52 protein-coding genes and 1 other RNA gene (2 of these 53 running past the window's edge) are annotated in these 57,671 nt (G+C 36.8%); 45 read left to right on the plus strand and 8 right to left on the minus strand.

Annotation, left to right across the window (positions count from 1 at the left end; all coding sequences use genetic code 11):
- From cdaA to PECL_RS02760, 8 genes are all read left to right on the plus strand, one after another.
- Positions 1-425, plus strand: the 3' end of a protein-coding gene (cdaA, locus tag PECL_RS02725; RefSeq protein ID WP_014215067.1) for a diadenylate cyclase CdaA. It extends 427 nt beyond the left edge of the window; the window shows 425 of its 852 coding nt (coding positions 428-852); its start codon lies beyond the left edge, outside the window; its stop codon occupies positions 423-425.
- The gene (locus PECL_RS02730) at positions 422-1,219 is read left to right on the plus strand and encodes a CdaR family protein (protein WP_014215068.1); all 798 of its coding nucleotides are present in this window, start codon (positions 422-424) and stop codon (positions 1,217-1,219) included. The genes cdaA and PECL_RS02730 overlap by 4 nt, the downstream gene beginning before the upstream one ends.
- A 28-nt stretch (positions 1,220-1,247) precedes the next feature.
- The gene (gene glmM / locus PECL_RS02735; protein ID WP_014215069.1) at positions 1,248-2,609 is read left to right on the plus strand and encodes a phosphoglucosamine mutase; all 1,362 of its coding nucleotides are present in this window, start codon (positions 1,248-1,250) and stop codon (positions 2,607-2,609) included.
- Positions 2,610-2,817: 208 nt separating this feature from the next.
- On the plus strand, positions 2,818-4,632 hold the full coding sequence (gene glmS / locus PECL_RS02740; protein ID WP_014215070.1) for a glutamine--fructose-6-phosphate transaminase (isomerizing): 1,815 nt from the start codon (positions 2,818-2,820) through the stop codon (positions 4,630-4,632).
- 259 nt (positions 4,633-4,891) lie between these two features.
- Entirely contained in the window at positions 4,892-5,206 is a 315-nt protein-coding gene (locus tag PECL_RS02745; RefSeq protein ID WP_014215071.1) for a hypothetical protein, read from the plus strand.
- A gap of 77 nt (positions 5,207-5,283) precedes the next feature.
- Complete coding sequence (locus PECL_RS02750) at positions 5,284-5,664, plus strand: hypothetical protein (RefSeq protein ID WP_014215072.1); 381 nt, start codon at positions 5,284-5,286, stop codon at positions 5,662-5,664.
- Between the two features lie 182 nt (positions 5,665-5,846).
- A complete protein-coding gene (locus PECL_RS02755) occupies positions 5,847-6,191 on the plus strand; it encodes an ArsR/SmtB family transcription factor (RefSeq protein WP_148265539.1) in 345 nt (114 codons plus the stop codon).
- A gap of 11 nt (positions 6,192-6,202) precedes the next feature.
- Complete coding sequence (locus PECL_RS02760) at positions 6,203-7,879, plus strand: oleate hydratase (protein ID WP_014215074.1); 1,677 nt, start codon at positions 6,203-6,205, stop codon at positions 7,877-7,879.
- 131 nt (positions 7,880-8,010) lie between these two features.
- On the opposite strand, the gene PECL_RS02765 is transcribed toward PECL_RS02760, so the two are convergent.
- On the minus strand, positions 8,011-8,844 hold the full coding sequence (locus PECL_RS02765; RefSeq protein WP_050899559.1) for a polysaccharide deacetylase family protein: 834 nt from the start codon (positions 8,842-8,844) through the stop codon (positions 8,011-8,013).
- 328 nt (positions 8,845-9,172) lie between these two features.
- Between PECL_RS02765 and PECL_RS02770 the strand changes: the two genes are divergently transcribed.
- The 3 genes from PECL_RS02770 (at position 9,173) to PECL_RS02780 (ending at position 12,134) form a co-directional block, all read left to right on the plus strand.
- On the plus strand, positions 9,173-10,369 hold the full coding sequence (locus PECL_RS02770; protein WP_041534573.1) for a GGDEF domain-containing protein: 1,197 nt from the start codon (positions 9,173-9,175) through the stop codon (positions 10,367-10,369).
- On the plus strand, positions 10,353-11,117 hold the full coding sequence (locus PECL_RS02775) for an EAL domain-containing protein (protein ID WP_014215077.1): 765 nt from the start codon (positions 10,353-10,355) through the stop codon (positions 11,115-11,117). The genes PECL_RS02770 and PECL_RS02775 overlap by 17 nt, the downstream gene beginning before the upstream one ends.
- 66 nt (positions 11,118-11,183) lie before the next feature.
- Entirely contained in the window at positions 11,184-12,134 is a 951-nt protein-coding gene (locus PECL_RS02780) for a 2-hydroxyacid dehydrogenase (RefSeq protein ID WP_041534574.1), read from the plus strand.
- A gap of 155 nt (positions 12,135-12,289) precedes the next feature.
- Here the strand turns inward: PECL_RS02780 and PECL_RS02785 are convergent, their stop codons facing one another.
- Positions 12,290-13,102, minus strand: a complete 813-nt coding sequence (locus tag PECL_RS02785) for a LicD family protein (RefSeq protein WP_014215079.1) — start codon at positions 13,100-13,102, stop codon at positions 12,290-12,292.
- A gap of 129 nt (positions 13,103-13,231) precedes the next feature.
- Between PECL_RS02785 and PECL_RS10215 the strand changes: the two genes are divergently transcribed.
- Positions 13,232-13,381: a hypothetical protein gene (locus tag PECL_RS10215; RefSeq protein ID WP_014215080.1), complete on the plus strand. Its 150-nt coding sequence runs from the start codon at positions 13,232-13,234 to the stop codon at positions 13,379-13,381.
- A 32-nt stretch (positions 13,382-13,413) separates the two neighbouring features.
- Positions 13,414-13,784, plus strand: a transfer-messenger RNA (tmRNA) gene (gene ssrA, locus PECL_RS09820).
- Between the two features lie 134 nt (positions 13,785-13,918).
- Here the strand turns inward: ssrA and PECL_RS02790 are convergent.
- Together PECL_RS02790 and PECL_RS09705 are read right to left on the minus strand one after the other, a co-directional pair.
- Positions 13,919-15,070 (minus strand): site-specific integrase, encoded by a 1,152-nt coding sequence (locus tag PECL_RS02790; protein WP_014215081.1) that lies wholly within the window; start codon positions 15,068-15,070, stop codon positions 13,919-13,921.
- A 199-nt stretch (positions 15,071-15,269) separates the two neighbouring features.
- Positions 15,270-16,088 (minus strand): helix-turn-helix domain-containing protein, encoded by an 819-nt coding sequence (locus PECL_RS09705; protein WP_014215082.1) that lies wholly within the window; start codon positions 16,086-16,088, stop codon positions 15,270-15,272.
- Positions 16,089-16,430: 342 nt separating this feature from the next.
- Between PECL_RS09705 and PECL_RS02805 the strand changes: the two genes are divergently transcribed.
- From PECL_RS02805 to PECL_RS02875, 14 genes are all read left to right on the plus strand, one after another.
- A complete protein-coding gene (locus PECL_RS02805; protein ID WP_014215083.1) occupies positions 16,431-16,700 on the plus strand; it encodes a MerR family transcriptional regulator in 270 nt (89 codons plus the stop codon).
- A gap of 239 nt (positions 16,701-16,939) precedes the next feature.
- Complete coding sequence (locus tag PECL_RS02810; protein WP_041534576.1) at positions 16,940-17,176, plus strand: hypothetical protein; 237 nt, start codon at positions 16,940-16,942, stop codon at positions 17,174-17,176.
- The gene (locus PECL_RS02815) at positions 17,166-18,008 is read left to right on the plus strand and encodes a bifunctional DNA primase/polymerase (RefSeq protein WP_041534577.1); all 843 of its coding nucleotides are present in this window, start codon (positions 17,166-17,168) and stop codon (positions 18,006-18,008) included. The genes PECL_RS02810 and PECL_RS02815 overlap by 11 nt, the downstream gene beginning before the upstream one ends.
- Positions 17,965-19,527 carry a DNA primase family protein gene (locus PECL_RS02820; protein ID WP_050899561.1) on the plus strand — a complete coding sequence of 521 codons (1,563 nt, stop codon included), beginning with the start codon at positions 17,965-17,967 and terminating at the stop codon, positions 19,525-19,527. Before PECL_RS02815 ends, PECL_RS02820 begins: the two co-directional genes overlap by 44 nt.
- A 513-nt stretch (positions 19,528-20,040) precedes the next feature.
- Entirely contained in the window at positions 20,041-20,403 is a 363-nt protein-coding gene (locus tag PECL_RS02825; protein WP_014215086.1) for an ArpU family phage packaging/lysis transcriptional regulator, read from the plus strand.
- 15 nt (positions 20,404-20,418) lie between these two features.
- Entirely contained in the window at positions 20,419-20,628 is a 210-nt protein-coding gene (locus tag PECL_RS02830; RefSeq protein WP_014215087.1) for a hypothetical protein, read from the plus strand.
- On the plus strand, positions 20,618-20,830 hold the full coding sequence (locus PECL_RS02835; RefSeq protein WP_041534578.1) for a hypothetical protein: 213 nt from the start codon (positions 20,618-20,620) through the stop codon (positions 20,828-20,830). Before PECL_RS02830 ends, PECL_RS02835 begins: the two co-directional genes overlap by 11 nt.
- The gene (locus PECL_RS02840) at positions 20,830-21,174 is read left to right on the plus strand and encodes a phage head closure protein (protein WP_041534579.1); all 345 of its coding nucleotides are present in this window, start codon (positions 20,830-20,832) and stop codon (positions 21,172-21,174) included. The genes PECL_RS02835 and PECL_RS02840 overlap by 1 nt, the downstream gene beginning before the upstream one ends.
- A complete protein-coding gene (locus tag PECL_RS02845; protein WP_014215090.1) occupies positions 21,174-21,551 on the plus strand; it encodes an HNH endonuclease in 378 nt (125 codons plus the stop codon). Before PECL_RS02840 ends, PECL_RS02845 begins: the two co-directional genes overlap by 1 nt.
- Before the next feature lie 225 nt (positions 21,552-21,776).
- Positions 21,777-22,211: a phage terminase small subunit P27 family gene (locus PECL_RS02850; RefSeq protein ID WP_014215091.1), complete on the plus strand. Its 435-nt coding sequence runs from the start codon at positions 21,777-21,779 to the stop codon at positions 22,209-22,211.
- Complete coding sequence (locus tag PECL_RS02855) at positions 22,208-23,917, plus strand: terminase large subunit (protein ID WP_014215092.1); 1,710 nt, start codon at positions 22,208-22,210, stop codon at positions 23,915-23,917. The genes PECL_RS02850 and PECL_RS02855 overlap by 4 nt, the downstream gene beginning before the upstream one ends.
- A gap of 154 nt (positions 23,918-24,071) precedes the next feature.
- Complete coding sequence (locus tag PECL_RS02865; protein WP_014215094.1) at positions 24,072-25,208, plus strand: phage portal protein; 1,137 nt, start codon at positions 24,072-24,074, stop codon at positions 25,206-25,208.
- Positions 25,183-26,694, plus strand: a complete 1,512-nt coding sequence (locus tag PECL_RS02870; protein WP_014215095.1) for a phage major capsid protein — start codon at positions 25,183-25,185, stop codon at positions 26,692-26,694. The genes PECL_RS02865 and PECL_RS02870 overlap by 26 nt, the downstream gene beginning before the upstream one ends.
- Positions 26,694-26,963 carry a head-tail connector protein gene (locus PECL_RS02875; protein ID WP_014215096.1) on the plus strand — a complete coding sequence of 90 codons (270 nt, stop codon included), beginning with the start codon at positions 26,694-26,696 and terminating at the stop codon, positions 26,961-26,963. The genes PECL_RS02870 and PECL_RS02875 overlap by 1 nt, the downstream gene beginning before the upstream one ends.
- Before the next feature lie 1,166 nt (positions 26,964-28,129).
- On the opposite strand, the gene PECL_RS02880 is transcribed toward PECL_RS02875, so the two are convergent.
- On the minus strand, positions 28,130-30,241 hold the full coding sequence (locus tag PECL_RS02880; RefSeq protein WP_014215097.1) for a membrane protein: 2,112 nt from the start codon (positions 30,239-30,241) through the stop codon (positions 28,130-28,132).
- A 335-nt stretch (positions 30,242-30,576) separates the two neighbouring features.
- On the opposite strand from PECL_RS02880, the gene PECL_RS09825 reads away from it, so the two are divergent.
- The 3 genes from PECL_RS09825 to PECL_RS02890 all read left to right on the plus strand — a co-directional run bounded on the left by PECL_RS09825 (position 30,577) and on the right by PECL_RS02890 (position 32,092).
- Complete coding sequence (locus tag PECL_RS09825; RefSeq protein WP_081478599.1) at positions 30,577-30,717, plus strand: MerR family DNA-binding transcriptional regulator; 141 nt, start codon at positions 30,577-30,579, stop codon at positions 30,715-30,717.
- Between the two features lie 38 nt (positions 30,718-30,755).
- Positions 30,756-30,986 carry a hypothetical protein gene (locus PECL_RS02885; RefSeq protein ID WP_014215098.1) on the plus strand — a complete coding sequence of 77 codons (231 nt, stop codon included), beginning with the start codon at positions 30,756-30,758 and terminating at the stop codon, positions 30,984-30,986.
- 185 nt (positions 30,987-31,171) lie between these two features.
- Positions 31,172-32,092, plus strand: coding sequence for a prenyltransferase (locus PECL_RS02890; protein ID WP_014215099.1), 921 nt, complete (start codon positions 31,172-31,174; stop codon positions 32,090-32,092).
- A gap of 60 nt (positions 32,093-32,152) precedes the next feature.
- On the opposite strand, the gene PECL_RS02895 is transcribed toward PECL_RS02890, so the two are convergent.
- A complete protein-coding gene (locus tag PECL_RS02895; protein ID WP_014215100.1) occupies positions 32,153-33,334 on the minus strand; it encodes an iron-containing alcohol dehydrogenase in 1,182 nt (393 codons plus the stop codon).
- Between the two features lie 797 nt (positions 33,335-34,131).
- Here PECL_RS02895 and PECL_RS02900 point away from each other — a divergent pair.
- The 6 genes from PECL_RS02900 to PECL_RS02925 all read left to right on the plus strand — a co-directional run bounded on the left by PECL_RS02900 (position 34,132) and on the right by PECL_RS02925 (position 40,250).
- Positions 34,132-34,788 carry an ABC transporter ATP-binding protein gene (locus tag PECL_RS02900; RefSeq protein WP_014215101.1) on the plus strand — a complete coding sequence of 219 codons (657 nt, stop codon included), beginning with the start codon at positions 34,132-34,134 and terminating at the stop codon, positions 34,786-34,788.
- The gene (locus PECL_RS02905) at positions 34,781-35,551 is read left to right on the plus strand and encodes an ABC transporter permease (protein ID WP_014215102.1); all 771 of its coding nucleotides are present in this window, start codon (positions 34,781-34,783) and stop codon (positions 35,549-35,551) included. The genes PECL_RS02900 and PECL_RS02905 overlap by 8 nt, the downstream gene beginning before the upstream one ends.
- A gap of 227 nt (positions 35,552-35,778) precedes the next feature.
- On the plus strand, positions 35,779-36,495 hold the full coding sequence (locus tag PECL_RS02910; RefSeq protein ID WP_014215103.1) for a LysM peptidoglycan-binding domain-containing protein: 717 nt from the start codon (positions 35,779-35,781) through the stop codon (positions 36,493-36,495).
- 220 nt (positions 36,496-36,715) lie between these two features.
- Positions 36,716-37,441, plus strand: a complete 726-nt coding sequence (locus PECL_RS02915; RefSeq protein ID WP_014215104.1) for a response regulator transcription factor — start codon at positions 36,716-36,718, stop codon at positions 37,439-37,441.
- A gap of 3 nt (positions 37,442-37,444) precedes the next feature.
- The gene (locus tag PECL_RS02920) at positions 37,445-38,878 is read left to right on the plus strand and encodes a sensor histidine kinase (protein ID WP_014215105.1); all 1,434 of its coding nucleotides are present in this window, start codon (positions 37,445-37,447) and stop codon (positions 38,876-38,878) included.
- A 202-nt stretch (positions 38,879-39,080) separates the two neighbouring features.
- Complete coding sequence (locus PECL_RS02925; protein ID WP_014215106.1) at positions 39,081-40,250, plus strand: iron-containing alcohol dehydrogenase; 1,170 nt, start codon at positions 39,081-39,083, stop codon at positions 40,248-40,250.
- 506 nt (positions 40,251-40,756) lie between these two features.
- On the opposite strand, the gene fba is transcribed toward PECL_RS02925, so the two are convergent.
- Entirely contained in the window at positions 40,757-41,617 is an 861-nt protein-coding gene (gene fba, locus PECL_RS02930; protein WP_014215108.1) for a class II fructose-1,6-bisphosphate aldolase, read from the minus strand.
- A 298-nt stretch (positions 41,618-41,915) separates the two neighbouring features.
- On the opposite strand from fba, the gene PECL_RS02935 reads away from it, so the two are divergent.
- The 8 genes from PECL_RS02935 (at position 41,916) to PECL_RS02975 (ending at position 53,444) form a co-directional block, all read left to right on the plus strand.
- Positions 41,916-42,785: a GRP family sugar transporter gene (locus PECL_RS02935; RefSeq protein WP_014215109.1), complete on the plus strand. Its 870-nt coding sequence runs from the start codon at positions 41,916-41,918 to the stop codon at positions 42,783-42,785.
- Positions 42,786-43,574: 789 nt separating this feature from the next.
- Positions 43,575-45,941, plus strand: coding sequence for an accessory Sec system translocase SecA2 (gene secA2, locus PECL_RS02945; RefSeq protein WP_014215110.1), 2,367 nt, complete (start codon positions 43,575-43,577; stop codon positions 45,939-45,941).
- A complete protein-coding gene (locus PECL_RS02950; protein WP_014215111.1) occupies positions 45,941-47,179 on the plus strand; it encodes a preprotein translocase subunit SecY in 1,239 nt (412 codons plus the stop codon). The genes secA2 and PECL_RS02950 overlap by 1 nt, the downstream gene beginning before the upstream one ends.
- Before the next feature lie 16 nt (positions 47,180-47,195).
- The gene (asp1, locus tag PECL_RS02955; protein ID WP_014215112.1) at positions 47,196-48,818 is read left to right on the plus strand and encodes an accessory Sec system glycosyltransferase Asp1; all 1,623 of its coding nucleotides are present in this window, start codon (positions 47,196-47,198) and stop codon (positions 48,816-48,818) included.
- Positions 48,802-50,388 (plus strand): accessory Sec system protein Asp2, encoded by a 1,587-nt coding sequence (gene asp2, locus PECL_RS02960; protein ID WP_014215113.1) that lies wholly within the window; start codon positions 48,802-48,804, stop codon positions 50,386-50,388. Before asp1 ends, asp2 begins: the two co-directional genes overlap by 17 nt.
- Complete coding sequence (gene asp3 / locus PECL_RS02965) at positions 50,385-51,158, plus strand: accessory Sec system protein Asp3 (protein ID WP_050899563.1); 774 nt, start codon at positions 50,385-50,387, stop codon at positions 51,156-51,158. Before asp2 ends, asp3 begins: the two co-directional genes overlap by 4 nt.
- Positions 51,158-52,609 carry a glycosyltransferase gene (locus PECL_RS02970; RefSeq protein ID WP_014215115.1) on the plus strand — a complete coding sequence of 484 codons (1,452 nt, stop codon included), beginning with the start codon at positions 51,158-51,160 and terminating at the stop codon, positions 52,607-52,609. The genes asp3 and PECL_RS02970 overlap by 1 nt, the downstream gene beginning before the upstream one ends.
- The gene (locus tag PECL_RS02975; RefSeq protein WP_014215116.1) at positions 52,590-53,444 is read left to right on the plus strand and encodes a hypothetical protein; all 855 of its coding nucleotides are present in this window, start codon (positions 52,590-52,592) and stop codon (positions 53,442-53,444) included. Before PECL_RS02970 ends, PECL_RS02975 begins: the two co-directional genes overlap by 20 nt.
- Before the next feature lie 107 nt (positions 53,445-53,551).
- On the opposite strand, the gene PECL_RS02980 is transcribed toward PECL_RS02975, so the two are convergent.
- Positions 53,552-56,449 carry a BspA family leucine-rich repeat surface protein gene (locus tag PECL_RS02980; RefSeq protein ID WP_014215117.1) on the minus strand — a complete coding sequence of 966 codons (2,898 nt, stop codon included), beginning with the start codon at positions 56,447-56,449 and terminating at the stop codon, positions 53,552-53,554.
- Between the two features lie 349 nt (positions 56,450-56,798).
- On the opposite strand from PECL_RS02980, the gene PECL_RS02985 reads away from it, so the two are divergent.
- A protein-coding gene (locus PECL_RS02985) for an MBG domain-containing protein (RefSeq protein WP_014215118.1) crosses the window boundary here: on the plus strand, positions 56,799-57,671 show its 5' portion. It continues 4,584 nt past the right edge of the window; the window shows 873 of its 5,457 coding nt (coding positions 1-873); it begins with the start codon at positions 56,799-56,801; the stop codon falls past the right edge of the window.

Below are 57,671 nucleotides of genomic sequence, written 5' to 3' on the forward strand. Positions count from 1 at the left end.
ATTATATCGAGACAGGTATCCCCCTTGACGCTGACATATCCGGGGAATTATTGATCAACATTTTTATTCCAAATACACCATTACATGACGGTGCTGTTATCATTCGTAATCATAAAATTGCTGTTGCGGCTGCTTATCTACCGCTTTCCCAAAGTAATTTAATTCCTAAAGAATTAGGGACTCGTCATAGGGCGGCTGTTGGAATGAGTGAAGTGACCGACGCCTTAACCGTTGTTGTTTCGGAAGAAACTGGTGAGGTTTCCATCATGAAGGATGGCGAGCTATTACGTGATATGGATCAGGAAAGTTATTTACGTTATTTCCGAGCACATTTAATTAGTGATGATGAAGTCGACGCACATCCTTTCTTTACTTCGATTGGGGAAAATATTGCAGGCTTCTTTAAAGGAGGTAATCGCAAATGAAAAACTTCCTTACAAAGAATTGGATGTACCGTATTTTAGCATTATTGTTAGCAATTGCCTTATTTACTTATGTAAAAACTGAGCGCCTTTCTTCAACTAGGTTCACTGGGGTGCACTCTAATAATAATTCAATTTTAATGTCAAATAAAACTAGCACAATTACGATGCCAGTTGACTTGGATATAAATAATTCTCAGTATATAGTGACGGGATATCCTGCAAAAGTTAAGATAGAGTTGTCTGGGCCAAGTGCTTTAGTGGCCACAACCGTGAACACACAAAACTTTAAAGTTTATCTTGGGTTGAGGGGACTATCAACTGGAACTCACAAGGTTAGTTTTAAGACAAGCGGTTTGAATAAGGATCTATCGGCTAAAGTGAATCCTGGTACGACCAAGGTGACTATTGCGGAACGTAAAACAGAGTCATTCGATATTCAGACGAGATTTGATAAGAACTTAGTGAAAAAGGGGTATGTTGTTGGAACGCCGCAACTTAGTACCTTAGCAACAACGGCGACTGGATCAGTTTCTGATATTGAAAAAATATCACAAGTTGTTGCGGATGTTTCGATTCCAAAAGATACGAAGTCTGATTTACATGCACAAGTAATGTTGCAGGCCCTTGATTCTAGAGGATATATTGTTAATGTTATTTTAAGTCCGCAGACGATCAACGTAACGTTACCAATCAGTAAGCAGTCAGATAAACAAAAGAACGACGATAAACAGTCTGAAGCTTCTTCGACTTCGTCCGGTCAAACCAGTTCAAGCTCAACAAATCAATCGAATTAAATATAGATAAAAAGGAGAATTACTAATTATGAAGTTAAAATATTTTGGAACAGATGGTGTTCGTGGAATTGCTAATGAAACCTTAACACCTGAGTTAGCATTTCGATTAGGTCGAACCGGTGGGTATATATTAACCCAACACGCTAAGGATGGGAAGACTCAACCACGTGTGCTTGTTTCACGAGATACTCGTATTTCTGGGCAACTGTTGATGCAGGCTCTAATCTCAGGATTATTATCTGTTGGAATTGAAGTTATGGATATGGGTGTAGTAACAACTCCTGGTGTAGCATATTTGGTTCGTCGACAAGAGGCTGATGCAGGTGTTATGATCACCGCCTCACATAATCCAGTTCAAGATAACGGAATTAAGTTTTTTGGATCTGATGGTTACAAGCTTTCAGATGAATTAGAAGCCGAAATTGAAGAATTGTTAGATGCTGAGAAAGATGAACTGCCTCGTCCATCCGCAAAAGGATTGGGAACAGTTACTGATTATCCAGAGGGAGCACTTAATTACATTTCCTTTTTAGAGCAAACTATTCCCGATGATCTAGGTGGGTTGAACATAGCAATTGATGCTGCCAATGGAGCAACAAGTAATTTTGTGTCTCAGATTTTTGCTGATTTAAATACGGACTTTGTAACAATGGGAACTAAACCAGACGGATTAAATATTAACGATGGAGTTGGTTCGACCCATCCTGAGGCACTTGCTAAGTTTGTGATTGAAAAAGGTGCTGACATGGGAGTCGCATTTGATGGTGACGGGGATCGATGTATTGCGGTTGATGAAAAAGGAAATATCGTTGATGGCGACAAGATTATGTTTATTTGTGGTAAGTATTTAAGTGAACGTGGTCGCTTGAAAAAAGACACGGTGGTTACGACGGTTATGAGCAATCTTGGTCTGTACAAGGCGTTAGAGGCTAATAATTTAACTTCTGTGAAAACACAAGTTGGTGATCGCTACGTTGTTGAAGAAATGTTGAAGAGTGGTTATAACTTGGGTGGAGAGCAATCTGGTCATATTGTATTCCTCGATCACAATACAACTGGCGATGGAATGTTGACCGCTATTCAACTTATGTACGTTGTGAAGCAATCCGGTAAGAAGTTATCTGAGTTAGCGGAAGAAGTCCATACTTATCCGCAAAAGCTGATTAATGTAAAGGTCCAAGATAAGAAGATGGCGCTTGAAAACCAAGCTATTAAAGATGTAATTGAACAGGTTGAAAAAGAAATGAATGGTGATGGGCGTGTACTTGTACGACCATCCGGTACAGAAGATTTGCTAAGAATTATGGCTGAGGCTGCTACTCCTGAAGCAGTTGACATGTATGTGGATCGTATCGTCGCCGTTGTTAAGAGCGAGGTTGGTCGTAACTAAATTTATATTTTTTAATGCTTTTTGTAAGATCCTCGAATGATGACTGCTTAGTCATTATTAGGGGTCTTTTTTTGTTGAATCAAGCAACATTAATGAATGTACCATTTTTGGAAACACATATATACCAATAAAAATATTGACAATTAAAACTATTAGTAATATAGTATTTACATGAATAAACCAATTAAATAAAAAGAGGTATATTAATATGTGTGGAATTGTTGGCGTTGTTGGTGATCCAGATGCATTAAACATTTTGGTTAGTGGACTAAAAAAGCTTGAGTATCGTGGATACGATTCGGCCGGAGTGTATGTTACGGGTGAAAATCAATCTGATTATCTTGTAAAGGCTCAGGGAAAGATTGCTAATCTAGAGAAAAAAATCACAGATGATGTGCATGGAACAACTGGGATTGGACATACTCGTTGGGCTACACATGGTGAACCAAGTGTTGATAACGCGCACCCTCATTTTTCAAATGACCATCGTTTCTACCTAGTTCACAATGGAGTTATTGATAATTTTAATGAGTTAAAGCAACGGTATTTAGCTGATATTGACTTTAAGAGTGAGACTGATACTGAAGTTGTTGTACAGCTAGTTTCTAAGTTTGCTAATGAAGGTTTAGACACAAAAGAAGCATTTAAAAAATCACTTAGTTTGTTGAATAATTCCTCCTATGCATTTTTATTGATGGATCAGAAGGACCCTAATACAATTTACGTTGCAAAAAATAAAAGTCCAATGTTAATTGGCTTGGGAGACGGTTTTAATGTTATTTGTAGTGATGCACTAGCAATGTTACAACGGACAAACCGCTTTATGGAAATTCACGATGGTGAAATGGCAACTATTTCTGCCAAGGATGTCAAGATTGAAGACAAAGATGGCAATCAGATTACACGAGAGCCATTTGAAGTTGATGTGGATGCTGCTGACATAAATAAGGGTGCGTACCCGTATTACATGTTAAAAGAAATTGACGAACAGCCAGCTGTTATTCATCGCATTCAGAGTGCTTACCTTAACAAAAATGAGGTTCAACTTAATTCGAATTTGATGGATAAGCTTACCAATGCTTCACGTATTTATATTGTTGGGGCCGGGACAAGTTATCATGCCGGTCTGGTCGGCAAACACTTATTCGAAAAGATTGCCCAGATTCCTACTGAAGTTGTTGTATCATCGGAGTTTGCGTACGATGATCCTTTGATTGAACAGGATGCATTCTTCATTTTCTTGAGTCAAAGTGGGGAGACGGCAGATAGCCGGCAAGTTTTGGTACGAGTAAACGATGAATGGAAGAAACCTAGTTTGACGATCACAAACGTTGCTAATTCTACACTAGCACGGGAGGCAGAATTTTCCGTGACATTAGAAGCAGGACCTGAGATTGCGGTTGCATCTACCAAAGCATATACAGCTCAGATTGCGTTAGAAGCTATTATTGCAACAGCGATTGGGCGTACCAAGAATTTCGAAATGGCGCAAAACTTAGATATTGATTTAGAACTAAGCAAGGTTGCTAATGCCATGCAAGCAGTTGTTGATGAGAAAGGTCGAATTGAACAAGTGGCCGTTGATAATTTATCTGATACACGAAATGCTTTTTATATAGGACGTGGTTTGGATTACTTTGTAGCACTTGAAGCATCACTTAAGTTAAAAGAAATTTCGTATATTCAGGCGGAAGGTTTTGCGTCTGGCGAGCTCAAGCATGGGACAATTGCTTTAATTGAAAAGGGAACACCAGTACTTGGGATCATTACTCAACCGCAAACGGCTGATAACACGCGAAGTAATTTACAGGAAACTAAAGCGCGGGGAGCTAACGTCATCACCATTGTTAGTGAAAGCTTAGCGCAAACGGAAGATACGCTGATTATTCCAGATGTAAACCCAGATTTTGCGCCGTTAGTTAGTGTAGTAGTTGGACAGTTAATGGCCTACTATGCAACGTTACAACGGGGTTATAATGTTGACCAACCTAGAAATTTAGCTAAAAGTGTAACAGTTGAATAAAAAAAAGGTTGACCAAAAAGAGTGTAAGCGCTATCATAAATGTTGTTAGGTAGTTGCGCATCTCCTACCTACAATCAATTCTCTTTCTCTCTTATGCGGAATCCAACATGGTTGGGTTCCTTTTTTGTTGCACAATTCTAGTTACAACCGTTAAAAAATTAGATAAGGACTAAATTAAAAAAATAGGCATTAAATAATTGCATCGTTCTTTCTGAATTTTGATATATAATTAATTCAGATAAAAAAATAGGAGATTGTAATGAAGAGCAATGAAACTTTTACGTTAATACAAGAGATTACCCGTTTGGATGGTACAAAATACATTGAAATCGGTAATATGATGATGAATGGGAGGGCCGAGCTTGCAGCTGAGCGTGGGTACATAAAATCAGTCCGTATTTTACAATTAAATATTTCACATTCGCAACACGTGATTAACTATGAAAAATACATTGGAGAACGTTATGAGATGCCTGATGAAGATATGGATCATTGGGAAGAGTGGGTGCGTGACCAAAAGGCACAGGATGATTTTGATGCAATAATGCACGAAAATCATATTGTAGTTGATTAGGCATATTTCTTGTGAATGATTTGTAGGCTACGTATCATTAAATGGTACATAACACTACGAAGAATAGGAGAATTACTATGAGTGAAGTCGGCGCATATCTTGCCAATCTTTCAGCAGTTATGAACAGAAAACCTACGAGTGATGAGGTTGGACAATTTGTTGAGCACCCTGAATTGGTTCAGCAGGTAGACGAGCAAGCCTGGGCAGTTCCTTTTTATAACCCGTTAGATATTTATTTAGTTTGTTTTGTTAATCCAGATGGTAACGTTATAATTGCCGCAAGTGAGGGGTATATCAGTCATTCAACTAAATCTGTAGTGTTGATGTCACCGATTCCATTGGGGATGGCTCTTCAAAAAATTGGAAATAAGGATGCAGAGTTTGCCCATAGACAATTACATTTGTTTGAGGAATTTGTAACAAGTGGAATTCTCACATGGTGTAAAGTGGATTTTTGATGCAAATAATAGAGAATCGTAAAGTTAGATTATTAGGAGATGGCAGAGTTAAACTTGCGTTGTCTCTTATTTTTGATTATATGGTTTTAACTTTATATAAAGTTAATGGAAACGGTTGCAAAAAATCGCTAAATAAGTTAATATATTTATAGATTTAAATATATAAATAAGAGGTGGTGCGTTTGAGCTTTGATGAGATGACGGCTTCACAAAGAGAGGCTTTAGCACTGTTTGTAGATGATATCGAAGTACTGAACGCGTTGGCTGACAGTAATAGACAACGAATTATCATTTTACTTGGATCTCATCTGAGGACGGGAATGACGGTTACTGAGATTACGGGGCAGATGAATTTATCCCAACCAGCTGTTTCGCACCATTTAAAGATTTTAAAGCAAGTCAAAATCGTTGGATCCAAAAAGAATGGATTACAGAATATCTATTCTTTAACGTTGGATAATACTTTATTAAAACTTGAGAAACTAGTGGCATCAATTCGGGCTTCTCTACAAGATATTGAAGAATAGGAGTGGTTTTAATGGCAAAAGCATACATGATTGGAACAGGAATTGGAAACTTAGCAGCTGGAATTTATTTAATTCGTGATGGTGGCTGGAGTGGTAGCCAAATTACGATGTTTGGTTTGGAAACCCACGGTGCAAACGATGGTGCGGCTGTAGCAGACTATGAGAATGAATATTCAAATACACAACTCTCTAACGATAAGGGGTTTCTTGCTAAGGGTGGACGGATGCTCAACGAAGAAACCTACGAAAATTTTTGGGATTTACTTCGAAGCGTGCCTTCTTTAGACAATCCTGGGCAGTCGGTTACTGATGATATTTTGAACTTTGATCACGCACACCCAACACATGATGTTGCTCGATTGATGGATAAGGAAAATGGCATACGCAACAACGGTGGAAAAGATGATTATTCACACATGAAGTTTAACAATAAAGACCGTATGTTACTAACTAAGTTAATAATGATGCCTGAAAGCAAGGAAGAAAAATTAAACGACATCAGTATTAAAGAATGGTTTAAAGACAGTCCACATATGTTTACAACTAACTTCTGGTATATGTGGGAAACAACTTTCGCTTTCAAAAAAGAAAGTTCTGCAATGGAATTACGTCGTTATATGAACCGAATGATTCTAGAATTCAGTCGTATTAATACGCTGGAGGGTGTCACGCGTACACCATATAATCAATACGAAAGTGTCATTTTACCAATGCGCAAATACCTTGAAGATCAAGGAGTTACATTTGTGAATAATCGTAAAGTCACAGCGTTCCAATTTAAGGACACCGCATTACGAGACGATATTGTAGTTACAGGGCTAGAGTATGAAGATGTTGCAGGTGAAAAGCAATCGGGTGTGATTTCGGTTGATGAAAATGATTTAGTATTTGATACAAATGGTTCTGTTACCGATAGTTCATCAATGGGTGATTTAGATACACCAATTAAAGAGAACATGGAATATGCGCCTAGTGCAAAACTATGGAAACAAGCAACTGAACATTTTTATAATTTAGGTAACCCAGATAAGTTCTTCAATGATCGATCCCAAAGTGAGTGGTTGAGTTTCACAATTACAACGAATAATCATTATCTACTTAATCAAATTCGTCGTATAACGCAACAAGAACCAGGCAATGCTTTAAATACATGGATTGATAGCAATAATTTATTATCAATTGTTGTCCATCATCAGCCTCATTTTCATGCTCAAAAAGAGAATGAAACTGTTTTCTGGGGTTACGCAATGTTCCCACGTAAGAAGGGGGACTATGTAGATAAAGCGGTTATTGACATGACAGGTCGTGAAATCTTACAAGAGTTATTAGGACATCTTGCAGAGGTTGATCCAGCTGCTGACAATATTCGTAACCATGAAGAAGAGATTATGAAGAGCGTGGTTAACGTTGTACCAGTCTTTATGCCGTACGCAAGTGCATTGTTCAATCAGCGAGCATTAGGGGATCGCCCTGACGTTGTACCAAAGAATTCAAAGAACCTAGCTTTCATTAGCCAATTTGCTGAAATGCCTTTTGATATGGTATTTACGGAACAATATTCTTTTAGGGCAGCACAGATTGCGGTTTATCATTTTATGGGAATACCAGATTCAGAATTAACACCAGTACACCATTATGAAAAAGATCCTAAGGTACTGGCTAAAGCTACAAAAACAATGTTTAGATAAGATTGTAAACAAAAAGAACAAATGATAAGGAAATTATCTCATAGTTGCTAGAGCAACGGTTTAGCTTGGATGAGAATATTTCAAAAATCATTTGTTCTTTTTTGTGGGCGCTAAATTGCTCATAAGTTTAACTATTTACCAGTTTGAATCAATTTAAAGAACGCGGAGTGGCTTAGTTTTGGAACTATCCGAATCCTTTTTAGGTTGAATTGTCCTTGATTAATATTAGCTAAACCGGGTTGCGTTGTAATGCCAAGAGTGTATCCGGCTCTTTTTGCAATCGAGGCGGTTTCATCATTAATACGACCAGCAGGGTAGCAAATAACACTCGTATCTTGGTTGAAGGTTTTATCTAACCATTTTTTTGATTGAACCATTTCATTAGTCTGTTGCTCACCTCCCAATATGTCCAAATCTTGGTGTGTAACTGTATGACTTTCAATATTAATGTTACCAGATGCGATCATTTTTTTTGCTTGGCCGATCGTTAAGTGATTTTTTCGTTTGGCAAATGAAGTTATGAAGTTAATTGTTGCATGTAATTTGTATTTTTGGATGACAGGAAATGCTTTTCGATAGTTATTCTCATAGCCATCATCAAGAGTAATCCAAATAAAAGGACGATTAGGGACCTCATGTTTCATAATGACTCGTGCCGCTTCTCTAGGTGTCAAGGTGTAATAGTTTTTTTCTTTAAGCCACTTCATCTGCTGATTAAACTGATCTGAAGGTATTCTTAGTGTGTTTGTACTTGGTGAAATACTATGATACATCAAAATTGGAAGATTGGGATTTCCCTTTATATGTTTCCATTTGATTGGTGATGGATTTCTTTGTGGTACGTGTTTATGAATCGAATTAGTTTGAGTGCTTACTTTTTTTGAGTGAGTATTGGAACATCCAGACAAAATAAATATAAAAAGTACCATTAAAAGAGGTGCCAGTTTATTTTTTGAAATTTTCATGTTATTCCCCATAAGTGATTTTTAAGAAATTATTCCTTAAACTCAGTATGGAATAATCATAATTTAAATTCAAGGTGAGCTGTGAATAACGTTATTGGATAAATATCCTGAAAATAATACATATTTTTTCAAACTTGTATGGAATAATAAAACAAGCAAACTGTATGGTAAACACTTATAGATAGTTTGAAATAAAACTAGATAATAAATTCCATTTTAATTGGTTACAGTGGAAATACGAAAAATAGGTTAAGTTATTCCGTTTAAAAGTGAGACACAAACAATGAGAATAACATCGTTGAGATCTGTAGAAAGAAAGTGAGTTTGTTTGGCGAATATAATTAAAGTACATGAGTTTATAAAGTTTGTAATTGACTTTTTCACCTTTAATAGTGCTGTTATGGGTGTTTTCACGGTAGGTGTTCTGTTTCTGTTAGTATTTTTTGCGTATCTGATTGAAAACTTTACGAAAAAGATTGGCAGATTTCAAGAAATAATTAGTTGGGGAATATGGATATTACTTCTCGGTGCATGTATGTTATTTCTGCAAGGATCATTCAGTATTTTAGACGTTAATAGCAGTGCAGGTTGGGAGCATAGTAATTTACAATTGGCAGTATTGTTTTATTGTATCTATAACATTCGTAATAAGGGCATTCTGATTTTCAATTTAATTATGCCAATTGTGGTATACGGATCGCAGAGTGGCAACGGATCGCTTTCGAACCAAGTAATGTTTTTAATCTGTTATTTTATTTTGGCAGTAGTGGTAATTATGATTGATCGCTTTGCAGATCGGCTAATCGATTCTGGGTTTTTATACTGGCTTTCAATGATCATATTTGCGATTAGTTGGTGGATAATCATTTGGGGGTTATACCGGTTTAATGTTGAAATAATGCTTGTTAGAATTGCAGATTTTATTGTGGGTATGGGTATTATTCATTTCTTCAATAGATTTGTTCGGAATATTTTTCAACAATATGTTGGGCTTAAACATGATGTTCAATTTGATGAGTTAACAGGTGCCAAAAATAGGGCTAGTTTTGATCAAGTTGCTGAGGAAGTTTATCAAGTATATAAAAAGGAAAGCGTGCCACTTTCAATGGCCATGTTTGATATCGATAATTTTAAAAATTTTAATGATACATATGGACATTTAATTGGGGATGAAATTCTTAAAAAAGTTGTTAAACACTTTCAGAAAGAATTATTTCAGAAAAGAACTGGCGGTGAAATTTTTAGAATTGGGGGTGAAGAGTTCTTTGTTATATTGCGTGGATATGATAGTAAAAAAGCAAGTAAAGTAATAACGGATATTAGAGATGATCTATTCGGAGAGCCCATTATGATTGGGGACAGGCAGGTTAGAATAACGATTTCATGTGGTATCACTATGGTAAATGGTAATGATACGAATTTTAAAAAAATTTTTGAGCGTTTAGATAGTTATCTCTATGCTTCTAAGAACAGTGGAAAGAATCGAATGACTGTTGAGGGAACTATTTATGATTTTTCATCGTAAAGTGGCAAATGGTTGGGGGGCTAATATGGAAGATACTGAAAAAATAAATAGTTTATGCACGTTTAGACAACCGATTTTTGATGTGGGTGATGGCAGACCAGACAATTTTAGAATTAACGGATATGAAATATTATTAAGAAAACTTGACGAAGAAACGAGTTTTCCAACAGATTTATTCAAAAGAGTTATTAAAGATGATCAAAGTAATGCACTTTTTTTAAAATGGCTTGGTGAGAGACTTGAACAGATATTTAAGGTGGACACTTATTTTGAGTATTCAATTAACCTTGATCCCCAACAATTAACTTACGAAAGTACTTTTGATTTCTTAAATAAAATGAAGGTGTTTAGTAGTCAGCTTACAATTGAGATTACGGAAGCAATTCCCTTAAAACGGGAGGTAGATGGTTATTTTGACTATTCTTTGGTTCCATTTTTAAAACGAATAAAATTGCTGGGATTTAAATTGGCACTTGATGACGTTTCATCTGGTATTAATAGTTTAAATATGGTTTGGCGTTGCACGAAGTATATCTCACGTATTAAACTGTCAGTTTTGCATATTGAATTTAACGATGTTTCTTTAGCTAAAAAAATAATAAATTTGTGGGATAACCTTTCCAAAGTGATGAATGTTGAATTAGTAATCGAGGGAATTGAATCAAGAGAGTTTAGGGATTGGATTTCTAAAAATACGGACGGATTTCAGCAGGGGTATATTCTGGCGTATCCCAGTAAGTTGGGATAACGCATTTGTTTGTTATTGAACTAAAAAAGTTTTACGATAAGCATAAATGAATATTGGAGGATGGCTATGAGTGATAAAGCAGTGGTTTTAAACGCGGGAGTTGTTAATTTTGATAAAAGAATTGACTACTCAAAGATTGCATCAAATGTGGTTATATATGATGAAACACCAGAAGATAAAATAATTGAAAGGGTTAGTGGATGTACTGTTGTTGTTACTAAAGAGATGACGCTGAGTGGGGATATCATTAAGAAATTTCCAGCAAGTGTCAAAATGATTTGTGAATCGGGAACAGGCTTTAACAATATTGATTTAAAAGCAGCAACAGAAAAGAAAATTGTAGTTTGCAATATTCCTGATTATAGTAGTAAACGAGTTGCTCAGACAGCGATTATGTTTATTCTTAACTTAGCAAGTTCGATGCAAAAGCAAATTAGTATGTTAACAAACGGTAATCATGATAATTTTCAAAAACATCTAATGGTTGATCATGTTGAGGTTAACAATAAGGTTCTAGGTGTATTCGGATTTGGGCATGTTGCAAAACAAATCATCCAAATTGCCCAAGCAATGGACATGAAGGTCATAGTTGCAACGCGAACTAAACGAGATGATTTTAACGGTATTCATTTCACAACGAATGAGGAAGTGTTGAAAAATAGTGATTTCATCTCACTTAATGTACCATTAAATAACGCAACTAAGCATATGATCAATGAGCAAGCTCTAAAGTTAATGAAGAAATCTGCCTTCATTGTTAATACTGCGCGAGGAGGTTTGATTGATGAACCTGCTCTAATTGATGCTCTTCAAAACGGAGAGATTGCGGGCGCAGGTTTAGATGTTCAAGAAGTTGAACCTCTTCCTGATGATAGCCCATTATATAATATGGACAACGTGATTATTACGCCGCATATGGGATGGAAGGGGCTTGAAACTAGGGAGCGATTAGTAACAATGATTGGTGAAAATATTACGGCTTTTGTTGAGGGAAATACTATTAATCAAGTTAACTAGAAAAAATATAACAAAGTTAGCTGAGTTATGAATTAATGGCGTTTTATGTGAAAGCAATCAAAGCTGAAGACGGGTAATGTATTAAAAACGGACGCTCAATAAAAAATAGTTCATAATTATGTAAACTATTTTTTATTGAGCGTCCCATTTCTTATTTATTCTATCTGTTTTCCATTAATTTTTAACATATCAATGTGCTTGGCAACTTGATCTTTTACTGGTGGAAGCTCCATATATGAACCGTACATTCTAGTTAAGATTTGATCATATAGAAGGGGGATACTAACTTCAATTGATTCAAAATCATGTGTGGTTAGTTTGGTGAGTTCCGCAAGACTCAAAACTTCTTTATCATATGCATACTGGGATGCATAGTTTTTTAGATGATGAAAAGGTTCATTGTCATATAAGCGCATAATGTTTTCCCGTCGTTCCTTCATCTTTGCAACATTCATAAAGAGATCGAGGGATTTATTTTCCGCGTCTCTACGAAATGGTGTTTTGATTATGTTATATCCCAGACGAACAAGAATGGCTGTATCATAAAATTGGAAACGACTATAAACAGATTGACGTACTTCGGGTTGGTTTGGAACCATATCAAACGGAAATATGTCAACAAAAACCCCCTTACGAGCGTCATTAACATTGTACTTTTCTTCTATATAGGTATTGGTATCCAGTATTTTCATATAGCTAAATGCAAAATTGGGGTCCGTATCGGCGGTCTGCATGAAATAATGATTATGTTGAAATTCAAGTGGAGCAACTCGCGCAAATTTATCGTAATTTCTCCGCGTCATTCCTAAATCAACGTCGTCATCCCAGGGTATAAAACCGTTATGTCTAATTGTGCCTAAAAGTGAACCGCCAATCATCATATATTGTATGTCATGGCGTTTACAAATATCGATAATGACTTTTAATGTTTCTAATTCAACGGCATGTAATTCGTCAATCTGTGTCATAACTGAGTCTCCTTTGGTATACTTAAATTGTTACATTTTAAGATAGTTTAAGCAATAGTTTAAGTTAGTTGACATTCGATTCAATAATTATTAGTATATCGGTAAGATTCATTTAAGGAGGGGTTTACAATGCGTAAAACAAAGAATGCTTTGCTCGATTATCTTTTAAAGAATTTAGAAAATTCTGAGTTAGTTGATAGATTGTTAGGACGGTTACAAGCTCAGGGGCAGCTTGCTTTAAAACCAATTCCAATTGAAAACCCACGTAATAGACGATAATCCTGTGATATAATGGTTGTTGTAAGTGTTTTGGGGTCGTTAAGGATTCGACAGGTGTGGGTTGAACCGTGATTGCACTTCGTAGGTTGCGACTACGTTAAAACGCTCAGTTTAAATTATAACTGCAAAAAATAATAACAATTCTTACGCTTTAGCTGCTTAATACCAGCTTAGTGTAGATCCAGCTAACTTTGTTCGCGGGTTTGATCTGGGTCCTAAATTAGCGGACTTGCGCTTAGTCATTTCGTTTGGATGATTAAGAAGAGGATTTTCAGACTAGTGGTTCATGGGTGCCCTGTCATACGGCGTTTTGAATCATGAAACTTAAATAGTATGAATATAAGTGTAGAGGTTGCGGTGGCAACATGCTTGGACGCGGGTTCGACTCCCGCCGACTCCATTTTTAATAATTTATCCCGTTGTATACAGCGTAAAAACGTTGATATGACGGGATTTTTATTTTTTGAGATTTTGCTAAATTCAATTTGACTAAGTTCAAACTTAGTCAAAAACTTAGTCATTTTTACCCGAATAGGGTTATTCTAGAAATTTTTCTAGTTTGCTCAATGCCAAAATATTTTGTTCCTGTGTTGTATGAGTATAAACATCTAAAGTTGTCGAACTGTCAGCACGAGAGTGACCTAATCTGGCTTGTGTCTCTTTGAGACCTACACCAGCTTGGTAAAGCATAGTGGCATGTGTATGGCGAAACCCGTGAACGCTAATGTGTGGCAAGTCAGTATTTTCAATCAACTGTTTAAGCCACTTACTAGGGGTGTTCATTGATTTAAAATGGTTTTTGTTACTAGCAAATACTAATTGTTCTTGGCTGTTAACATTGAACCCCAAACGAATGTATAGCGTCCTTTGAGCTAGTTTCCAGCGTTTAAGTGTATTTACTGTATAGTCATCTAAATCAATTGTACGGCGTCCTGCGTTACTCTTGGGGGCTTGTATAATCAATTTACCACCTAAGCCTTGAGTTAAAGTTTTATTCACTCGTAAAGTCTTTTGAGTAAAGTTAATATCTTCCCAAGTTAACGCTAATAATTCGCCTTTGCGAACTCCTGTGTAAGCGAGTGTTCTAAACATGGTAAACTTTTCTAGCTCTTCCTTAGGGTCTAGTAGCGTAAAGAACATGTGTAATTGTTCTCTTGTCCAAAAGTTGGCAGGCTTATCGCCTCTACTGTCCATGAGCTTAGACATTGTGACCATTTTAGTGGGGTCACGCTTGATTAATTCTTGCTTAAAAGCATAGTCAAAAACCATTGCCGTATAGTTAAACCACTTTTTATAACTCTTTGCTTCCTTGTACCATTTGTTTAATATTTTTTGGCACATGTTAACAGTAATTTTTGATATAATAAAGTTACCGAAAGCGGGAAGCACGTGTACTTTAAAAATACGTCTAGTTTTTTCGTCCGTACTTTCTCGTACTGTATTTATATATTGGTCATGCCATTCAGAGTAAACTTCTGAAAATAGCATGTCCTTTTTTGTTTCTAAGCCATCTTGTTCATCTACCTCAATTTTTAGCCGAGATAGTGCAAGCGTGGCTTCTTTTTTTGTCTTGAAACCTCTCCGAGTGGTTGTTTTTTGCTTGCCAGTTGTTGGGTCAATACCTGTGTAGACTTGAAATTTGTATCTGTTCTGACCGTTCTTTAATGCATATTTGATAATTTGTGTCATGATTTTTCCTCCGTATAACCGTACGCTTACAGGGCAATATAGTTTAAGAGGTAAAGCCCACTAGTGGAATCGAACCACTATATTAATCGCCAGATGTGGGGTGTGATGTCACTGAGCGGAATTTTCCGCTGTACTAATATATGATATGGGATTTTGTTTCAGATAATTGAATAAGGCAACGTTTTATAATGTTATGAGTTTAGTTTAATTTTACAAATTCAAATGAAATGTTTTGATTGAATTTTTTGTATTTAGAGCGGTCTCTATTTGGAATATCAAATTCGAATTTTGGCATAGACGATTCCCCATCAATTTTAACAACTGCACGCATGAATTCACCTTTTTTACCAACTGTCCGCAAGCTAATAATTATAAATTTATTTAAAAATAACTTTGCTAAATTAGAATCACCAATAAAAACATTCCACCAATTAGTAATTATCAGAGATAACATTTTCTTAAGGTTTTTTGTATTGAGTTTTTCAACAAAATCAATAATTGGACTCATGTCCTCATTTTCATCCTTTTTATAAAATGTAAATAAAATGAGACTAATATTAAAGCTTATGCTTTTTACATCCTTGGGCTTGGGGTCTAAAGGCATTAAACCAAACTGAAAATCAAAAGGCTCGAGATTACCAGTTTTTAATCTACCAACAAAAATAGCAACTTCGTCAGGTACCTGTGGAGGAGCTACTTTATTGTGCTTGCTGTCCTTTGCTGTGTGTGAAATGTTGGCTTCGAATGGAACATTTTCTTCGTTTTCAACATATACATTGTCAAAAGGGTACATGTATCTAAAGGAAAAGGTCGTAGTATCTTGTTGTTCAGTTAGAAGATCGCCCAAAGACACATTGAAGTAGTTCATTAACTTTTCCAAAGTGTCAAACTGTATTCCTTTGCTCTCGCCGTTAACCATTGAAGTTAAGGTTGGCCTTGAAATACCAGTTTCGGTTGAAAGCTTATTTATGCTCAATTTTTTTGAATGCATAAGTTCCTTTAGTTTTAGCTGTAACATTTAAATCACCTCATTGGAATTGTACATAATTATTAGCAACTATTCAAATTTATTTGCATTTATTATTGACAACCAAGTGAAAAGGCAATATGCTGTACATACGAATTACAATAAATTGAATTTTTTTGTAATTTAAATGTGCATGAAAGGAGGACCAATTTTTGAATAATAATATTTATTTTAATCTCAAACAAGCTATGGAATATATCAATGTTAATAGTTATCACACTTTACATAACTTGATTGACGATGGTCTTAAGGTCTCGGTTATAAATGGTGTTAAAAGGATTAGCAAAAAAGACATTGATAATTATATGAAATCCTTGACGGAGGTGAGAGTACATGAACATACCACTCAAGCTAGATGAAGAGGGACTAGCACAAATTAAAGCAGTAATGTTTGAAACTGCACAAGAGGCATTTAAAGAGGCTGGTAAGAAACAAAACTTTCCTCGTTATATGAGTAAGAAAGTGGCTAGTCAGTATTTAGATGTTTCATTTGTTACATTGCAGAAGTTTATAGAATCAGGTTTGCCAGTTATCCAAATTGGAGGAATTTCCAAGATTGATAAGGCAGACGCAGACGAGTTTTTGAACACACATAAAATTTAGCTTACAGGGTAAATAGTGGAGGTAATTAATATGTTTTTACAAGTTGCGTTAATGATGGGGTTCTTATTTTACTTAGGTCGCCATTATGATGATTTCTTTGAATAGAGGTACAGACATGAAAAAGAGGACAAAAAAACCACTAAGCATTGCAGTGCAAAGTGGCATAAATAAAGATATTAGCAAATATTTTTATGTCCCTAGTTTAACATTTTTAGACCTATTAGTGAAAGGGGATATATATGACAGCTAGATTTGAATTGAATCATAACATTACATTAGAACAGCTGAAAGGGTTAAGCGATAATGCTTTGCAACTATTATTAATTCTTTTAGATGGCAGGATTCATCAAGATAAGGCTACAGCTAAGAAGCTCAAAATTACTCTTGATGAACTTGGACAATGCTTTTTAGAGTTATCTAAGCATAATATTATCAAATTAAAGAATGGCAGTGAGGCACAAGCTAATGGAAAGTAAACCATTTAATCGTGCTAAGTATCTGGCCACAACGTTTGGCGTGAAGAGTTATGTGACTAACCCACAAACACGGGCACCATATGAAGAGGGCTACCCTGCCAATGCCACTAATGATATTGATAAGTTGGAAAAGATGTTTAGTGAGCACCTGAATGCCAATGTGAATATTAATTTGAAAGCCAGTGATTTACTAGTTTTAGATGTTGATAGACACGAAGAGAACAAAAACGGTGTTCATGCTCTATCAGAGTTGACCACTAAACATGGAGAGTTACCAGATACTTACTGGGAATCAACCCCGCATGACGGCATTCATTTCTTCTTTAAAGTTCCAGCTGGGGAAGAATTAAAAGCTAAGGTTAATTTTAAAAATGGGTTGGAATTAATTAACGACCAAATAATTATTGCGCCCTCTGCAGGCTACAAACCTACCAAAGATAGGGATTGGACAGATATAGCCGTGGCACCTCCGTGGTTGATTGAAATGGCTAGAGTGAAGAGAACGACCACCATTTCAGACAATGTAAAGCCATTTAGGAAGAAAGCACTGGCTTACTTCATTCATGATGTTGTGACGGCACCACAAGGCAATAAATCAGGGCGAAATAGTTATCTAGCCAAAATGATTGGCAAACTGTTAGCAACTGGAACCGACCCACAAGAAGCCTATGATTTTACATTTAATGTGCTAAACCAGAGTTTTGGCGGTTATCCGTTGCAAGATAAAGAAGTGAACAGAATATTTAAATCGATATTAAAAGAAGAAGCTAAGAGAAGAGGCGTAATGAGTGGAAAACAAAATACCTCAAGAAATGAAAGACCTAACGAATAGCCTCACAGTTGCGCCTGATGATTTTAGGCAACTTTCATTTGATGAACATGCTGAAAAAGGAGCAAATACATCTGCCGAGTGGGAAGCTATAGGGCGTAGTTATGTTGAATATTTAAATAATAGTTCCCCTGAATGGCTAATTTTTAAATTGAGTAGTCCATCTAAACGTAGCCAAGACATTAAGCATATTATTTTGTATGACAAATTAGGCGATGAGATTATTCAAGAAAATATGATTCAAAGATATTCAGCGTTACCAGAGGGAGCATATTATCAGAAAGAATACGGAACGTGGAAAACATTCCATCGCAACGAACTTCAAGCACTCGTTAAAAATGAAGTGATAAAAAAGCTAAAAGAAGTTGGTGTGTCATGGAGCTATAACGATAGTCGTTCAACAACCGAGTACGTAATTGGTGCCACTTATCAGCCTAATATACGAGGTAACCCATTTGAAAGTGCTAACCCTGAACTTGTAGCATTCAAGAATGGCACATACAACATCAACAGCGGGAAATTACAAGATAATTCCCCTGATAACATGTTGGTTAATGCTCACGATTACGAACTTAATATCAGTGGTAAACCGACCCCAGCCACTAATAAATTACTTGAGGGAATGATTACAGAACCAGCGGTTAACTTGTTTAAACAATTCGTCGGTTACATGTTTTATCATTCCCATGCTCCAATGCAAGACGCCATTTTTTTACACGGTAATGGTGGCGAGGGTAAAAGTACGTTGTTGAATTACATTAGTAAAGAAGTATTAGGGATTGATAATGTTTCAGCCGTTAAACCCCAAGACCTTACAGGCGAAAATAGGTTCAAGTTAATTCAATTATATTTGAAAGAAGCAAATATAGTACCTGATATAAAAAAGGGCTATTTACAAAACACTGATGTGCTTAAAACGCTGACAGGTGGCGACACCATGGACGCCGAAGAAAAAGGTGTGCAAGGCATTAATTTTACTAGTTATGCAAAACTGCTTTTTAGTGCCAATGATTTACCAACTTTCAGTGATAACTCAACCGGTTTTAAAGATAGATTGATGGTAATTGACCTAGTTAATGGCGATACACGTAAGCCTGATAACCACTTTTGGGATAGTCAAGACATGGATAAGGTAAGAGAAGAACGTAGTAGTTTTGTATTTGATTGTTTGACCAGGTTCAAAGAAGCGTTAGACAAACATAGATTTGATAAGCCTAGAAGTGTGATTGAAGCCACAGAAGCATGGCATAAAGATAATGACCACTTTGGAGAGTTTTTAGATGAATGGTGTGAGATTGATTTGACTAGTGGTAAGGGCGAAAAAGCAAGTTACGTAGTTAGTGCTTATAAGGAATTTTGCCAGATGAATAACTATTCAGACAAGACGACCGCACAAACCATTACCAGTAATCTGGCTAAATTGGGAGTGAAAAAGGATAAGTCAACTAAAGGCTGGAATAACAGCGACTATCAAGCGTGGCGATTTATAGGGCTGCGTTTGTTAAAAGAAAATTATCCATAATATCCAAACGTTATCCAGAATTTTATCCATAAATAATACTACTCTAACAAGGGATTATCCATAATATCCATAAAATATCTATAAATTGAATATATAGAAAAAATAAACACATATGATGAATTATTCATATACATTTGTTTTTCTATATAAAAGGATTGAAAGTTAAAAATTATGGATTTTATGGCTAAATCGTTGTGGCTCTAAAGAAAAGTATGGATATTTTTGTGGATATTGAATAATATTTTATGGATAATTTTGGATAAATTTCAATCCCCTATCAAGAATTAAAAGAGTACACAACCTATAAACCACACAACCATGATTGCCCCGACCAAAATTACTACTATAGTTCAACATGGTTACTACTAAGAAGTAGTCTCAAACGGTAAAAAGGTGGCTGAAAATTGAACCACTGAATAAAAAAAGACATAGCTATTAGGGCTATGTCCGCTTGTAAAACACCACATGTTCATTCAATCGATAACTAATTATACCATGATTGGCGGGTGTTTTATGGCTAAGTATGACGAAGTAGCAAGAGTTTTAAAACAAGTACCAAGGTTAAAACGTATTGCAGGTAAAAGACTTACTGATTTGCGTTCGCCTAGTCCTGATGGTATGCCACACGGCAATGGTGTTGAAGTTGATGAACGTATTATCGGTAGGTTGGACGCACAAAAAGAGTTAGAAAATATTATGTTTTGTTTATCGTTCTTACGAGACGATTACCAACAAATTTTGTTAAAGAAGTATATGACCGCTGATAAGCAGACAGATATAGCAATAGCGATGGATTTAGGAATTAGTGACGGAACATTATACCGATGGCAAAGTAAAGCACTACAAGAATTTAAAGAAGCCTATTACGGCTATTAGGAGGAATTATATATTATGAATGAATATGATAACGTGCGTGAAGCACTCAAGGACGCAATCGAATATACAGAAGTTGAATTTGGCAAGGATACTAAAGAGGGCAACGTAACACGCCCAACCACAATCAAAGATGTACAAGAACTCATACAAGAGCCATTGTATTCAATTGCTGATTTACTTGGTATGAGTGATATTTACTTGGAGGGCAAAACCAATGAAGAATAAACATACAGATAAGATGACAGAGTTATTTAAGATTAGGAATCGTGAAAGTTATCACATGCAAGAGTTAATCAAAGAGTACAAAGACAACGAGAGCAACGTTATATACATGGAGATATTGACGATTGAGGAACATCAAAAGATATTAGATGAAGAGATTCAAGAAGAAATGAATGAGCTTCAAAAGACGGAGAGTGATAGCTAATGAAGAAGTACGACATCTCACGCATGAAGCAACGGGTAGAGTTTGGGAGCTATACATCTGGCGAAAGGAACCCCAACACTGGTATGGCGAAACAAGTGTACACACCTAGCTTCTCAATGTGGTGTGGCGATTACTCAATGACAGTTAACCAATCTGTTAATGTTACAGGTCGACTAGTAGAAGCTGAACGCATGATAGTGATTCGACATAACAAACAAGTTAATGACCAGTTACTTGCCAACCTTGATGGTAAGTTATACACAATCATCTCTATCAATTCAGATGATGACTTGAATGCGTTTGATGTGCTGGCATTGAAGAACTATCGAGGCATCAAAGTCTAATGGCAAAGAAGTTTTGTAATCATGCTGGTTGCCGTGCGCTGGTGGCATTGAACGTTAAATACTGCGAGAAACATCAGAAACAAGCTAATTCAGATACTTACCATCACAGACGCTACGAGCAGGGTAGAGACCAGTTTGAAGCATTCTACCGTACTAGTGCTTGGAAAAAGATGAGCAGACAAATGTTAATAAGAAGTCCAATTTGTAAGCTTTGTTATCAAGAGGGAGTAATCAGAAAGGCGGATATCGTTGACCACATTACTCCAATTCGTGAAGATTGGTCTAGGCGGTTAGATTGGGACAATATGCAAACTTTATGCATATATCATCATAACCAAAAGACGAACATTGAAAATCAACGAAGAATTAAAAAATAAAATCTAATCGTTCATGAATGCTGTTAAATTAACAATGGGGGCGCATAAAATTTAAGTGAAGACCGACACAAAACTTTTCGCTGAATTGAAATCCGAAGTATAAAGCAGTTATTTTATACACAAAGTCCGCTATATTAATGTATAATTATGCAAAAGATGAATAAATAAATGAAAGGAGTGTATAGCTGTTTTGATGGAACTTGATAAAGATAAAATTAATTGTTCATGCCACACATTGACGTGTTAAATGATCGGTCAGACGCAAAAGAAGCGCTAGAAAACTATCCAAAGCTCACTACGAAGCCACCTAAAAACATGACAGGAACGGCATCACACAACTGCAATAGAATAGTGCCACTTTTGAAAAAGAACACTAGCGTTAGTGAATTAGATTTCAGAACGATTGAAATTTATTGCAACGCTGTCGCCATGTATGAAAAATCACAGAACCTCATTACTACCCGTGGCTTAGTCATTACCACTAAGACAGGAGTTCAGAAAGCTAATCCGTATTTAGCAACTCAAAATGAATCAGTTGACCGCATTAATAAATGTGCGAAAGAGTTAGGCTTAACCATTTCATCACGTGCCAGGATTGAAGTGGCTAGGGCAAAGAAGAAACACAAATTAAATGATAAATTTGAGGCGATTCTTGAATGATTGATTCAGTTAAAGAGTATTGCCTTGATGTATTAGCTAATAAGATTGTGGCTGGTCAAAAGATTAAACAAGCTTGCCAAAGACATTTAGACGATTTGGAAAAACAAAGTAGTAAAGAATTTCCATACTATTTTGATATTGGACAAGCCGAAAAAGCTATTAAATTAATTGAGATGTTACCAAAAACCGATGGCACAAGTTTAAAAATGCTTCCGTTTCAAAAGTTTATTGTTGGCTCCCTTTACGGGTGGCGAGAAGACGGAACGGGTTACCGAAGATTTAGACAGGCTTATATTTCAATGGCACGTAAGAACGGTAAGACGTTTTTAGCTAGTGGTATGGCAGTTAATACATTACTTGGCGAAAAGTTACCAGCAAAAAACCGGCAAATTATGTTTGTCGCCAACTCATCAGGGCAGGCACATTTAGGCTATGACATGTTGTCTAGCTCACTTAATCAGATTAGAAAACAATCTAAGTACATTCGCGACCGAGTGAAAGTTCAGAAACAGGCGATTACTGATTTGAATAGTGATAGTAAGGCGGTTGTGTTGGCTTCCGATACCAAGTCGCTAGATGGTATGGCTGGTACATTGATTGTCTATGATGAATTTCACAAGAGCAAAACTAGAGAAGTTTACAATGTCATGAAATCAGGGCAAGTTAAAGAACCTAATGCGTTGCTTACTATTATTTCTACCTCTGGTTTAGATTTAAATGTACCAATGTATCAAGAATATCAAACGCTATCAAAAGTGTTAGCGGGCAAAAGCAAAGCCGACCAGTATTTTGTAGCAATTTGGGAGTTAGATGATAAAGAAGAAGTTTTTGAACAATCAAAATGGGAGAAAGCTAACCCACTATTTGGTGATGAAGATGTTAGAAAACAAATGACTACTAGCATTCAAAGCGATGTAGATTTAGCCGTTGAACAAGGCAATTTAACGCCTGTTCTGGTTAAAAATTTTAATATGTGGGAACAAGCTAGGTCAGATAGCTATATCGCTGTGGAAGATTGGAACAAAGGACTTAGTAGTGAGTTGGATATTCATAACCGTGATGTGTATTTTGGGGTTGATTTGTCTAAGAGTTCAGACTTGACGGCGGTTAGTTGGTTGATTCCTACACAAAATGGCAGATTCTACGTTGATTCACATGCCTTTGTAGCCACCAAATATGGCTTAGACCATAAGATAAAGACTGATGGCATAGATTACCGTTCACTAGAACGCAAGGGCGAATGTTCAATTACCAAGCTTGAAAGTGGTGTGATTGATTACGATGATGTGTTTAACTTCATGCGGGAAATGGTCGGTAAATATAACTTGGTTGTAAAAGGCGTTTGCTATGACCCCTGGTCTTTTGATTATTTATTACCCGACTTTGAAAAAGCAGGTTACCCATTAATTGAAATTAGACAAGGCGTTAAAACTTTGGGGATTCCTACCAAGCGATTTAAGGAAGAACTTATTAAGGGTAATATCAAACATTCAGATAACAAGCTGTTAGCGTTTAACGTTAACAATGCCATTTTAAAATATGACATTAATAACAACCCCATGATTGATAAGGCGAAAGCTTCAAACAAGATTGATGAAGTAGGTGCCTTGATGAATGCTTATACAGCGGGTATGAACTATTTTGACGAACAGGAGGCAAGTAAGGCAAACAATGAATTTTATGAAAGTGAAGAATTTTCTTTCTAAATATATTCAAACGCTTCTGCTGTTGATAGGGCTAATAGCAACTACGGCGGGTGTGTGGCTAATATTTAGTTATAAAGTTGGCATAATCATGATTGGAATAGTGTTTGTTTTACTGGCATTCATGATTAATCAAGAAAAGAAGGGAGGTTAATAAATGGCATTTTTTATAGGAAATAGCAATACAAGTCCTGAACCAGATAGTGACACCGCATTTTTGGACGCTTTAGTGAGTTATTCTAGTGACAATGATAGTAATTATGTTGGTGCTGGTGCTTTGCGTAACGCTGATGTGTTCACAGCAATTAAAATCATTGCCAGTGACATAGCTAGTAACCCACTGGAAAACAATGACCCTACCCGTGTAAATATTTTGAATGTGAAACCTAATTCAGTTATGAATGGTTTTAATTTCAAGTTTGCCCTGGCATGTAACTTGCTTTTGAATGGGAATGCGTTCGCAGAAGTTGTGATGAATGGTAATCGGTTGAGAAGTTTGGAATTTCTACCAAACAATAAAGTGACCGTAACTCAAGATGATGTGAGTGGTCGAGTAGCTTATTACTACCAACAAACTAATGTGAAACGGCGTCAGATTGCGTCTAGTAACATATTGCATTTTAAATATTTTACGCAAGACGGCGTAACTGGCATTAGTCCGCTGTTTGCACTAAAAGACCAGTTACAAATTCAGAAGTCGGGTAATGGAATGTTGAGAGGCTTCTTTCAAAGTGGTGTAAATGGTACTTCGATATTGAAAGTACACAAAAGTGATTTATCTAAGGAAGCAAAAGATAATATCAGAAACAAGTTTGAAGAAAGTAACAGCGGAAACAATGCATTAAGAACGGTTGTTCTTGATGATTCAATGGACTTATCAAATTTGACTGTCAACACTGATGTATTGAAACTTGTGAACGGTAATGACTGGAGCACACGCCAAATTGCGGAAGTATTTGGGATACCACCAGAACGGTTAGGCGTGGAGAATGAACATTCTAGTAACGAACAATCTAACATACTTTATTTACAAAATTCATTAGGTCACTACTTCGATGTATTTACTAGTGAATTAAATAATAAGTTGGCTGGTGTATATACATTCAATACTGATAGGCTATTCAGTTCAGACCCTAAGACTAACCAAGATTTAGCTGTAGAGGCTTACCAGGGTGGAGTACTTACCAGAAATGAAGCAAGAACACGTTTAGGAATGAATACAGTCGCAGACGGCGACACATTTTATACAAAGGAGAGTGATTTGAATAATGGAAGACCGCAGATTAACGATTGAAGCGGAGTTAAGGGCTGATGAACCAGAGGCAGAAACTCCCGAAGATAATACAGACACACAAGAAAATTCAGATACAACTAATAATAAAGATGATAGCAAGGACGGTAAGACCGTCTCCGGCTATGCTATGGTTTGGAATACACCAAGTAAACCTCTGAAAGACGGGGACACTTCATTTACTGAAATTATCACGCCAGAGGCATTAAGTGGCACAGATTTAAGTAACGTTATTTTGCTATCTAATCATGATTACAGCGAGCCTCTAGCAAGTGTTAAGGCGGGTACTTTGAAACTAGAAACTGATGATAAAGGGCTTCACTTTGAAGCTACTTTACCTAATACCACTGCTGCTAATGATACCTATGAAAATATCAAGGCTGGTAATATTGATTCAGCAAGTTTCAGGTTTAGTAATGTTGATGACAGTTGGGAAAAAGATGACGCAGGCAATATCACAAGAACGATTAATCAGATTAGAGATTTATTTGAAATTTCGACTGTAACAGTTCCTGCTTATGATGATACAAATGTGGCAGTTGATACCCGTAGCTATGAAAAATTTATGAATAAAGAAAATGAGGAAAGTAAACATATGGAAAATACAATTATTGAAAACACAGAAGAAGCAACAGAAACACGTTCATTTGAAGATTATATTAGAAGCAATGGGGAAACTCGTGACGGTTTAACCACTGATGGTAATAAACCAATTATCCCAAGTGAAGTTATTACACCGATTTTTGAATATAAACAAAATAAGGCTAATTTAGGTCAGTACGTAACAGTTAAGACGGTTTCAACTGGAGCAGGTATTTACCCAATTTCAGTTAATAATAACGCTACATTGGCTACTAAGGCAGAGCTTGCACAGATTGCTGATGTTGATAGTGGTATCACAGGGGTAGAGTTCAAAGTAGTAACCCGTGCTGGTAAAATCTTCTTATCACAAGAAATTATTGATGATTCAGCCATTCCAATCGTTTCAGAAGTTCAAGCACAGTTGCAGAAATTAGTTAACAATACCGACAACACTAACATTGTGGCATTACTTAAAAAGGCAACTAAGAAAGCAGTAACCAGCTTGGACGATGTTAAGACTACATTTAATGTTGATTTAGACCCCGCTTTGAATAAGTCAGTGGTTACTAACCAAGGTGGTTTCAATTATCTTGACCAACTCAAGGACAACGAGGGGCGTTATATGTTACAAGCTGACCCTACAAGCCCTACAGGTAAATCATTATTCGGTGCTCCAATTATTGTGGTTCCAAGTGTTCTATTACCAGATGAAACAGCAGGCTCATCATTCCCAATGTTTGTAGGGGACTTAGAACAATACATTGCCTTGTTCAAACGTAATCAAGTATCTGTAAACTGGCAACAATTCGACAGCTATTCAAGTGGTCTTGCGGTAGTTGTTCGTAACGATTATGAAGTGATTGACGCTAATGCCATGGTTTACTTAACTATTGGGGCTGGTAAGTAATGAGTGTTACCGTAGACGACATTAAACGTAGTCTAAGAATTGATTTAACTGATGATGATGAGATGATTCAGACCTACATTAATACAGCAAATCAATATGTATTAGACGCTGTGGGCGGTCAAACAGATATTACCAAGTTTGAACAATATGACTTTGCGGTTAGTCTATTAACACAATTCTGGTATGCAAATCGTAATATAGATATGAAAGAAACTCCCTATCAAGTTGTATCAATGATTCAACAATTACGAGGGAAAACGTTACTTTAATCGAAAAAAATATATACATTTGATATATAATATAGACATAAATAAATTTATATTTATTTGTCCTCGGTTCAGGTATTTATAAAGTGGACACCTGATTAATTCGATTGTAGAGGACATTGCTTTTTGCCCTGATGGTAACTAGCGTTGTAATTCATTTAACATGTTAATATCTTAGTCATAACTCCAGGACAAAGCACATTACGCTACCCCTGGAGTTTTTTGTTATAATGAGAGTACAAAAAAAGGAGTTGCCCCGCTTGCTGGGTCTCCTTTTTAAGTGTTTTGTGTATGATTACTTGCTAAGTAAAGTCAGTAAGGTATACCATACTAATGAAGACAATAGGTTAATGCACACTGGCAAAGCTATCACTTCAAAAAAACGTTTGATGTGTTTCATGGAGGAGTTACCTCCTTTCAGTAACCATTCCTTTGGGGTAAAGGTATCATGTTACTGTTTTATATTATACAGGTAAATTTAACAATTAATATAGATTGTATAATGCTACAAATTGTTGTACCATAATTGTAGATGTGTTTCGGAGGAATTGCCTCCATAGTGCTAAATAGGGGTATTTAGTACGTAGTTGTGTCGTTGGGTGTTGTCGGGGTCGTTGACAACACTTTTTTTGTACATAAAAACCACTAACGGTTATGCCAGTGGTCTAATTATTGCCCTGTAAGATGGTTAAAAATAAAACTGAAAAAGAATTGAAAGTTAAGTGACTTAGTCAAAAACTTAGTCAAAGTGATTTATAGGTTCGCCAATGCCTACGTAACAGCGGTTGTAGGGTGTAAAATACAAACCCCGCCGACTCCATTTTTAATAATTTATCCCGTTGTATACAGCGTTAAAACGTTGATATGACGGGATTTTTTATTCTTATTGAATAGCTAAAATGGCCTGTAATTCGATAACCATATTTGTAGTTAGCCCTGTCTTGAGCCACGTTATGATTCGTTATTGCTACCAAAAAAGCAACCAATCTCCGAATAAGAGAAGGTTGCTTTTTTTGACATATATTAGCAGGTAACCAGCAAGTGCCTGTTTTTAATAATTCTAACCAGTATAAAGGATGATTTACTCAGTTAAAAAATTTATTTTAACTGAGCATTAAACACTACAAATATGATTCGTGTTTTTTTCAACTAACTAATCTAATTGGTGGTTATAACTCAATTGTGTTAGTTAATCGTGATTTCGTTCTGCGTGGTGCTGGGTCCCACCAAATGAACAACAGAATTATCAATAAAAACAAGGATAAATTACGGACCACTGTAGACGTTGAAGTCAGTGTAAAGGACATTGCCTGATTTGAAAAATAGGCGGTTCGATGAAAAATATTATAAACATACCAACAGATAATTGGCTCTCTACGAGGGAGTATTTTCCCTGTCTTTAGAGAATAATTAGCTGAACCGCTCGCATATTTAACCGGATGTTTACTATTGTTTTTGATAGTTACATCGAGAGCCTTTACACGCGTATTTTGATAGTGGATGTTTTTAATCAGATTAGCTTTATTTTTAATTTTGTTAAGTACAAATCCATTAGATTTAACGGTAATCGTAACTGGTTCCTTTGATCTTGAATTTAAAACTAGTTTATTAGTCTCCAGTTCAGGCAATGGAACTATAAATTTATAGGTACTATTAGGTTTTATGGTTATACTTTGGGGAGAAAAGTATTGTCCATCTCCTTGCTGTGCGATTAGTTTGGATCCAATTATAGTTTGCGAATTTGTTTGAAGAATATACATGCCACTTATAAACATACCAAATATTATCAAACTACTAAGAACTAGGCGTTTTTTAGCGTTACGCAAATGAAGCTTTGCCATGTTTGTCCATCCTGCACAGCCAAGTACCATTAGTATTGGTAGCAGGGGAAGTGAATAACGTGGCTCAACTTCCCATATAAAAACGTGAAAAGTAGTTAAACCAAGTACCATTAGACTGAACAGAGACGTCGAAATCAAGTGCTTTTTTTGCTTGAAAAGTTGCCAAACACAGCCGACTAACAGGGCTATGTACCAGCACTGAGCGAGTAAAAGTAGCCAGAACTTATAACTTTGTTGTTGGTTTAAGTACCAATTGGGCGCTTTAATCCATTGGGGAATTAAGTTAATGGCATCAAAATCACCATGACTTAAAAATACACCAAGTTTTTTAGAGAAATGGAAGGCTAAACCGAATGGTCCCATGTCAGTGACACGGTTTTTGATCAATGTCTTGGTAAATTCTTTTTTTTGAGCCTGCGTTTTGAGTCGTCGAACGGCGTCAAAATCAACGCCGGCATATTGACCTTGTTTTTGGGGATTAAGACTCATGGCGATCCAACTTGTGACGGGTGTTGCTTCATTGATGTTAGGAGAATACCCTCTATTTGTGGCCCCAATGGATGTCAACTTAAAGCATAGTAATAACATTATGATACAGCCCAATAACCATTTTAAAGCTAATTTCCAGTTAATTCTTTTGATACAAATAGCTCCAATTAAGGCCATTACGACAGCAATAAAAAATGTTATCATGTTACTTTTCATCACGATGGAAAAGCCAAGTAATACCCAAGTTCCAAGGCCAGCTAACCAACGGACAGAACCCTGCCTTTTAATAAATAGATAGGCTAAAGCTACCAAGTTTAAGCCTATTGGCATTATAAGTGGGTCGTTGTAATCAAAAAGTCCGTAAGCGTATATTGGTATACTAAACAGCCAGGTTAACATAAGAAATAGAGCACCCGGACGCCAACGCCTCCATTGTTTTAAAATGAAAAGTCCGGACACCAATCCGGTATCGATCCAGATAAATCTTAGAATATTTAATAAAACCCATGGATTGGGAATACCTAATTTTAAAGTGGTTTTTAGGATCATTGCCTCAAATAAAGCCGAATTAACATTATTTGGATAGATTCTAAAGTAGCTTGGCCAACTGTGACTTCCTGTAGCTAACGCAATGGCTTGGTTACGTACAAATGAAACATCGGCCCTAGCAACTGCAACAAAATGAAACGATGTCCATAATTGAGCTCCAATGATTAATACCCCAATAATATATAGTAAATATTTATATATGGATTGATGTCCTATTGTGGTTATTTTATGTATACCGTTTATTATTATTAATAATCCAATTGTAAAAATTATGACTGCGATTGGTTTTGCCCAGTCTTCTGTGTCAAAAAAACTAGCTGGCATTAAACTGGCTAGTAACATAACTGATAGCAACAAGACAGCTGTTATCCAGTTAAACCCGATCAATATTCTTTTCCCCATAGTTCCCCCGTGATATTTATGTAGTAATAACTTTTATATATTTATTTTAAAACACTAAAAAATTGAAAAAAAGTATGGATAAATGAAAGAAAAATGAGCTTTTTTCAGAATTTTGTGATGTAAAAATCGTTATAAAAGGTTTGCAAAGCACATAATAATATTTTAACGTAATACAGTGTAAAATCCTAAAGTGTTTTTTAGAAAATTGGCAAATAATTGTTCGAGACGTTTGACCACCAAAATAGTATGTCCAAATCACCCAATTTAATATGGCAATAAGCGTTTGAATTGAACAACCAAAGCAATTATTAATTGTATAGAAAGGAACTTTGAATATGAAAAGCAGTGAAGTTTCTAAACTCCTTAATATTTCAATTGATACTTTGAGATATTATGAAAAAATTGGTATTATTCCAACTGTTTCACGAGATAAAAATGGATATCGTGACTATCAAACCACTGATTACTTCAACTAAATATTATTGTTTTATCAAAATCGACTAGTCCAGTTCGCATGCAACAAAATTTGAATGTTTTTGATTTTGAACTCTCTGGCGATGATATGGAAACTATCACTGGCTTGGAAAATGGGACACAAATAATGAATTTTGATGATGAAAAAATAGTGAAGCGTTGGACTAGACTGATTCCGTTATTGAATGGGGCAATTAATATTGCTTCTTCACGAATTACGCGGCCTTTATTTTTATCGTCGTTAAGATTATTTAATCGTAATCAGCACTGATTTAAAAAATAGGATGTAACCACTTAATAGTTAAATCAAAAAATTACGATTTTGAAGGATGCTATGTTGCTATTCAAACTAACTAAATAATATTTTTCTTGCTAAGCGTTTCAACCCTGTATACAATCAAAGAGAAGCTGTGAGTTATTACAACGGCACAATATACATAAAAGGGAAGAGATACAATGGTTTCAAAGTGGTTAAAATGGCCAGTTTTTGTTGAACTGACTGAAATTTATACTGCACCTTTGAATGTTTTATGGTTCATTTTAGGTGCTGCAACATCACAATTTTTATATAAGACATACGATTTTTGGAATGTATTATTATGTCTTATATGCGTTTTTATTTTCGATCTTGCTGTAAATGTTGCGGATAATTATTTTGATTATTTACACGCAAATGATGAGGAATTTAAACAAACTGTTAACCCATTGGGAAGGTTGAAGTTGCCAATTGCAGGTGTACGTAATTTAACAATTGTATTATTTGTAATTTCGGTTATTCCTGGAGCGTTATTGTTATGGCGGGTAGGTCCAACTCTAATAGTCTTTGGATTGATTGGCTATTTGATTGGAATATTTTATACAGCGGGATCCAAGCCGATTAATGCAACACCATTTGCCGAGTTAATTGTTGCGTTATCCATTTCGTTTTTTATTCAATTAACATGTGTTTTTATTAGTATTCACGGTGTTGTTCCGTTCACACTTGGTGTCATTGGGAAAACATTTCTGATAGCATTACCGCAAACATTAATTTTTTATAGTTTGCAATTAGCAAATAATACCGTTGATTTGGATGAAGATATAAAAAACGATCGTCATACCTTACCTTACTTTATTGGTAAGAAACATTCTTTTCAGTTGATTAAAGTTTTAATCGCAATTGGAATTGTTTGGCCAATTATTAATATTTTATTGGGACTTTCTCCATTGGTTGTGATTTTAAGTTGTCTATCGTTTTTCCCCATTCGGAAGGGTTCACATCCTTTCTTTACAAATCCAGACAAAAAAACAACTTACTTACCATTCATCAAAAGTAATTCACTGTTCTTTATTTTGTACACGTTACTTTATGCAATTGGAACATGGTTGCACTTATAATTTTCCACAAAAAAAGGCTGAGATAATTAATTCTCAGCCTTTTTTGTATATTTGTGTTAATTACATTGATGCGCGGTAAATTGAAATTGCGTCTTCTTTATGAACTGGAACGTAAGCGACTTTATCAAGTGCACTGCTTTTAATGGCACCTTCGGCCATTGCTTCAAAGTTTGTTTCGTCTTTAATGTCTACGCCAGGAAGGGTCATCGGGAATCCAAGTGAACTAATCCAATCGTAAGTAGTCTTAATTGCTGCTTGTGCAACCTCGGTGTCGTCCTTTCCCTGAATGTTCCATACTTGGCGACCAAACTGTGCGAAGCGTGCAACAGTTTTTGGTTCAGTCGCGATTACCCAGTCCATCCAACGTGGAGTTAAAATTCCGAGACCAACGCCATGTGTAATGTCGTAATAAGCAGAAAGCTCATGTTCAAGACCGTGAACGGTCCAGCCACCTTCATTACCTGATCGAACGATGCCATTTAACGCCATAGTAGCAGTCCACATAAGGTTAGCACGAGCATCATAGTTTTCAGGCTCTTTGAGAGCAACTGGAGCCCATTTAATAACCGAGCGCATTAAACCTTCGATCATACCGCTTGATGCATCATTTGTTGTTGTATGGTTAAAGTATTGTTCGATTAAATGACTCATAATATCCATAGAACCAGCTGCCGTTTGCCATTTTGAAACAGTGTACGTCAGTGTAGGATCTAAAAATGAAATAGCAGGTGAGTTAGGACCTGAAGTTCCAAGCTTTTGATGAGTTTCCGGATTAGAAATTACAGAACCAAAATTCATTTCTGTACCAGTGGCTGATAACGTTAAGATATCTACGAGAGGTACTTGATCTAGCTTCATTCGGTCGGCTCCGTTAGCCTGAACTACTAAGTCCCAAGGATCTGAGTCATAGAATTTAGCAGAAGCAATTACCTTACTAGCATCAATAACGGATCCACCACCAACTGCAAGAATTACATCAATATCGTTTTCTTTTGCAAGTTTTTGGCCCTCTCGAATAGAGTTAATCTTGGGATTGGGCTCAATCCCTGATAATTCGGTAATTTGAAGGTCAGCGAGTTGGTCAATAACGCGATCATATAGACCGGATTTTTTAATTGATTGACCGCCGTATACTAAGAGGACTTTATCTCCAAATTGAGCTACCGCATCGTGAATTTCATTATCGATTCGGTCAGTACCAAAGCGAATTTCAGTAGAGTTTTTGTAAGTAAAATTTTCCATATTAATTCCTCCATTTTTTATGTCATTAATTGGTGACCAAGTTAATTAAATCACAAAGAAAACTAATAGCAACTACTTTAGTTTAATTATTTAGATTCACAGTGAATATGACAATTTATTTATAAACCAGAACAAATGCTAATCAAGTAAATAAGTGTTGCGGTTTGTACATATTAGATAAGCACAAGTAAAGGCGACATTTTACTAAGTAAGGACGGGGCATGATAAGTATTACTAACTAGTAAACAACAGATGTTTTTTACATAAAACTTAGGTTATCTATTCCTATAGGCAATTTTATCGTTCAGTTTCTGCATTTAATTTCTTATATCTCAGTCCCGATACAAATGACATGTTGTAGTTGACCAAATCCAGAATTAGTAATAGTGGGGTTTTAAAAGTTCATTTTAATGCAATTCGGTCGGAACTAAATTGAGCTAAGTACATGCGCATATACTATAGATAGTTTTTGATTGCTAATGCCAGATGATTTATGTATTAAGTTGCCATAGAATCCACTTATTACAGGAATTACGGAGTAGGTTGTTCTTTAATCGGAAAATTAAATCCAATTTTTAAACTGAACCGCTAGTGATTCCAATATATGGGCCCTGCTCATTGTCAAAAATATTAGTTCGTGTTTGTGATCAACCTGCCTTTGAAATGGTGATTACAAAATAAAATTTTACGAAAAATAGACTTCAATATATATTTTTAACAAGGTCAAATAGTTTTTATTTGAATATTGAATAGTTTACAATTGATCTAAACAAGAAATAATAAATGGAGAGATTAACATGAATACGATCTTAGAATTAAAAAAGGTTGGATACCAGATCCACAATAAACAAATACTTAATAATATAAATATGAATATTAAAGAAGGGGAGCATTGGACCTTGGTTGGCCCGTCAGGAGCAGGTAAAACAACTATTTTGATGTTGATGGCACAAATGATTTCTCCAACGGCTGGTGAAATTATGTTTAAGAGTCAAGATATAAAAACTTTTCCTCCGACAGATTATCGAAGAAGCGTTTCGTATTGTTTTCAACAACCAACACTATTTGGCAAGACAGTTCGCGATAATCTTGAATTTCCTTTTCAAATTAGAAAGCAAGATGTTGATGTAGCACGAATGGAAGAATTACTGGAACTTGTAAACTTGCCAAAGTCTTATCTTGAAAATACTGTGAATGAGCTTTCAGGTGGGGAAAAACAGCGTATTGCTCTCATCAGAAACTTGATGATTAGACCTGATATTATTTTATTAGATGAAGTAACAACAGGATTAGATGCGGAAAATAAAGAAATTGTTCATAATTTAATTGAATCTTTTCATCATAATAATGGAACAATTGTGCAAATAACACATGATGAAGGAGAGATTAAGGGTGCTTCTAAAATTTTTGAATTAAAAAAAATTACTGATAAAGCGGGTGACAAACATGAATAATGCGGTAAATGTTAACAATATTAGTTTGATTTTTGCAGGGATGTTAGTGGTTATTGCACTGATAATTGGATGGCATCAAAAACTTGGTATTAATAAAGACATGATTATTGGTGTAATAAGAGCATGTGTTCAGTTAACAATTGTAGGGTTTGTACTTAAATATATATTTAGCGTCAATAATACTTTTCTTACTATTGCAATGATATTAGTGATTATTTTCAATGCTGCCTATAACGCAACTAAGCGTGGAAGCGGAATTCCTAAGATTTTTTGGTCATCGTTCTGGGCAATACTACTGAGTACCTCTGTCACTTTAAGTGGGTTGGTTCTTTCCGGAGCAATCAAGTTCATTCCATCTCAAATGATTCCGATTTCTGGGATGATTGCAAGCAATTCGATGGTGGCTGTTGGATTATGTTACAGAAATATGCTGACCCTTTTTAGAGATCAGAGGCAGCAAGTGCTTGAGAGACTTGCCTTAGGTGCAAGTGCACATGATTCAGCTATCTCAATTGTTAGGGAGTGTGTAAAAACTGGGATGCAACCAACAATTGATGCATCAAAAACATATGGGATTGTAAGTCTACCTGGGATGATGACGGGATTGATTTTTGCTGGAGTCGATCCAGTATATGCGATTAAATACCAAATTATGGTAGTTTTCATGTTATTATCTGCAACATCTTTGGCCTCAGTAAGTGCAAGTTATATTGCATATCGGCGTTTTTTCAACGCCAGATTGCAGCTTCAAGAGGCAAAATAGGTCATTTTTAAATTTAAATATTTCAATTTAAAAAAAATGCTAAAAAAATAAATTCCCAGTGTAGCACTACTTTAGGAGGAGTTTATTACAAAATATTACACATTTTTACACAAAATTCGCTTTTTTTGGAGAATCCAAAATATCTCTGTAACATGCGGGGTGTAAAGTTTATCCCTGTTAAGAAATATAAGATATTGTTTTTACAAAAAAAGGAGATATTTTTAAATATGACAATTAAGAGTAAATTTTCAAAACTTTCTATCGCATTACTTTCAACTGCTACAATGGGTGCTGCACTTATCGCTAACACAGGTAATGCCAATGCGGACGAAATTTACACTGTTAAGTCAGGTGATACACTTTCAGCTATCAGTGCAAAGTTTGGCTTAGACGGTTATCAAGGTCTTGCCACAGCTAACAAAATTAAAGATGTTAATGTAATTTACGTAGGTCAAAAATTAGTTGTAACCGATAACGGAAGCATCAAGCAAGCTACTTCATCAGAAGTTAAGTCACTTCCAGAAGTAAGCAAGAATGCTAATGCTGAAGGTACAACAACAAACGCTACTGCTACTCAAAGCAATGCTACAAGTAGCTCAGCAACTTCAACAAATACAACAACAAACGCTGCTCCTGCACCAAAGGCAGCTACAACAAACACTTCAGCTTCAACAAGTAACGCTTCAACAAGTAACGTTGGCGGTTCAGTATCATCTGTAGCTGCTGCAATGGCTGCTAAGACTGGTACATCTGCTGCTACATGGCAACGTATTATCATGCGTGAATCTGGTGGTAACGCTAATATTGCTAACTCATCATCAGGTGCATATGGTTACTTCCAATTATTAGGTCATGGTGAACATTCTGGTATGTCAGCTGCTGAACAAGTAAATATGGCTGCTCAAGTATACAATGCTCAAGGTATGGCTGCTTGGGGTGAATAATCTCTTAGCTTAATTCTAAAAAGTCTCGGTTAATCCGAGGCTTTTTTTGTCTCTTAAAAAGCATTTTAAAATAAAAAAATTGCGATGTGGATCGTTTGGTGCTCATTGATTAGTTGATCCCAATAAAAATCTGCCAATATTATTAGTGAAAACTATTTTATAAAGTAAATTAGAGGTAAATGCTATATAATTAATATTGGGGGAAGCACGGAGGGATACTATGAAAATATTAATGATCGAAGATAATAAATCAGTGTCAGATATGATGGCAATGTTTTTTAAAAAAGAAAAATGGGCTGCAACTTTTGCCTACGATGGGAATTCGGGGGTGGACATTTTCAAGGAGGATCCCGACGGATGGGATATTGTTACTTTGGATTTGAATCTTCCTGGTAAAGATGGGATGGAAGTTAGTGCTGAATTAAGACGTATTTCACAAACGGTTCCGATTATAATGCTGACGGCGCGTGACTCTGAAAGTGACCAAGTTCTCGGATTAGAAATGGGGGCCGATGATTATGTGACAAAGCCTTTTAGTCCAATTACATTAATTGCTCGTATTAAAGCCTTACATCGTCGTGTTCAAATGGGACAAAAGTCTATGAACGATGAGACCGTTGAAGGCAATAAATATGATGTAAGAACTGATCATTTTCGTTTGAGTTCTTCAACACGCGAGGCATATTTGAATGATAAACTAATTCCAGATTTGACACCAAAGGAATTTGATTTATTGAAAGTTATAGCACAGAAGCCACGACAAGTATTTTCACGTGAGCAACTGTTACAAATGGTTTGGGATTACGAATATTATGGAGATGAACGAACTGTTGATGCACATATTAAAAAATTACGTCAAAAAATTGAAGCTGTTGGACCTCAGATTGTGCAAACAGTTTGGGGAGTCGGCTATAAATTTGATGATAGTAAGGCAAATGAGAGCTAGACCATGAAGCTTATTTATCAAGAAATGATCGGATTTATGGTTGTTATTGTATCAACCTTGATTGTGTTGGGTGTCATTTTTATAAATTTCTCCAGTAGTATGGTTTATCGCAATAAGTGGAGTCAGCTAGAGGGCTATGCAAATAGTCTTTACCAGCAGACTACAGTATTGGATTCTGCCACTGGAAATATTCAAAATTTTAAAATTTCTGAGTTGCAAAGTAATGAAAAACTATTGCAGCAGCAACAAGTGCACTTTACAATTATTGGACCTAACAATACAATTGCATATCCTCAACAAAATGTTGCGCCTCACATTGTTAAGGCCCAGTGGGAGCGTTTAAAAAAAGGAAAAATCATTACAAGTAAATCCGATATAAGAGCGGATGAGGCCGGCGACGAGATTTCGATGACTGATATATTGAAACCCTATTTTAATAAACAACACAAATTGATTTGTGTTGTTTCGGTTGGTTCCCCGGTTGCTAATATCAAATCTGATATTCAAGAAATACGAAAAAACTTGTATATTGCATTTGCACTTTCGTCAATTGTTGCATTGATTACTTCGTTTCTTATTGCAAGGTATATTTCTAATCGAATCAAGCAAATTCAATCTGCTGCTCACAGAGTTGCGGATGGTGATTTTGATGTTGAAATTCCTATTCAGGGGACGGATGAAATTGGTGATTTGAGTAATGACTTTAATCGGATGACTAACTCGCTTAAAGAATATGATGATGAAGTTAAACGTCAGGAGATCCGGCGGCGAGAGTTTATGGCAGATGCCGCTCATGAAATGAGAACGCCGTTGACGACGATTAATGGGATTTTAGAGGGAATTCAATATGGAGCATTGCCTGAGGATAGTAAGGATGAGAGCCTTGAACTGATGCAAAAAGAAACAAAGCGGTTGATTAGAATTGTAAATGACAATTTGGATTATGAGCGAATTCGAACCAATCGAGTAGTATTAGATCGTAAAAGGGTCGATGTGAATGAAATTGTAAGTCGAATTGTTAATCAACTAGATACTAAAGCAAAACAGGCTAATGATGTTATTGAAAAAGATTTGAACTCGAATGTGACGGCGTATGCTGATTATGATCGACTTGTTCAAATTATTTTCAACCTTGTTCAAAATGCCGTTCAATTTACTAGTGATGGGCACATTAAGGTTCATACCGCAATGGCAGATAATCATACGATAATTACAGTTGAAGATGACGGTATTGGAATGTCGGAAGAACAAATTAAGAACATTTGGGAACGTTACTACAAGGCTGATGCATCACGTATCCAAACTAAAGGTGAGTCAGGATTAGGGATGGCAATAACTCACCAATTAGTTTTGGCACATGGTGGTAGTATCGATGTTAAAAGCAGGCTAAATAAGGGAACCAAATTCATCATCACCTTACCTAACAAGCCCAAATAGCGTGAGCAAAGGTAATTGAATTTCTAGAAAATGAATAAACTTAGAATTTAACGAACTGTAACGAGCTACAAGCGTTGCAGTTTTTTGCTATTGTGACTAATTTTCAAATATTTTCTTATTTTATGAAAGCGCTTCAAAATTCGATAAAAAAGTATTATACTTAGTTGAATCAAAGAAATATATTTAAGAGGGGAAGATTGTAATGGAGCGTAGTTATGATTTTTTAATGCCTAGTGTTAACTTTTTTGGGCCTGGAGTTATTAAAAAAGTTGGGGAACGTGCTAAAACACTTGGCATGAAGAAGCCAATTATTGTTACCGATAAATTTTTGGAAGGGCTTGATGGCGGTGCTGTTCAGCAAGCTACAGATTCGCTGAAAAAGGCCGGCATTGATTTTGTTATTTATAACGGGGTAGAACCAAATCCTAAGGTTAGAAATATTCAGGAAGTTAAAAAACTTTATCAAGAATCCGGAGCCGATTCCTTAATTACAATCGGTGGTGGATCAGCTCACGATACCGGAAAAGGTGCTGGTATTATTTTAACAAATGGTGATGATATTACTAAATTAGCCGGAATTGAAACACTTGATAATCCATTGCCACCGTTAATTGCTGTAAATACTACGGCCGGAACAGGGTCCGAATTAACACGACATGCAGTTATTACAAATGAGGAAACACATTTAAAATTTGTTGTAGTTTCTTGGCGTAATATTCCGCTAGTTTCATTCAACGATCCAACTTTGATGTTGGACGTTCCAAAGTCGCTCACTGCAGCAACTGGAATGGATGCTTTTGTACAAGCAATTGAACCATATGTTTCGGTGGATCATAACCCAATTACAGATTCACAATGCATTGAAGCAATTAAATTAATTGAAACCTCATTGCGTGAAGCTGTTGCTAATGGTCATAACTTAGAAGCGCGTACTAAGATGGTTGAAGCGGAGATGTTAGCTGGTATGGCTTTTAATAATGCCAACCTTGGCTACGTTCACGCAATGGCACATCAATTAGGCGGACAATATGACGCACCGCACGGGGTTTGCTGTGCACTGTTACTCCCATATGTTGAGAAATTTAATTTAATTGCAGATCCACAACGTTTTGCGGATTTGGCAACGTTTATGGGTGAAAATACTGAAGGACTTTCGACGCGTGATGCGGCAGAATTGTCAATTAAGGCAATGAAGCAAATGTCTGAAGATGTTGGTATTCCACGTTCGATCAAGGAAATTGGCGCTAAACCAGAAGACTTTGAATTAATGGCTGAAAATGCGCTGAAGGATGGGAATGCATTTTCTAATCCTCGTAAGGGAACTAAAGAAGATATTATTAAGATTTTCCAAGCTGCTTATGATGCTGAATAGTTTATATAAGTGTAGTAAGTTTCCTCTAATGTTTTATTAGTGTTTAAAAAATAGTTTCGAATATTGCGTGGAACATGGTGCGCACAACTCCGAGCCTCGAAAAACCATCGAGTCGCACAGCTTGGCGTTGTTGTAACGACTTTCAGTTGCAACAACAATCTCACCATTGACGCATATTCGAAACTATTTTTTGTATCCTTATTTTCTTCTTTGGTACTTGAATTCTTTTGGAACTATTTAAAAAGTAGGTATGTAGTGTAGATCTGGAGGGAATAATTTTATTAGCGGGAGAGGGGAAGAAGGTGCTCAGAGTTGTACGCATCATGTTCTACGCAATATTTAGAACTGCTTCTTCAGAAACAAATAAAGAAATAGAAAGCTAACATAACAGTCAATGTAAAATATTTAGATTCTCCAACAACAGTTAACGAAGAACCAATATTTCCAAACAAAAAAAGAGTAACGACCGAAGTCATTACTCTTTTCAAATTGATAAGCAATTAAGATTATAGTGAAGGTGTACCGAACCATTCGATACGTTCCTTAACAGTGTTCTTGATAGCTTCTGTACCTGGTGCAAGAACTTTACGAGGGTCAAATCCCTTGTCTTCTTTGTCCTTGTCGGCTTCGAAGTATGCACGAACAGCTTTTGCCCAAGCAATTTGTTGTTCAGTATTAACGTTAACTTTTGAAATACCCATTGAAATAGCCTTAACGATTTGTTCCTTAGGAATACCAGAACCACCGTGAAGTACAAGAGGTGTCTTAACAACGTCAGCAATTTCTTGGAGACGATCGAAGTTCAAACCTTTCCAGTTAGCTGGGTAAACACCATGGATGTTACCAATACCAACAGCAAGGTAATCAACGCCAGTAGCAGCAAGTGTCTTAGCTTCTTCAACGTCAGCTAATTCACCTTCACCGATAATACCGTCTTCTTCTCCACCAATTGAACCAACTTCTGCTTCAACTGAAATTCCCTTTGCATGAGCTAAAGCAACAACTTCTTTAGTCTTTTCAAGGTTTTCGTCGAATGGAAGATCATGACCATCAAACATAACTGAATTGTATCCAGCAGCGATTGCTTCTTTAGCTGCTTCGTAGTTACCATGGTCTAAATGCATGATAACTGGAACTGTGATGTTCATTGATTCGATTTCGTTTTCAACTAAGGTCTTAACAACTTTGTAGCCGCCCATGTACTTAGCAGCACCCATTGATGATTGGATCAATACTGGTGTGTTTGTTTCTTGACCTGCAGCCAAGATAGCACGTGTCCATTCAAGATTGTTAGTGTTAAAAGCACCAACAGCGTAATGACCCTTGCGAGCAGCAGCAAAAGTCTCTGTACCATTAATTAATGTCATAATTCTGGTTCCTCCCAAAAATATATTGCAATACAAATAGTATTGGTTTTCCGCAACATGTCCATTCTAACACACATTAATATGTTTTTTACAGAAAATTTGAAAAAGATATAGACCAATTATTTTAAAAGCGCTTAATTAATGAATAATAGGGCGAATTTTAAACGGTTAATAGCATATATCAATTCTTATTTAATGAATTAGGGTTGTAAAAGCCCTACCATAACTGTTAAAATTACTTTTTGTCTGTAAGAGAGACTAGAATAATAAACGTATATTTATAGTAGGAGAATTGATTATGAGTATTTTAATTGCCTTAGTACCCGCAATTATGTGGGGGAGTATCGGCCTTGTTAGTGGTCGATTAGGAGGAAGTGCGCCTCAACAAACAATGGGGATGACAATGGGTGCGGTTGTATTTGCTCTTGTCACATTAGTAATTTATCACCCAACTCTGGATGGTAAGATTTGGATTGCAGGTTTGATTTCAGGATTGTTTTGGGCCGTTGGTCAGTTTAACCAATTCACTTCTATGAAACATATTGGGGTCTCAAAGACTGTGCCAATCTCAACTGGACTTCAGTTAGCTGGGAACGCCTTAGCGGGAGTTTTGATTTGGCATGAGTGGACATCCGGTCATATGATCGTTGTTGGAACAATTGCTGTAATTGCTTTGATCATTGGTGCGGTATTTACATCATTGAGAGATAAGACCGATACAGCTGCTCAGAATAAAAATGAGAATATGTCAGCAGGAATTAGAGCATTAGCAATTTCAACTTTTGGTTACATTGGGTATACTTTGGTAGTGCGTTTTGCCAATGTTGACGCTAAAGCTATTATTTTTCCACAGGCGATTGGTATGTTGATTGGTGCTTTCTTGTTTGTCCTTGCTTCAAAGGAACAGTCTCAGATTCTAAAACGTCCAACGTTTATGAATATTATTACTGGCTTAATTTGGGGAATTGGAAATATTTTCATGTTCATGGCGATTCCGGAGGTTGGACTAGCAATTAGTTATTCTCTAGCTCAAGCCGGTATTGTTATCTCAACATTTGGTAGTATTTGGCTATTAGGGGAGCACAAAACGCATCGTGAAATGCAGTATGTAATTCTCGGATCGGTCCTAATTATTGTTGGATCAACATTGCTAGCAACTTTAAAGTAATTTCAATAAATATTATTAATTAATCGTACCTCGTTGTATATAAAATAGTTGTGTAATAAGTTCTAGAAGATAAATAACAATTAAGGTTTTAATCATAAAATGATTAAAACCTTTTTTTGAAGCTATAATTGATGAACGTTTTTTTGTATAGGACTATTATTGTACGGATGTGCAGATTACGGCATTTTTCTATATAGGGGCGCCTAAGAACAGTTTGATCTTGATTTGGCGGGGATATTAAGTACAACTTACTTGTGCTTTTGGAGATGGTTTGCACGGTTTTTAAACATAAGAGGATAGTTAAACAATTATTTAAAAATAAAACGATATTATATCTTGGTGTAGTTCTGTAAGCAGAAAAAAATTCAGCGTATTGAACTATTTTTCGCTGTTGGATCAGCTTAGATAAGTTAAATTATTACCGCACTTACTTAGGTTTTGTTATATAATTAGGTCCATCATGGTGTCAACAATTAGCGAGGTGTATAAAGCATAAAACAGCTCGTGTTATACTAATTTATTATTTGAGCAACATACTCGAAATAAGATATATGAGATTAGAGAGCACGATAATAAAGAAGAAAAGCCCGATAATTGTTTCCAGTGGATGCTTTTTCTTAGGAGCTACCTTTTTAGGCTTGTTTTTTTTCTCTACATCGATTCTCTGTTTGATGTCTTTTTGGAGTGGGTCTTTATCAGCATTCTTCATAATAGCTAATCATATAATGTAGCAATTTAAAATGTCAATTAATGATGACTAATTCATAAAAAAAGTAGGTGTCACATACAGTGCAATTTGATTTAAACGACTTTAAATTACGAAGATTTCGTAAGATTACCAAGCAAATTATTGATCTAGATGGTGAATATCAAAAGCTTTCAGATAACCAATTGCGTGATAAAACGGCATCGTTACGCAAACGATTTGCAGATGGGGAGACGCTAGATAGTTTGCTGGTGGAGGCATATGCTACTGTTCGAGAGGCGGATTTCAGAGTACTATCGATGCGCCCCTTTGATGTACAAGTTTTAGGTGCTGTTGTGCTATTCTTTGGAAATGTCGCCGAAATGAAAACTGGCGAAGGTAAAACATTAACTGCAACGATGCCAATGTATTTGAATGGCCTTCGAGGACCAGGGAATTTTTTGGTGACGGCAAATGAGTATTTGGCGAACCGTGATGCGGATGAAATTGGTAAGGTGTATGAATGGCTAGGACTTACCGTTGCGTCGGGGGTGCCAGAAGATGATAAAACTGATAAAAAGGCAATTTATAAAAACGATATTGTCTATACAACTAACAGCGAACTTGGATTTCAATACTTAATGGATAATCTGGTGGATGAATCAAGCGATAAGGCAATCCAAAGGCTGGATTACGCACTGGTAGATGAGGTTGATTCAGTATTGCTAGATTTGGCACAAACCCCCTTAATTATTTCTGGGGCGCCCCGCGTTCAATCTAACTTGTTTACTTCAACTGATCGCATTGTGAAGAACCTTGAAGAAGATGTCGACTTTGAAATGAGTGAGGATACTAAAAACGTCTGGTTTACCGAAACCGGAATTAAAAATATTGAACGTTACTTGGGAATTAAAGGGTTGATTCAGCGGAAATGGAGTGATCTATACCGGCATCTCGTCATCGCTTTAAGGGCGAATCATTTGTTGAAGAAAAATATCGACTATGTAATTGAAAATGGCGAAGTACTGCTGCTCGATGCTGAAAATGGTCGTGAATTAACTGGAATGAAACTTGAAGCAGGTATGCACCAGGCTCTTGAAGCTAAGGAAAATGTAAAAATAACTGCTCAAACCCGTGCAATGGCGTCAGTTACTCTACAAAATTTTTTCAACATGTTCAAAAGAATTTCCGGAATGACTGGGACGGCGACTTCCGCTACGAGAGAATTTATGGACGTCTACCATTTACCAGTATTAAAGATTCCAACTCATAAACCGAATCAACGGATTGATCATGTCGATGAAGTTTACGTTGATATGGAAGAAAAATTAACGGCAACGCTCGATATGATTGAAAAAGCACACAATATTAAACGCCCAGTCTTGATTGAAACTGGTTCAGTTTCGCTATCACGTTTATTTTCACGAGCATTACTGTCTCGGGGCATTGTGCATAATGTGTTAAATGCACAAAGCGCGTCGAAAGAGGCTTTAATTGTTGCTGATGCGGGACAACCGGGTGCCGTGACGGTTGCAACTTCGATGGCGGGCCGGGGAACGGATATTAAGCTGGGTCCGGGTGTTGCCCAAAAGGGTGGATTATTGGTTATTGGCACGGAACGAATGGATAATAAACGTGTTGATAACCAGTTACGCGGAAGGGCTGGACGCCAAGGTGATCCTGGCGAAAGCATCTTTTTAGTTTCGCTGGATGACAAGGTGGTAATTGAAAATGGCCCTGACTGGGTTGAAAAAGAGCGGTTGCGTCTTGAAGAGGATGAAAAAGAAGGACGCCGAAAGGCTGGATCCACAATTAGTAACCGAAGGAATAGGCGGGTAGTTAATTACTCGCAAAAATCCGCGGATACATCTTCGTCAGACGGACGTAAGCAGGCGGTTAAGATGGATGATATTCTCCGAATTCAACGTGGAATTGTGTATAAATTTCGTGATGAAATCCTTGGTAGTCAGGAACTTGGAAATATGGTTTTGCAAATTTTGCAGAACATGCTAACCGAGTACGTAAAAAGGGATGACTTAACGGAAGCAAAGGTTATTGATTTTATTACCAATAACATCAATTATGATTTTGTATATAATCCGCAGAAACCGATCAATTTAAATGATCGTGAAAACCTAAAAGAATATTTAACGCAGGTTGGAACTGACGCTTGGAAAAAACAACAAAGCTGGATTGATTCTGATTTTAAAAAATACTATCTTGAACGACTCTCGATTCTAAAGGCTCTAGATTCAGCTTGGATTGAGCAAGTTGATAACTTACAGCAGCTAAAGGTAGTTGTACGTAATCGGAGTACTGGACAGCATAATCCAACTTATGAGTACGAGATGGAAGCTAAAATTTCATTTGAAAAAATGAAGCGCCTTTTTTGGCGAAAAGTATTAGACAATATTATGTTGTCACAATTAAGCGTACAAGTAGATGGCTCAATTAAGGTGGAATTTCCATAATGTTAAACAGATTAAGAAATAACGACTTATTTATTCGAATATTATTTACAATGATGATGATTGCCTTGATGGAGCTTGGAAGACACATTGCAATTCCTTTTTTAGACCCGCAGGGAATGAAGGATGTACTGAAAGAAAACCAGTTGCTTCAGAATCTCTCAACCACAACTGGTGGACAGGTTAATTATCCATCCCTATTTTCAATTGGTTTGGCGCCTTATATGACGGGGATGATCATGTTTCAGGCAATCAAGTTATTGGATATTGATAGTATTAAAAAAATGTCTGAGTACCAGTCAGGAATGACTCAGAGGGGTATTACCTTTGTGTTAGCATGTTTGCAGTCTTTTCAATTGGTTTACCTAGTGCGACAGCACATTACTAAGTCAAGTTATCAGATCTTTGGTTTTGATGCGAACGCGGTGAGTGCACTTGTGATTCTTGTAACGGGTTCCATGCTTGTTGCCTGGATGGCTGATATGACGGTGGATCGTGGAATGGGTGGAGCTGGTATTCTGATTTTCCCTGGAATTTTCGAAGCAATGCCACGATCGCTTATTAACGGACAAGGTCTTGGAACAGGTTTTCTTGAATTAACGCCAACAATTTTAATCGTTTTCGCGATTTCGGTAGTGGTGGTATTATTTTCAACGCTGTTTTTGAACAAGTCAGAACTCAGGATACCATTACAGCGACCGATGATTGAAAATGATTTTTCAGAATCATATGTGCCAATTAAAGTACTAGCGGCTGGGGGTATGCCGTTTATGTTTTCCTCGGCTTTATTCATGATCCCGGGGTACATTGCAACCCTTGGAACCAATCAGAGTTACGCCGAATTTGTATCGAACTATTTGAACTTCAACAACCCGATTGGAATTGCAATATATTGTGGGATCATCGTCTTATTAGGGTACGCTTTTAGTTTGATGAATTTTCGACCAGAAGATACGGCTAAAACCCTGAAAGAATCAGGCGACTACTTCTTTGGTGTTGTTCCAGGAAAGCAGACTCAAAGTTATTTAACGAAACGTTTGATGGTGTTATCCACATTTGCAAATATCTTTTTTGTGGTTGTAATTGGAGCACCTTTAGTAATCGGAATGTATATTGATGGGATTGCTAACTTCTCGTTTGTTTTTTCAAATATTTTGATTCTGGTTACAATTTTAGATAATATTTTGGATCAGGCGAAAGTGCTTTACCTAAGGACGCAATACAATTTAATGGAGCTTTAAATCGGGGGGTGAGCACGTGTATTACTTTATACCAAACTGGGAAAACGAAGTTAGAGAAGTCACAAATGATGTGATTACTAATATGATTGATATGTTCAACGACCACCAAGAACCAGTTGAAATTATGGTTCTAAGATTTAGCCCTCAGTTGCAACACTTTCTAAATGCAAATGATCTTCTTGAAGGGCAGTTGTGGAGTGTTTGGGATGAGATATTGGGGATTAAGCGGTCAAGTGGGATGCCATTATCGGTAAATGATTTGGAATTTCCTGCCGACTCTAAGGTAATCTATTCGAGGTATTCGATCTTTGTTGAAGTGAATTCAAAGCGTTTTGCAACGATTGATATGTCAACGGAAGGTTACGTTCGAAGTGTGAGTTTTGATCCGGACGAAGATGGCGTTTATGCCATCGAAACATATGATGATCGGGGCTTTAAAATCTTGACTGAAACCTTTAACAAGGAGAAAAAATTAGTCCAAAAAGATTGGTGGAATGAACTTGGTGAAGCAATTCTAAGGGAGCATGACAATCGACTTCAGGTTTTGGGGCAATCAAAGCGATTTTTAAAACATGACTATCAAAGTGAGGATCAAGTTATACTCGAGTTTGTTAAAAAGCACTTTAAGGATAGACTATCTGATGATGATCAAATTTTGGCAAGTGCTGACCGGTCCTTTCAAAAAGTCTTGGGACAGCTATCTGAGTCCTATGCGGTTAACCTATTATTAGATAATGTCTTAATATCCAAGTATCCGGATTATGATTGGGGACAGTTGGCAAAATATGGCAGTAGAATCTTTACTGAAAGTCCAGAAGTTTACCAATCGATTATAAAGAAGGTTGATCCGGCGCTTGTACCACAGTTCAAGCAGGCTATGTTTGGTTATACTGACCTATTACTTGGAAATAGTAATGAGGAGCCACGCTTGATTATTTACTGGAAGTTAGGCGAAAACACTTTAAAAAATGATGAAGATGAGGCTATATCAGTCTTTTTACGCAAAATATTGGATCGTGAGGAGATTGGGTTAACAATTGAAATCGATTCTGTCGCACACGCGGACCGGATTGCTGACGAGTTCACAGACAAAATTAACAAAGAATTTGATGATGTAGATCTGCAATATTATCCGGCACGTACTATCATGGAAAGCTTGGATTCTGATAAGATCAATAGTCAATTAGAAGCAGTGGTCAAAAACATTCAGGAAAAAATTAAAGAGCAGGATCCAGAGAGCGATGATTTTAAACTACCAGATGTTGACCGGTTAGTGACGATACTTTTGAACATTAATATTCGGGTTAAACCCCAATTACATCAAATTGAAAAAGATTTGGATACAGCCAGGTTAATAGTTGATTTTGGGAAACCTATAGACGATTTAACTCAACTGCGGGCAATAAGTTTTGGAATTCCTGTTATATTAACGGCCGAAAGCATGGTTATTAAGAATAAAAAAAATGGGTGGACTATTTCAGGTAAACAGTCGTTAGATGATGGATTAGATTACTATTTGAATTCGTTGCAGCATTGGAATGAATCACTGGTTTACAGTGTGGCGCTGTTAAATCAATTTGGAGCTGCAAATCAAATTAATTGGTGGAAGGAGCAACTGCAAAATGGCACGTCTGTCTAGAATATTGATTTTGGGACCACAAATTGATCGGCTTGACTCCCTCCTGAATGGGACGTTTAGAGTTGTAGGGGTGACAGAAACTGATTTTGCACAAATTAAAATTAAGCAAGAATCACTTTTTGACGCAAATAAAAGATTAAACAGTGCTTATCGAAATGATCTGTTCTTTATTCGAGATGAAAAATACCTAACGTTGGCGAATTTAAATTATTTGCGGGAACTGCCTGCTAATCAGATTATTTTTGATCAAAACACTTCAATCGCGGATGATCAGTTAAAACAACTTTTTGACTTGAAAAATGCTCAATTTGTTGATTCATCTGATACAGATGACTTGGCTAATGAGCTAAGACGCCATTTTTTTAGCGGTCAACTTGGTTATAAATTTGAGATGGACTCAATTGAAATTAGTCCTGAGTTTGCTGGTGTCGTTGAACAGGTTGGACATAACTACTTACAGATTGAGGCTGATGCAAGTGATGATTGGGTAGAGGTGCTCAATTGGCGATTACCGATTCCGATTGCCAAACTAACTGATTGGGATATTTGGATTGAAAATCAAGTTTTGAATGCAGATACAATTGTAGATTTTCAGATTAGACTAATTGGCCCGGAGACGGGACGAACGTACTATCAAAAATCAGTCGGATTAGCGGAGTTATCTAAACGCCATACCATTTCAGTCGCCGAAGAAGGTGGCTTTGCAAGTATAAAGCTCCGTCTGAAAGGGAGTAATCCTTCAATTAAGATTGGCAATGTTCACTTACGCCAGGCACGAAATGGTCGCGGTGAAATGATGATAGGTGGTAACTATATATCAGATAAGCAGAATTTAGATGATCAGGTTCTTTATTATTTTGATGCTGCTGACATGAAGCCACCATTAAACGTCTATTTTAGTGGATTCCGACCCGGCGAAGGATACGAAGGGGTCTTCATGATGAGATCACTACAAGCGCCCACGCTTATTTTCAGTGATCCTCGTCTTTTAGGTGGTGCGTTTTACCTAGGAAGTGCTCATTTCGAACAAAAAATTGTGGATGTGATTAAGAAGACCGTTCAAAGGCTTGGTTTTAAACCAAATGAGGTGATTTTATCAGGCTTGTCAGTGGGGACTTTTGCAGCGATGTATTATTCTTCCAAGATGCAGGTGGATTGGGTAATTGTTGGTAAGCCATTAGCAAATGTGGGAGTAATCGCTTCAAATGAACGGATCAATCGGCAGGACGATTTTCCTACATCATTAGACCTTGTATTGGGAATGACTGGAGGAGTGAGTCCCGAAAATATGGCAACTGCAAATCAACGTTTTTGGCAGAGTTTTAAGTCCCAGGATTATTCGCATACTGGCTTTGTATTTTCGTATATGTATAATGATGACTACGATGGGAAGGCTTTTGGTCAGTTATCAAAGTATTTACACGAACACGAGCCATTTGCTCGGGTGCGTCATAAGGGGTTAGTTGGACGTCATAACGATGATACCAACGGAATTGTTAATTGGTACCTGCGACAGTACCGAGATATTTTAAGCAACGAATACGGTCGTGAGTTTGGAGACGTACAATGATGGATAGCAGCTTTGTAATATATTGGGGGCGCAGTCTCCAAGACACGTATAACTATGGATCAGTGGTGCGTTTTAAACAAAACGAAGTTCATTTTTCAAACCCACAGTTGAGTCCGGGATTCAAAATGCACTCTTGGAGTTCCCAGAATGACTTTGTAGATGGGGCTCTTTGGGAGAATTTACCTTTATTAAAGAGTGGAACCGAGTATCAAGTTGTAATTGATGCTCAAATTAAGCCTGCTAACTCAGTCCATATCCAGTTAGACTTTTTTGATGAAAGTAATGAATTGATTGATGAACAAATATTTGCGGATCAAAATTTTAGGTTTACGGTTCCGATGCACACTAAAAGATACCAAATCAGCTTAGTTAGCTTAAATAACCAGGAAATGATTTTTAAAAACATGACAATCAATCCTACCTTTAATGATTTTGAAATTACGGTTCAGACTTCTGGAACTAAACGAGTTATTATTAAACCGTTAAATGGTAAAGCTAGAACAATTGAAATTATTTTACGGGATCGTTTTTTGGAAAGTGGTTCATATATTGGCGCAAATAATCAGTTAACGGTTTATTTTGAATATAATGGGCGCCATAAGTATAGCGTTGAAACTCTCAGTACTGAGTGCTGGCAGGCATTACAGGATGTTGTGCTTGATTGGGATGCCTATGATGTGCAAGTCAAGACGATTGGTGTGAGTTCGCAACTTTTAATGGCATTGCAGGGCGAAATTGCCAAAAAATTAATGAAAAAGGGTGAACATTAATGAACTTTTTTGTAAATGAAGCGATGGGAATTGGAAACTCGGGAGTTGAGCATGCGCAGTTTTATCGGGCAAAACGTTTTGAACAAGCTAACTTGCCCTACAAATTTGTTTTCATGGAATTGGTTGAGAACCTACATGAAGCAATGGATAAGTGGCATATTAGGGAAGACAAGGTCCTTAATATGTGGGAATACTTTGTTTTGGGTGACAGTTATGCTAAAAATGGCGTCAAGACACTGGTTAACCCGGTCAGTGAGACGGTTATTGATAGTACTAATACTAATCGTCTGATTAATTCAGTTACAGCTTCAAACCTACGAATTGTTAAGCATGTCGTTAAGTATCCCAACCCTGATAAGGAGGGGCAGTTGCTTGTCAGCGTTAACCGAATTGAACTTTTTAACGGAACGGTCAAAAAGGTATCCTATGAGACACTGGTAAATCCCCATGGTGGAAGTAGTGTCATTCAAAACGTCCATCTTTTTCGGCAGCCGGGAAGCGAGCACCTATTTTTCCGCAATGACGTACAGTTAAGGCGATATTTTTTTCAACAAATTGATCGGATCTTTGGTGTTGATAGTACATTCATTATTGACCGTAGTGAAGATACACAGGTAGCATTAATGACAGATACAACTAATCCAAAGCGAAGGTTAGTTAATGTTGTACATGCTGATCACCTAGCAGATCGGAATGATCCGAAGAACCCGCTGTGGAATAATTATTATGAATATGTCTTGACACATTTAAACCTTGTTGATCGCTTGGTAGTAGCAACGAAGCTACAACGCGAGGATTTATTAATTGATTTTCCGGATGCGAAAGCCAAAATCACCGCTATCCCGGTCGGGGGGGTCAGCGATAAGAAGACTAAGAACACGAAGAAAGACTTTGGCACACCGTTCAAGCTAGTCACGATTTCTCGCTTGGCATCGGAAAAGCATATTGATTTAATTATTCGAGCGGTTATAAAACTGCAAAATGATGGTCACCGCGTTACCCTTGATGTGTATGGTGCCGGTGGCGAACAGGGCAAGTTAGCGGATTTAATTAAAAATAACCATGCTGAAAAATATATTGAACTAAAGGGGTTAACTCATCATGCTGTTGAGAAATATCCTAAGTATGATGCGTTTATTTCGGCATCGTATTCGGAAGGATTTGGGCTTACTTACATTGAAGCGTTGAATGGTGGCCTTCCAGTTGTGACCTTTAACGCTCGCTTTGGAGCACAGGAGCTGATTCATGATGGCGAGAATGGTGTTTCGTTGCCATTTAAACGGGATGATGAAGAGTACAATGTTCAAGAACTCTACAATGGAATCCTGAGATTACAGTCAATGGATTATCCAAAGCTCAAACAAGCCGTCGAGAATTCAGTAACAGAGTTTAGAAATGCTAAAATTGCACGTAGCTGGGAGGAACTGATCAATGGATTACGAAATAGTTAATGTTCTAAGACCGGATAATGAAAATTGGACAAAACAGTTAGCTCGACTGAAGGAAAAAGATGGTAAGTTAATCACTTTGGCTCCTGATCCATTATTTCAGTTTAAGTCTCAACAAAATTACCCTAATGTGCTGAATATCGTTGACTATGTTACTGAACGAACTTATGACCCTACGTCATCACTATTCTTTGATAAAGTTCCAACCGTTGATGGTGCCGAAATATTTGTGAATAACGATGGAACGATTTCAATTATCTGCGATGGTGAAACGATTGCAATGTTGCGTACTTATCCCGGTACTCGTCGGCTAGTAAGAGATGTAAAGTATCTTAATAGTGATGGTACAACTGATTATTTGGAAGAATATGCATTTGATGGGAAGTTATTCAGTCAGATCTATTACTTTGAGAATAAGGTTCAACAGATTGCGTTTTATAATGACGATCAAAATGTCCGACTTCGGTTTTACTTTTATGACGGCAGTATTAATGCAGTTACGATCGTCAATCCAATTACACAAAAAGTAGAACGAAAGTTTGATAATTTGAATCAATTCTTTGCGGAAATTGTTGGGGAGATTGTAAAGCCTAATGATCAAGTTGGAATTAGCTATATGGGTGTCGAATTGAATGCGTTAGCTAAAACGAAGTCCAAAAATTCCCTCTATTTAGATGAATCGGTTTTTGATGATACTAATAATATCAAGGGTAATTTAGAAGCAATTATGGATAATCGCGTTAGTTCGGTTGATAAAGTTTATATTTCAGAAGAAGATTATGCTAAATTGCTTGAAAATAAGGTTGATATGCATAAATATAGTGTTTTAAAAAAATAGAAATTGAATATCAGGCTGTTGAAATGAATTTAAGTTAATAAAATAAAAATGAGACTAAAACAAAGGGTGACTTTGTTTTAGTCTCATTTTTTGCATACATAGTGGTGTTAGTTTGCTATATATTTGATTTGAATTATTGAGTTAGCAGTGGTGCCAGTAACCGTTTGGGCTGGTAAAACGGTGATGCTAGTATGGTAACCATCGATTGTAGGAATCGTGATCCCACGCCAGGCATCGGAACCCGCAGCCGCCCAATCAGTAGTTTTTACGACGGCGCCAGTTGCTAAGTCAGTTGTTACATCACGAGATAGTTGGACTGTTTCAGTTATGTCACCAAATGAAGTCTCATTATCAGGTGTAATGAATTTGATTGTGCGAGTAACATTACGCGTTTGGGTAACTGTAGATTTATCACCAGAAACATAGATATTTAGTGTTTGAGGAGCAGTTGTCCAAGTGTAACTACTATCTTGTAATTGAGCCTGACCATTTAATTCATCACCTGTGGCAAGGTGGTACTGTGCAGGAATATAGTCAGAGTCCTGGATAGTGAGGCTATCATTCAAGTCACCTGAAAAGTCAGTAGAATTTAGAATTTGTCCAGTATCAGTATCAATTACGTTAAGGGTGATTGGTTGGCTTACGTCTTGCGTGTAGACGTAGGTAACGGTACCACCGGTGGAATTAAGCACTCCGCTGGCGGTCAAGCTATCAGAAGATAATTGTTTAAAGGTGTATCCGTCAATTGATTTCTGAGTAGTGGTGTAACTTTCATTAATGAATTGACCGTTTGGATAGGTGGCAGTGTCAGTTGCGAGAACTTTACCTTGATCGTCCACGTAGTTCACGGTTATAGGGGCTGCTACTTGGTGGATGTAATTATAGGTAACATTAATTGTGCTGGAAGATTGATTAGAAGTTTGAATACCCTTTGAAAGCTCTGAAAGGATACTTGATAGTAAGCTATTAGCATCAGAACCCTGAACATTTGGATATGAAGCAAACTGTTCAAAGTTCATATCAGCTGAGACATTTCCAGTAAGAGAATCCAAAACTGTGATTTTTGAATGACTTAAATCAGTATCTAGAACGTATTCACCATTGTTAAGTGAAAGCGGTGGCATCTGGAATTGGAAATTGTTATTTGAATTGGAAATTATTTGTTGTTGAGAATTTCCATTTAGCACTGTATTATTGTCCAAAACTAAGTGGGAACCAGAACTAATTGATCCGTCGTCAGCTGTAAATATTTCATTTACAGTAGTGGGCTGAATGGCATGCTCTGCTAATACGTATGTTTCAACAGGTCCGCCGTTTTGGTATAACGCATTCATTTCTTGCCATGTGTAGACAGGACCATTGGGGTTATCAATAGTTCCCGTTCCGACTGCTTGATATCCAACTTTTCCGTCTGCACCATAAGCGTAATTTGTAGGATTGCCATTGAAGTCCAGAACTACTTGTCCATAAGAAGGATTAACGCCAAATTCACTTTCATTGAGATTTATTATGCTTTTTGAGCCCAGTGTAACTGCCTTAAGACCATCAAGGTAACCATAGAAAACTAAAGCTAAATCGGAAGGCCCTCCATTTTTAATCACAGTTGGCATGTCAAAGTTGCTGAGGTCCAATGAAGTAACACCTGACCAGCCAAACATTCCAGTTATATCTTTGAGATGAGGAGCTACCCATTTTGTTATATCAATATTAGATAACTTGGGACTCCCTGCAAATAGCATCATTGCGTTGGTTAAACTAGATACATTCCAGTTAGAAACATCAAGTGTTTTTAGATTAGAATTAGTGGCAAACATAAAAGACATATCTGTTACGTTTGAAACATCCCAGTTGGCTACATCAATTGTTTCAAGGGCAGAAGTCCCCCAAAACATTCCTTGAGTTGTTGTTACGTGAGAAGTATCGAAATTAGTTACATTTAATGTTTTTAACTCCACATCAAAGGAGAACATACCAAGCATATTAGTAACATTTTTCGTATTAAAGTTTGATAAATTCAGAGACTGTAGGGAGGCTAATTCGGCGAACATTCCTTCCATAGTGGTAACTTTTGAAGTATCAAAACTTGAAACGTTAATATTTTTGATTTGGCTATTTCCTACGAATCCTGTTTGGGTTAGAGCACCTGCAAACATATACCGCATGTTAGTAACTTTAGAAGTATTGAATTTTGTTAAATCCAATTCTGTAATTGAATTGAGACCAGAAAACATGTATGACATGTCAGATACATTGGAAGTATCTAGATTTTCAAGGCCATTAAACTTTGTTAAACTACTATTCACTCCGGCCGCGTTATCATCAGAAAACAAGTAACTAGAATCAGCATTTGCCACAACTCCTTGATCAATATTAATAGTATTAATATTATTGGAGGTAATTCCATTCCATTTGCCAGCATCGGTGCTTGACCCGAGAACTCCGGCATGAATATTTAAATCACCTTGACTATCAATATCCCATGCAGAAGTTCCAAAGACGCCGGATTTCACAATACTATTGGTTGAAGATGAAGATGCTGGAACTGCTGTGTTTGAGGCCGTAGAAGAAACGGTGCCAGCTTGTGAAGAGGTTGAGCTGTCTGCTGTATTGGAACTACTAACTGCTTTTGTAGTTGTCATACTAGATGTGGTAGTGCTACTTGATGCTGCGGAATTTTGTACTGCAGGTGAAGAACTTGCAGCAGAACTGTTAGTTGCAGTTTCGAAACTTGATAGGGACGTTGCTTTGGAATTTTGTGAATTAGTTGCCGTGCCACTGGTACTTGTTTCAGAACTACTTTGACTTTGGAAAGATGATGTGGCTGACGAACTAGCAACAGAGTTTGAACTTGGTGTCGTTTGTGTTGTTGTATCAGTTTGATTAGTAACAGTATCGGCATGTGCTGATGCAACCCCCATTGCACCGAAAATCCCAATAGTGGTAATAGCAGCGATTAACCACTGTTTGCCAGCTTTGTAAAGCTTGTAATGTTTTTTTGTATCCATTATAAAACTCCTCCTAAGTAATAATTAAGCGCTTTCAAAAAAACAACCCTCCTTATTCAAAATTAGATAAGTTAATACTTAGGGAAATATTATATTAATAAGCGCCAATTGTACAGTATTTTTGTTTTTTAGTATTTTTGTAGAAAATAAATAAAAATCATACATTGACAAGGTATAAAATGTAGTATTTATACGTTAAATGTGATATTACTGTTGCGTTAAGTGGGGTGTCCCACAACTGTTGACAGTGTTAAATTTGTATATTTGAATATGTAAATATTGTCCAACAAAAATGCTGAGCTTTAAGGGTTACTTACTTAAAGGTCTGAGCTCAAATGGGGGAGATATAATGTCTTTTTGGAGAAAAAATCACAAGAGTACGAATCTGAATACAAAAAATCATTACAAGATGTACAAAGCAGGTAAGCAGTGGCTTTTTGCGGGTATCACAACGATTGCTGGCCTTGGGGGTCAGTCAATTGCCGGTGCGAAGGCGGATTCTTTAAGTGCAACTTCAACTGCAACAAAGGACGTCCAAGATCAGGATGTGCTAGCGACAGGGGATAGTGCCATTATTCCAGCTGAGTCGAGTGTAGCAAGTAGTTCAGTGGCTACAGCATCTGCAACGAGCGCAACGCTTTCATCTGCGAGTAGCGCGGTAAGCAGTTCAAATTCATCAAATACAAGTAGTGCCAGTGCATCAAGTGCTGACACTTCTTCGAGTTCAAGCAGTGTTGCCTCTGGCTCAAATACGACATCATCTTCCGTTAGTTCAACATCAAGTAGCAGTGCTACTTCGTCAGCAAATGCAAGTAGTAATAATAGCAATAGTTCAAGTGCTACATCTTCAACTGTTAATAGTAGTTCCAATTCTGCTGCGACATCATCAACAGCAGAATCATCCAGCCCAGTTAGCAGTTCTAGTTCAGTGGCATCGATCACTTCAAATGCACTTTCTTCTGCAACTTCGGGAACTCAAAGTTTAGTAAGTTCAGGAGTAACCAACACAACGAGCTCAAGTGCTACGACAAGTTCTACAGCAACAAGTAGTAGTGCAGTAGCCTCTTTAAGCATGTCAAATAGTATGAGCTTAAGTGAGAGTCAATCTTTAATTAGCTTAGCTTCATTGAATATTGGCAGTTCAGTAGCGGCATCTAGTGCTGCAAGCAGCGCAAAGAAAGTTGCTATGAAGGCTATGGTAATGGCAGCTACGGTTGCTCCC

This window comes from Pediococcus claussenii ATCC BAA-344, assembly GCF_000237995.1.
GTDB classification, from domain to species: domain Bacteria; phylum Bacillota; class Bacilli; order Lactobacillales; family Lactobacillaceae; genus Pediococcus; species Pediococcus claussenii.

Bases quoted from the DNA above. Each gene is read 5' to 3' on its own strand.
- PECL_RS02855 (WP_014215092.1), top strand. From the start codon at position 22,208: ATGATTGATTCAGTTAAAGAGTATTGCCTTGATGTATTAGCTAATAAG.
- PECL_RS02935 (WP_014215109.1), top strand. From the start codon at position 41,916: ATGAGTATTTTAATTGCCTTAGTACCCGCAATTATGTGGGGGAGTATC.
- PECL_RS02970 (WP_014215115.1), top strand. From the start codon at position 51,158: ATGAACTTTTTTGTAAATGAAGCGATGGGAATTGGAAACTCGGGAGTT.
- PECL_RS02950 (WP_014215111.1), top strand. From the start codon at position 45,941: ATGTTAAACAGATTAAGAAATAACGACTTATTTATTCGAATATTATTT.
- PECL_RS02910 (WP_014215103.1), top strand. From the start codon at position 35,779: ATGACAATTAAGAGTAAATTTTCAAAACTTTCTATCGCATTACTTTCA.
- PECL_RS02875 (WP_014215096.1), top strand. From the start codon at position 26,694: ATGAGTGTTACCGTAGACGACATTAAACGTAGTCTAAGAATTGATTTA.
- PECL_RS02815 (WP_041534577.1), top strand. From the start codon at position 17,166: ATGGAAAGTAAACCATTTAATCGTGCTAAGTATCTGGCCACAACGTTT.
- PECL_RS02775 (WP_014215077.1), top strand. From the start codon at position 10,353: ATGATTTTTCATCGTAAAGTGGCAAATGGTTGGGGGGCTAATATGGAA.
- PECL_RS02905 (WP_014215102.1), top strand. From the start codon at position 34,781: ATGAATAATGCGGTAAATGTTAACAATATTAGTTTGATTTTTGCAGGG.
- PECL_RS02885 (WP_014215098.1), top strand. From the start codon at position 30,756: ATGCAACAAAATTTGAATGTTTTTGATTTTGAACTCTCTGGCGATGAT.
- PECL_RS02865 (WP_014215094.1), top strand. From the start codon at position 24,072: ATGGCATTTTTTATAGGAAATAGCAATACAAGTCCTGAACCAGATAGT.
- PECL_RS02765 (WP_050899559.1), bottom strand. From the start codon at position 8,844: ATGAAAATTTCAAAAAATAAACTGGCACCTCTTTTAATGGTACTTTTT.
- PECL_RS02830 (WP_014215087.1), top strand. From the start codon at position 20,419: ATGAATGAATATGATAACGTGCGTGAAGCACTCAAGGACGCAATCGAA.
- PECL_RS10215 (WP_014215080.1), top strand. From the start codon at position 13,232: ATGCGTAAAACAAAGAATGCTTTGCTCGATTATCTTTTAAAGAATTTA.
- PECL_RS02780 (WP_041534574.1), top strand. From the start codon at position 11,184: ATGAGTGATAAAGCAGTGGTTTTAAACGCGGGAGTTGTTAATTTTGAT.
- PECL_RS02915 (WP_014215104.1), top strand. From the start codon at position 36,716: ATGAAAATATTAATGATCGAAGATAATAAATCAGTGTCAGATATGATG.
- PECL_RS02850 (WP_014215091.1), top strand. From the start codon at position 21,777: ATGCCACACATTGACGTGTTAAATGATCGGTCAGACGCAAAAGAAGCG.
- PECL_RS02920 (WP_014215105.1), top strand. From the start codon at position 37,445: ATGAAGCTTATTTATCAAGAAATGATCGGATTTATGGTTGTTATTGTA.
- PECL_RS02825 (WP_014215086.1), top strand. From the start codon at position 20,041: ATGGCTAAGTATGACGAAGTAGCAAGAGTTTTAAAACAAGTACCAAGG.
- PECL_RS02890 (WP_014215099.1), top strand. From the start codon at position 31,172: ATGGTTTCAAAGTGGTTAAAATGGCCAGTTTTTGTTGAACTGACTGAA.
- PECL_RS02805 (WP_014215083.1), top strand. From the start codon at position 16,431: ATGAACATACCACTCAAGCTAGATGAAGAGGGACTAGCACAAATTAAA.
- PECL_RS02880 (WP_014215097.1), bottom strand. From the start codon at position 30,241: ATGGGGAAAAGAATATTGATCGGGTTTAACTGGATAACAGCTGTCTTG.
- PECL_RS02835 (WP_041534578.1), top strand. From the start codon at position 20,618: ATGAAGAATAAACATACAGATAAGATGACAGAGTTATTTAAGATTAGG.
- PECL_RS02785 (WP_014215079.1), bottom strand. From the start codon at position 13,102: ATGACACAGATTGACGAATTACATGCCGTTGAATTAGAAACATTAAAA.
- glmM (WP_014215069.1), top strand. From the start codon at position 1,248: ATGAAGTTAAAATATTTTGGAACAGATGGTGTTCGTGGAATTGCTAAT.
- asp3 (WP_050899563.1), top strand. From the start codon at position 50,385: ATGATGGATAGCAGCTTTGTAATATATTGGGGGCGCAGTCTCCAAGAC.
- PECL_RS02975 (WP_014215116.1), top strand. From the start codon at position 52,590: ATGGATTACGAAATAGTTAATGTTCTAAGACCGGATAATGAAAATTGG.
- PECL_RS02895 (WP_014215100.1), bottom strand. From the start codon at position 33,334: ATGGAAAATTTTACTTACAAAAACTCTACTGAAATTCGCTTTGGTACT.
- PECL_RS02840 (WP_041534579.1), top strand. From the start codon at position 20,830: ATGAAGAAGTACGACATCTCACGCATGAAGCAACGGGTAGAGTTTGGG.
- PECL_RS02790 (WP_014215081.1), bottom strand. From the start codon at position 15,070: ATGACACAAATTATCAAATATGCATTAAAGAACGGTCAGAACAGATAC.
- PECL_RS09705 (WP_014215082.1), bottom strand. From the start codon at position 16,088: ATGTTACAGCTAAAACTAAAGGAACTTATGCATTCAAAAAAATTGAGC.
- PECL_RS02925 (WP_014215106.1), top strand. From the start codon at position 39,081: ATGGAGCGTAGTTATGATTTTTTAATGCCTAGTGTTAACTTTTTTGGG.
- PECL_RS02750 (WP_014215072.1), top strand. From the start codon at position 5,284: ATGAGTGAAGTCGGCGCATATCTTGCCAATCTTTCAGCAGTTATGAAC.
- glmS (WP_014215070.1), top strand. From the start codon at position 2,818: ATGTGTGGAATTGTTGGCGTTGTTGGTGATCCAGATGCATTAAACATT.
- PECL_RS02730 (WP_014215068.1), top strand. From the start codon at position 422: ATGAAAAACTTCCTTACAAAGAATTGGATGTACCGTATTTTAGCATTA.
- fba (WP_014215108.1), bottom strand. From the start codon at position 41,617: ATGACATTAATTAATGGTACAGAGACTTTTGCTGCTGCTCGCAAGGGT.
- PECL_RS02900 (WP_014215101.1), top strand. From the start codon at position 34,132: ATGAATACGATCTTAGAATTAAAAAAGGTTGGATACCAGATCCACAAT.
- PECL_RS02810 (WP_041534576.1), top strand. From the start codon at position 16,940: ATGACAGCTAGATTTGAATTGAATCATAACATTACATTAGAACAGCTG.
- PECL_RS02845 (WP_014215090.1), top strand. From the start codon at position 21,174: ATGGCAAAGAAGTTTTGTAATCATGCTGGTTGCCGTGCGCTGGTGGCA.
- PECL_RS02745 (WP_014215071.1), top strand. From the start codon at position 4,892: ATGAAGAGCAATGAAACTTTTACGTTAATACAAGAGATTACCCGTTTG.
- PECL_RS09825 (WP_081478599.1), top strand. From the start codon at position 30,577: ATGAAAAGCAGTGAAGTTTCTAAACTCCTTAATATTTCAATTGATACT.
- PECL_RS02870 (WP_014215095.1), top strand. From the start codon at position 25,183: ATGGAAGACCGCAGATTAACGATTGAAGCGGAGTTAAGGGCTGATGAA.
- PECL_RS02980 (WP_014215117.1), bottom strand. From the start codon at position 56,449: ATGGATACAAAAAAACATTACAAGCTTTACAAAGCTGGCAAACAGTGG.
- asp2 (WP_014215113.1), top strand. From the start codon at position 48,802: ATGGCACGTCTGTCTAGAATATTGATTTTGGGACCACAAATTGATCGG.
- PECL_RS02760 (WP_014215074.1), top strand. From the start codon at position 6,203: ATGGCAAAAGCATACATGATTGGAACAGGAATTGGAAACTTAGCAGCT.